This window comes from Flavobacterium frigidimaris, assembly GCF_002217275.1.
GTDB classification, from domain to species: domain Bacteria; phylum Bacteroidota; class Bacteroidia; order Flavobacteriales; family Flavobacteriaceae; genus Flavobacterium; species Flavobacterium aquidurense.
This window is the reverse complement of the sequence record NZ_MUGV01000013.1, coordinates 57672-115342: the sequence shown is the minus strand read 5'-3', so window position 1 is coordinate 115342 and position 57671 is coordinate 57672. Positions and strand designations below refer to the sequence as shown.

53 protein-coding genes and 3 tRNA genes (2 of these 56 cut by a window edge) are annotated in these 57671 nt (G+C 34.3%); 21 read left to right on the top strand and 35 right to left on the bottom strand.

The window, feature by feature from the left end; translation table 11 throughout:
- Positions 1–553: the 3' portion of a bifunctional molybdenum cofactor biosynthesis protein MoaC/MoaB gene (gene moaCB, locus B0A65_RS06950; RefSeq protein WP_074658550.1), read on the top strand. 362 nt of this gene lie to the left of the window's left edge; 553 of the gene's 915 nt are visible here — the last part of the coding sequence; its start codon lies beyond the left edge, outside the window; it ends in the stop codon at positions 551–553.
- Complete coding sequence (moaA, locus tag B0A65_RS06945) at positions 540–1547, top strand: GTP 3',8-cyclase MoaA (RefSeq protein WP_074658548.1); 1008 nt, start codon at positions 540–542, stop codon at positions 1545–1547. Before moaCB ends, moaA begins: the two co-directional genes overlap by 14 nt.
- 159 nt (positions 1548–1706) lie before the next feature.
- On the opposite strand, the gene B0A65_RS06940 is transcribed toward moaA, so the two are convergent.
- The 4 genes from B0A65_RS06940 to B0A65_RS06920 all read right to left on the bottom strand — a co-directional run bounded on the left by B0A65_RS06940 (position 1707) and on the right by B0A65_RS06920 (position 9160).
- Entirely contained in the window at positions 1707–2336 is a 630-nt protein-coding gene (locus B0A65_RS06940) for a hypothetical protein (protein ID WP_074658547.1), read from the bottom strand.
- Positions 2337–2554: 218 nt separating this feature from the next.
- Positions 2555–3670, bottom strand: a complete 1116-nt coding sequence (locus tag B0A65_RS06935) for a nuclease-related domain-containing protein (protein ID WP_074658545.1) — start codon at positions 3668–3670, stop codon at positions 2555–2557.
- A 142-nt stretch (positions 3671–3812) separates the two neighbouring features.
- The gene (locus B0A65_RS06930) at positions 3813–5246 is read right to left on the bottom strand and encodes a rubredoxin (RefSeq protein WP_074658543.1); all 1434 of its coding nucleotides are present in this window, start codon (positions 5244–5246) and stop codon (positions 3813–3815) included.
- Positions 5247–5641: 395 nt separating this feature from the next.
- Entirely contained in the window at positions 5642–9160 is a 3519-nt protein-coding gene (locus B0A65_RS06920) for a nitrate reductase (protein ID WP_074658541.1), read from the bottom strand.
- Between the two features lie 187 nt (positions 9161–9347).
- On the opposite strand from B0A65_RS06920, the gene B0A65_RS06915 reads away from it, so the two are divergent.
- The 5 genes from B0A65_RS06915 to B0A65_RS06895 all read left to right on the top strand — a co-directional run bounded on the left by B0A65_RS06915 (position 9348) and on the right by B0A65_RS06895 (position 15144).
- On the top strand, positions 9348–10052 hold the full coding sequence (locus B0A65_RS06915) for a Crp/Fnr family transcriptional regulator (RefSeq protein WP_074658539.1): 705 nt from the start codon (positions 9348–9350) through the stop codon (positions 10050–10052).
- A gap of 420 nt (positions 10053–10472) precedes the next feature.
- Positions 10473–11912 (top strand): alginate export family protein, encoded by a 1440-nt coding sequence (locus tag B0A65_RS06910; RefSeq protein ID WP_074658537.1) that lies wholly within the window; start codon positions 10473–10475, stop codon positions 11910–11912.
- Positions 11913–11940: 28 nt separating this feature from the next.
- Positions 11941–13170, top strand: coding sequence for a CmpA/NrtA family ABC transporter substrate-binding protein (locus tag B0A65_RS06905; protein WP_074658536.1), 1230 nt, complete (start codon positions 11941–11943; stop codon positions 13168–13170).
- Positions 13171–13313: 143 nt separating this feature from the next.
- The gene (ntrB, locus tag B0A65_RS06900) at positions 13314–14201 is read left to right on the top strand and encodes a nitrate ABC transporter permease (protein WP_083370400.1); all 888 of its coding nucleotides are present in this window, start codon (positions 13314–13316) and stop codon (positions 14199–14201) included.
- A 136-nt stretch (positions 14202–14337) separates the two neighbouring features.
- Complete coding sequence (locus B0A65_RS06895) at positions 14338–15144, top strand: ABC transporter ATP-binding protein (protein ID WP_072972502.1); 807 nt, start codon at positions 14338–14340, stop codon at positions 15142–15144.
- 61 nt (positions 15145–15205) lie between these two features.
- Here B0A65_RS06895 and B0A65_RS06890 read toward each other — a convergent pair whose 3' ends face one another.
- The 11 genes from B0A65_RS06890 to nirB all read right to left on the bottom strand — a co-directional run bounded on the left by B0A65_RS06890 (position 15206) and on the right by nirB (position 27573).
- Entirely contained in the window at positions 15206–15829 is a 624-nt protein-coding gene (locus B0A65_RS06890; protein ID WP_074658535.1) for a class I SAM-dependent methyltransferase, read from the bottom strand.
- A 3-nt stretch (positions 15830–15832) separates the two neighbouring features.
- Positions 15833–16546 (bottom strand): endonuclease/exonuclease/phosphatase family protein, encoded by a 714-nt coding sequence (locus B0A65_RS06885; RefSeq protein ID WP_074658533.1) that lies wholly within the window; start codon positions 16544–16546, stop codon positions 15833–15835.
- Positions 16547–16671: 125 nt separating this feature from the next.
- Positions 16672–17172 (bottom strand): hypothetical protein, encoded by a 501-nt coding sequence (locus B0A65_RS06880; protein ID WP_074658532.1) that lies wholly within the window; start codon positions 17170–17172, stop codon positions 16672–16674.
- Between the two features lie 172 nt (positions 17173–17344).
- A complete protein-coding gene (locus B0A65_RS06875; protein ID WP_072972488.1) occupies positions 17345–17710 on the bottom strand; it encodes a hypothetical protein in 366 nt (121 codons plus the stop codon).
- A 138-nt stretch (positions 17711–17848) separates the two neighbouring features.
- Positions 17849–19108, bottom strand: coding sequence for an alginate export family protein (locus B0A65_RS06870; protein WP_074658531.1), 1260 nt, complete (start codon positions 19106–19108; stop codon positions 17849–17851).
- A 91-nt stretch (positions 19109–19199) separates the two neighbouring features.
- Entirely contained in the window at positions 19200–20678 is a 1479-nt protein-coding gene (locus tag B0A65_RS06865) for an MFS transporter (protein WP_074658530.1), read from the bottom strand.
- A 98-nt stretch (positions 20679–20776) separates the two neighbouring features.
- Positions 20777–21436 carry a response regulator transcription factor gene (locus tag B0A65_RS06860; protein ID WP_074658528.1) on the bottom strand — a complete coding sequence of 220 codons (660 nt, stop codon included), beginning with the start codon at positions 21434–21436 and terminating at the stop codon, positions 20777–20779.
- Positions 21437–21770: 334 nt separating this feature from the next.
- Positions 21771–23576 carry a PAS domain-containing sensor histidine kinase gene (locus B0A65_RS06855; protein ID WP_074658527.1) on the bottom strand — a complete coding sequence of 602 codons (1806 nt, stop codon included), beginning with the start codon at positions 23574–23576 and terminating at the stop codon, positions 21771–21773.
- A 62-nt stretch (positions 23577–23638) separates the two neighbouring features.
- A complete protein-coding gene (locus B0A65_RS06850; protein WP_074658525.1) occupies positions 23639–24223 on the bottom strand; it encodes a DUF4202 domain-containing protein in 585 nt (194 codons plus the stop codon).
- A gap of 170 nt (positions 24224–24393) precedes the next feature.
- Positions 24394–24774, bottom strand: a complete 381-nt coding sequence (gene nirD / locus B0A65_RS06845) for a nitrite reductase small subunit NirD (RefSeq protein WP_074659222.1) — start codon at positions 24772–24774, stop codon at positions 24394–24396.
- 285 nt (positions 24775–25059) lie between these two features.
- Positions 25060–27573: a nitrite reductase large subunit NirB gene (gene nirB / locus B0A65_RS06840; protein ID WP_074658523.1), complete on the bottom strand. Its 2514-nt coding sequence runs from the start codon at positions 27571–27573 to the stop codon at positions 25060–25062.
- A gap of 260 nt (positions 27574–27833) precedes the next feature.
- Between nirB and B0A65_RS06835 the strand changes: the two genes are divergently transcribed.
- Positions 27834–28607: an META domain-containing protein gene (locus tag B0A65_RS06835; protein WP_074658522.1), complete on the top strand. Its 774-nt coding sequence runs from the start codon at positions 27834–27836 to the stop codon at positions 28605–28607.
- A gap of 213 nt (positions 28608–28820) precedes the next feature.
- Here B0A65_RS06835 and B0A65_RS06830 read toward each other — a convergent pair whose 3' ends face one another.
- On the bottom strand, positions 28821–30101 hold the full coding sequence (locus tag B0A65_RS06830) for a DUF2130 domain-containing protein (protein ID WP_074658521.1): 1281 nt from the start codon (positions 30099–30101) through the stop codon (positions 28821–28823).
- 169 nt (positions 30102–30270) lie between these two features.
- Positions 30271–31149, bottom strand: coding sequence for a LysR family transcriptional regulator (locus tag B0A65_RS06825; protein WP_074658519.1), 879 nt, complete (start codon positions 31147–31149; stop codon positions 30271–30273).
- Positions 31150–31409: 260 nt separating this feature from the next.
- Here B0A65_RS06825 and B0A65_RS06820 point away from each other — a divergent pair, with 260 nt between their 5' ends.
- Positions 31410–32117, top strand: coding sequence for a class I SAM-dependent methyltransferase (locus B0A65_RS06820; protein WP_074658517.1), 708 nt, complete (start codon positions 31410–31412; stop codon positions 32115–32117).
- A gap of 85 nt (positions 32118–32202) precedes the next feature.
- Here B0A65_RS06820 and B0A65_RS06815 read toward each other — a convergent pair whose 3' ends face one another.
- From B0A65_RS06815 to B0A65_RS06800, 4 genes are all read right to left on the bottom strand, one after another.
- On the bottom strand, positions 32203–32664 hold the full coding sequence (locus tag B0A65_RS06815; protein ID WP_074658516.1) for a DUF3291 domain-containing protein: 462 nt from the start codon (positions 32662–32664) through the stop codon (positions 32203–32205).
- Positions 32665–32722: 58 nt separating this feature from the next.
- On the bottom strand, positions 32723–33001 hold the full coding sequence (locus tag B0A65_RS06810) for a putative quinol monooxygenase (protein ID WP_074658514.1): 279 nt from the start codon (positions 32999–33001) through the stop codon (positions 32723–32725).
- Positions 33002–33020: 19 nt separating this feature from the next.
- On the bottom strand, positions 33021–33623 hold the full coding sequence (locus B0A65_RS06805) for an NAD(P)H-dependent oxidoreductase (protein ID WP_074658512.1): 603 nt from the start codon (positions 33621–33623) through the stop codon (positions 33021–33023).
- A gap of 318 nt (positions 33624–33941) precedes the next feature.
- On the bottom strand, positions 33942–34928 hold the full coding sequence (locus B0A65_RS06800; RefSeq protein ID WP_074658511.1) for an aldo/keto reductase: 987 nt from the start codon (positions 34926–34928) through the stop codon (positions 33942–33944).
- Positions 34929–35048: 120 nt separating this feature from the next.
- Here B0A65_RS06800 and B0A65_RS06795 point away from each other — a divergent pair, with 120 nt between their 5' ends.
- Entirely contained in the window at positions 35049–35894 is an 846-nt protein-coding gene (locus tag B0A65_RS06795; protein ID WP_074658509.1) for an AraC family transcriptional regulator, read from the top strand.
- Between the two features lie 129 nt (positions 35895–36023).
- Here B0A65_RS06795 and B0A65_RS06790 read toward each other — a convergent pair whose 3' ends face one another.
- Both B0A65_RS06790 and B0A65_RS06785 read right to left on the bottom strand, forming a co-directional pair.
- Positions 36024–36785 carry a C40 family peptidase gene (locus tag B0A65_RS06790; protein WP_074658507.1) on the bottom strand — a complete coding sequence of 254 codons (762 nt, stop codon included), beginning with the start codon at positions 36783–36785 and terminating at the stop codon, positions 36024–36026.
- A gap of 69 nt (positions 36786–36854) precedes the next feature.
- On the bottom strand, positions 36855–38033 hold the full coding sequence (locus tag B0A65_RS06785) for an acetyl-CoA C-acyltransferase (RefSeq protein ID WP_074658506.1): 1179 nt from the start codon (positions 38031–38033) through the stop codon (positions 36855–36857).
- A 250-nt stretch (positions 38034–38283) separates the two neighbouring features.
- Here B0A65_RS06785 and B0A65_RS06780 point away from each other — a divergent pair.
- The 3 genes from B0A65_RS06780 to B0A65_RS06770 all read left to right on the top strand — a co-directional run bounded on the left by B0A65_RS06780 (position 38284) and on the right by B0A65_RS06770 (position 38563).
- Positions 38284–38367 (top strand) — tRNA-Ser (locus B0A65_RS06780).
- Between the two features lie 15 nt (positions 38368–38382).
- Positions 38383–38457, top strand: a tRNA-Pro gene (locus B0A65_RS06775).
- A 32-nt stretch (positions 38458–38489) separates the two neighbouring features.
- A tRNA-Arg gene (locus B0A65_RS06770) sits at positions 38490–38563 on the top strand.
- Between the two features lie 272 nt (positions 38564–38835).
- Here B0A65_RS06770 and B0A65_RS06760 read toward each other — a convergent pair.
- Entirely contained in the window at positions 38836–39816 is a 981-nt protein-coding gene (locus B0A65_RS06760) for an NAD(P)H-quinone oxidoreductase (RefSeq protein ID WP_074658504.1), read from the bottom strand.
- 284 nt (positions 39817–40100) lie between these two features.
- Here B0A65_RS06760 and B0A65_RS06755 point away from each other — a divergent pair, with 284 nt between their 5' ends.
- The 3 genes from B0A65_RS06755 (at position 40101) to B0A65_RS06745 (ending at position 42600) form a co-directional block, all read left to right on the top strand.
- Positions 40101–40691: a TetR/AcrR family transcriptional regulator gene (locus B0A65_RS06755; protein ID WP_074658502.1), complete on the top strand. Its 591-nt coding sequence runs from the start codon at positions 40101–40103 to the stop codon at positions 40689–40691.
- A 117-nt stretch (positions 40692–40808) separates the two neighbouring features.
- Positions 40809–41576, top strand: coding sequence for an SDR family oxidoreductase (locus tag B0A65_RS06750; protein ID WP_074658500.1), 768 nt, complete (start codon positions 40809–40811; stop codon positions 41574–41576).
- A gap of 22 nt (positions 41577–41598) precedes the next feature.
- On the top strand, positions 41599–42600 hold the full coding sequence (locus tag B0A65_RS06745) for an NADP-dependent oxidoreductase (RefSeq protein ID WP_074658498.1): 1002 nt from the start codon (positions 41599–41601) through the stop codon (positions 42598–42600).
- A gap of 414 nt (positions 42601–43014) precedes the next feature.
- Here the strand turns inward: B0A65_RS06745 and B0A65_RS06740 are convergent, their stop codons facing one another.
- Together B0A65_RS06740 and B0A65_RS06735 are read right to left on the bottom strand one after the other, a co-directional pair.
- Positions 43015–43305, bottom strand: coding sequence for a hypothetical protein (locus tag B0A65_RS06740; RefSeq protein ID WP_074658496.1), 291 nt, complete (start codon positions 43303–43305; stop codon positions 43015–43017).
- Between the two features lie 57 nt (positions 43306–43362).
- A complete protein-coding gene (locus B0A65_RS06735) occupies positions 43363–43632 on the bottom strand; it encodes a hypothetical protein (protein ID WP_074658494.1) in 270 nt (89 codons plus the stop codon).
- Between the two features lie 415 nt (positions 43633–44047).
- Between B0A65_RS06735 and B0A65_RS06730 the strand changes: the two genes are divergently transcribed.
- The 4 genes from B0A65_RS06730 (at position 44048) to B0A65_RS06715 (ending at position 48634) form a co-directional block, all read left to right on the top strand.
- Positions 44048–45982: an oleate hydratase gene (locus B0A65_RS06730; protein WP_074658492.1), complete on the top strand. Its 1935-nt coding sequence runs from the start codon at positions 44048–44050 to the stop codon at positions 45980–45982.
- A gap of 183 nt (positions 45983–46165) precedes the next feature.
- Positions 46166–46357 (top strand): cold-shock protein, encoded by a 192-nt coding sequence (locus B0A65_RS06725; RefSeq protein WP_055093485.1) that lies wholly within the window; start codon positions 46166–46168, stop codon positions 46355–46357.
- Positions 46358–46599: 242 nt separating this feature from the next.
- The gene (locus B0A65_RS06720) at positions 46600–47421 is read left to right on the top strand and encodes a phospholipase A (protein ID WP_074658491.1); all 822 of its coding nucleotides are present in this window, start codon (positions 46600–46602) and stop codon (positions 47419–47421) included.
- A gap of 109 nt (positions 47422–47530) precedes the next feature.
- A complete protein-coding gene (locus B0A65_RS06715) occupies positions 47531–48634 on the top strand; it encodes a fatty acid desaturase family protein (RefSeq protein ID WP_074658489.1) in 1104 nt (367 codons plus the stop codon).
- Between the two features lie 642 nt (positions 48635–49276).
- Here B0A65_RS06715 and B0A65_RS06705 read toward each other — a convergent pair.
- Complete coding sequence (locus B0A65_RS06705; protein WP_123890291.1) at positions 49277–49807, bottom strand: hypothetical protein; 531 nt, start codon at positions 49805–49807, stop codon at positions 49277–49279.
- A 199-nt stretch (positions 49808–50006) separates the two neighbouring features.
- Between B0A65_RS06705 and B0A65_RS06700 the strand changes: the two genes are divergently transcribed.
- Positions 50007–50660, top strand: a complete 654-nt coding sequence (locus tag B0A65_RS06700) for a M15 family metallopeptidase (RefSeq protein WP_074658485.1) — start codon at positions 50007–50009, stop codon at positions 50658–50660.
- On the opposite strand, the gene B0A65_RS06695 is transcribed toward B0A65_RS06700, so the two are convergent.
- The 8 genes from B0A65_RS06695 to tsaD all read right to left on the bottom strand — a co-directional run.
- Positions 50661–51227 carry a hypothetical protein gene (locus tag B0A65_RS06695; RefSeq protein ID WP_074658483.1) on the bottom strand — a complete coding sequence of 189 codons (567 nt, stop codon included), beginning with the start codon at positions 51225–51227 and terminating at the stop codon, positions 50661–50663. It lies immediately after the preceding gene.
- Positions 51228–51229: 2 nt separating this feature from the next.
- Positions 51230–52411 (bottom strand): THUMP-like domain-containing protein, encoded by a 1182-nt coding sequence (locus tag B0A65_RS06690; RefSeq protein ID WP_074658481.1) that lies wholly within the window; start codon positions 52409–52411, stop codon positions 51230–51232.
- 2 nt (positions 52412–52413) lie between these two features.
- Positions 52414–53505, bottom strand: a complete 1092-nt coding sequence (locus B0A65_RS06685) for an AI-2E family transporter (protein WP_074658479.1) — start codon at positions 53503–53505, stop codon at positions 52414–52416.
- Between the two features lie 107 nt (positions 53506–53612).
- A complete protein-coding gene (locus tag B0A65_RS06680) occupies positions 53613–54563 on the bottom strand; it encodes a zinc metalloprotease (protein ID WP_074658477.1) in 951 nt (316 codons plus the stop codon).
- 158 nt (positions 54564–54721) lie between these two features.
- Entirely contained in the window at positions 54722–55216 is a 495-nt protein-coding gene (locus B0A65_RS06675; RefSeq protein ID WP_074659221.1) for a TrmH family RNA methyltransferase, read from the bottom strand.
- A gap of 10 nt (positions 55217–55226) precedes the next feature.
- Positions 55227–55865, bottom strand: a complete 639-nt coding sequence (locus B0A65_RS06670) for a DUF4159 domain-containing protein (protein ID WP_074658475.1) — start codon at positions 55863–55865, stop codon at positions 55227–55229.
- Positions 55866–55994: 129 nt separating this feature from the next.
- The gene (locus tag B0A65_RS06665; RefSeq protein WP_074658473.1) at positions 55995–56699 is read right to left on the bottom strand and encodes a 16S rRNA (uracil(1498)-N(3))-methyltransferase; all 705 of its coding nucleotides are present in this window, start codon (positions 56697–56699) and stop codon (positions 55995–55997) included.
- A gap of 3 nt (positions 56700–56702) precedes the next feature.
- Positions 56703–57671, bottom strand: the 3' portion of a protein-coding gene (gene tsaD / locus B0A65_RS06660) for a tRNA (adenosine(37)-N6)-threonylcarbamoyltransferase complex transferase subunit TsaD (RefSeq protein ID WP_074658471.1). 54 nt of this gene lie beyond the right edge of the window; the window shows 969 of its 1023 coding nt (coding positions 55–1023); its start codon lies beyond the right edge, outside the window — the gene reads right to left on this strand; its stop codon occupies positions 56703–56705.

Here is a 57671-nt window from a genome sequence, read left to right as displayed (position 1 = left end):
AATCGAAATTTCAACCATTAAATTAGTTAATAAAGAAGGCGGAAAATCTTCTTTCAAAAATAAATTTCCGAATGCAATAAAAGCAGCCGTTTTTGTTTGTTCTGATTCGATTTTCGCAGGCGATAAGGAAGATCGTTCCGGAAAAATCATTGTAGAGAAATTAACTTCTTACGGAGTTGAAACTTCACATTATGAAATTATTCCGGATGAAATTGATATTATTCAGGAAAAAGCAAGGGCTTTCGCCAAAGAACATCAATTGGTGATTTTTACGGGTGGAACAGGTTTATCTCCCAGAGATGTCACACCTGAAGCGTTATCACCGTTATTAGAAAGCAGAATACCCGGAATTGAAGAAGCCATTCGCAATTACGGACAACAAAGAATGCCATATGCAATGTTATCAAGAACAGTGGCAGGAACATTAGGAAAAAGTTTGGTTTTGGCTTTGCCGGGATCAACCAACGGAGCCAGAGAATCGATGGATGCAGTTTTCCCTCATGTAATGCACGTTTTTCATATTTTAAAAGGAAAAAATCATGACACCCTCTAAAACCATTTTAACGGATGATTTTGGGCGAAAACACAATTATTTGCGTATTTCGTTACTGGAGAAATGCAATTTACGTTGTACGTATTGCATGCCTGCTGACGGAATCGCATTGTCTCCAAAAGCCAGTTTAATGACGGCTGAAGAGATTTTTGCATTGGCTCAAATCTTCGTGGAAAATGGCGTTGATAAAATACGATTAACGGGCGGCGAACCTTTATTGAGAAAAGATTTTCCTGAGATTATTTCGAAATTATCAACTTTAAAAACGTCTCTTTCAATTACTACAAATGGTATTTTAATTGACCGTCATATTGATGCTTTGAAAGAAGCCAATATCAAAAAAATCAATTTGAGTTTAGACACTTTGGTTTCGTCTAAATTTCACACGATAACACTTAGAAATCAGTTTGAGAAAGTTATTGATAACCTGCATTTGCTTTTGAATAATGATTTTCATGTAAAAGTAAATGTGGTCTTGATGAAAGGTTTTAATGAAAATGAAATTACAGATTTTGTTCAATTAACGCAGTTTTTGCCAATTTCAGTTCGCTTTATTGAGTTTATGCCTTTTGCCGGAAACGAGTGGGACAGAAGTAAAATGGTATCACAAAATGAGATTTTATCAGAAGTAAATACTATATTTTCATCTGAAGAAATTCAAAAGTTAGAAGACGAAAAAAACTTCACGGCGAGAACGTATAAAATAAAAGGTTTTCAGGGAGATTTCGGAATCATAAGTTCCATTACAAATCCGTTTTGTGATGGCTGCAACCGAATCCGCCTGACGGCAAATGGAAAAATCAAGAATTGTTTGTTCTCTAATTCAGAAACCGATTTGTTGACAGCTTTTAGAAATGGCGAATCGATAACCGATTTGATTTCAGAATCTATTAAAAATAAAAAGAAGGTTAGGGCAGGAATGGTTACTGTTTCTGAAATGGATGATCCTACGTTGCATTTTGATAATCGCAGTATGATTGCGATTGGGGGGTGATTTTGCACATTTGGGTCATTGAGAGGAACGAAGCAGTCACATGCCAGGTGTCAATTTCGGTTTTAGTATTTGTAGTGTGGTTGCTTCGTTCGTCGCAATGACTCATTGGAGCGCATAAAAAAAGGTTCAACTTTAATCAAGTCAAACCTTCTTCAAATATTATTTCTTCTTTTTATCTTTTGATTTACCCTTTTTAGCTTTTTCTTTTTCGGCTTTTTTAGCTTTAGCCTTTACTTTCTTAATCTTGTCTTTTTCCTTTTTTTCTTTCTTCTTAGCTTCCGCTTTTAATTTTGCATTTTTGGCTCTTTCCAGTTTTTTGATAACCGCTTTAATAGCTTTTTCTCTTTTCTTAGCCTTTTCTTTTTTCTCTTTTAGCTTGCTTTTTATTTTTTTGTCTTTCGATTTGTTTTTTACAATTTCTAAGGCAATTTCTTCAATATTTAAAACAGCCTGATTGTCCTTAGGCTTTTCAATCGTTTTAATTTCAATGATTTCCGGGGTTACTCCTGCCGTTTTTGGTGTAGAAGTTGTCACTCTTTTAACTACCGCTTTCGGAGTAGTTTTTGAGGCTGGTTTTACCGGAGTTTGAGCCGTTGCTTTTACAGTTGCTGGCGGAGTTTTAGCCGCAGTTCTTGGCGCTCTTTTAACCGGAGCTTTTGGTGTTATTGCTTTTGGTGTTGGCGTTTGAGCAGCTGGTTTAGATTCTACTGAGGTAGTTTCTTTTGTAGTTTCTGCTGTTGATGTTTCAGTATTTTTTACGGCTGGGGTTCTGGTTGTTCTTTTTATCATAACGGTATGTTTTATTGAGTAAAATAGATTTTAACTAATTGGTTATCATGATGATTTAGTGAATCCACCTGGATGTCAATTTTTAATTAAGCTAAATTTAATCAATATTTGAATACGTTAATGTTAAGATTTTCCTTAAGAATTTAAGAAGGATACTATAATCCACATTTTGTGCATATGAAACTGATAACTAGATCTTTTTTATTAATGTAAAAAAATTAATGTGTAGTTATTGATACAATTAAATTGGACTGCTTTCTTTTATTTGAAATTGTCATTAAAAGGTCTGTAATATTTTGCGTTTCATCGTTTGTAAAGCTCGGTACAAAGTATTTTATGTAGGGTAATAATTCAGTTAATGATAAAATTTTAGTGAATTGAAATACTTCTCTTGGTTTATTATTAATAAAAACAATGATATTTCTTATGGGAATTTTTCTATTTCCCCAATGATGTTTAAGCGAATTCAAATTCAATTTGCTCATTTCATCTGTCAAGATTTTGAACAGTGCGAAATTTGTCCTGTTTATTTGTTTAACGGGAGAAAATAGGTTTGGATTATGAATTGATTCTTCACTCCAATTTTTTGTTTCAATAATAAAAACACCGCATGGAGCAATTAAAAGGTGGTCGATCTGAATAGACTTTATATAGTTATTTTCTTTTTTATAATATAAGGGAGGATGAAAAGAGTAATTGAAATCGTTTATCAAAACATAATCGTCAGGCAAGTTTTTCAACATATTTACGACTTTCTGCTCACCGATTGCGCCATAAATCGAATTATTTATTTGATCGATTATTATTTTTTGTTGTTGTAACGTTTGTAATTGCAGTAAGCTACTGTGATTGACAGCATCGATAAAATTTGCCGTTATGAAATTGAAACGCTTATTTTTTTTTAAAAGAATATTCTTTAGTTTTTGTTTTACAACGAAAACTTTAAAAGGATAGGAAATTTGCATAAACCAGATTTGCAGCCAAATAATAAGATTAAAATAATAGTCTTGTAAAATTGGAATGACTTTGGAACCTGGGAGAGGTAAATCATCTATCTGTTTATATAAAGTAATAAGTCGTCTCTTTAAAAGTTTCTGAAGTGCAGTTCTTATCATCAAAATAGAATCGTGTAATCCATCTATTTCTTTTTCAAGAGTAACTTTCTCTTTTTCAATTCGCTCTGTATGATGTAAAATAACTTGTTGTTGTGTAAAATGATAATTTATCCGAAAATTGATTAATTCGTCTATTGACTTAAATTCATCGATTCGATTATAATCTAAATGGTACTGAATGTCATTTAGAGATCCAATTGTATTATGAATTTTGCACATATCCTTATCTGATTAATTATCATTTAAGTTTTGTTATAAATTGATTATCAATAAAATAGTTTATCAAATATATGTAAAATCAAGAACAAATTCAATCTGAAAAGAATCTCGTTTGAAAATTTTAATTCCTTTTTTAATTTTCTTATTCTGCTGTAACTTCTGCTAAAATCTTAAAAGTACTCTTCGGTGCTTCACATAAAGAACAGCAGTAACTTTCAGCCAAATCGGTAAATAAAATTCCTTTTGGAATTCCCTGACTTGCATCACCGTATTCCGAATTATAAAGTGATAAACACTCCTGACATTGGTAAATGTCTAATTGAAGCTTTTCTTTTTTCTGAGTGTTTTCTGTTGATTCCGGAATAGAATTTCCCAATTCTTCAAAATATTTTCGGCTTAATTCAATCAGGATTGTTGGCAATTCTAATTTGTCAATGTCTTGCGAATGCACAATATACTCGCGTGTATTGGCATCAAAATTCTTTGCAAATAAAACATTATAAGTGTCACGGATTTTAATTGATTCTAAAGCCGCTGGCAATTCATTTTTCTCCACTACAATGGATGTAAAATAATGTCCATCACGATTGTATTCCGAGATTCCAAAAGTCAGTCCGTACGTACTAATATCAAATTGATCAAGTGTTCGAACCAAAAAGGTTTTCAGGTTCAAAGCCCATTCCATTGCAACAGGCAAATGCCAGTTTAATTCTAATAAAGAGTGACGAACGTTAATTCCTTTTTTGCCTAAAAATTTCTCCCATTCGAGTTTTCTGTCTTTCGGAATTCCTTTTACGATAAACGATTTCCAGGGCGTGATACATATTTTTCCGATTTTGCAATCAAAACACAAATCGCACATTTCTTTTAGAAAGTCTAAATCGTATAAATTATTTCTCCAATATAATCCCAGCCAATATTGATCGATTCCCATGCGGTTCATTCCTTCATAATACGGGAAAGGATAAAAAGGAACATTTAAGGGTTTGTCGATGGTTCTGTTATTGGTGTCTAATGCTTCGCTTACTAAACTGAAAATCATATCAATTCCATAAGATTCTTCAGAAACGATTTTCTCGATTTCATAATAAAAAGTAGCAATATCCCAGCTGTAAATCAAAACAGGATAAACTTCCATACGTTCCCATTTTGGTAAACGAATATACAAATACCAGTAATCTTCATGCTCCGAAGCAATAAAATTTAAATGTCCTGTAAACAACGGAACTAATTGTTGCTTAGGATCATTAATGTTGACTTTTAGTTTTGGCTGCTCTTTAAACTGCTCTAAAATATATAAGAATTTGTTTCCCGTAAGCCAATTGGTATTTCTGAAAATATCCGTTGAAACATACGATGAAACAATATTGTTGCCGCTTTTTTCATTTGGAAAAACAAAATGATGTTTCCCGATTTTTTCTTTGCTGGAAAGATTTAATCCCTTCGGAAAAATAATATCCTGTCTTGATCCAAACGAAATCGAATCCAAACCATGATCCATTGCCATATTGACTACTTCACGTAATTCTCCTGGCGAAATAACGCCTCCTTTTACTATTAATCTTGTCAATTCCATATGTTTTTTGTTTCAGGTTTCAGGTTTTTTTAGTTTCAAGTTTTGGGTTGCTGGATTGTGCTGATCTAACCGCAAAGTTCGCAAAGGTTTTTCGCAAAGTTTCACAAAGGTTTATATTCTGTGTAAATTGTTTTCTATCGAAATAAGTTCACAAAGCTATACGATAAAATTTTTGCTCAAAGCTTTGTGAACTTTGACTACTTATTAAACATACATTAAAAAAATCTCTGCGAAACTTTGCAAAAAACATTTCTTAACTCCGTGATAAAATCTATGTTCAAAGCTTTGTGAACTTTGACTATTTATTAAATATCCATTAAAAAATCTCTGCGAAACTCTGCGAAAAACCTTTGTGAACTCTGTGGTAAAATTTATGTTCAAAGCAAAGAAATAAACTAAACTTTGCATTTTGCTAAAATCTCTTTTACTTCGGTTTTACAGCTTCCGCAGCCTAATCCGGCTCCGGTGTTTTTGCATAAGTCGGTGAAATTATTGACACCGCCTTTAATGGTTTCTTCAATATTTCCGGCTCCAACCTGACTGCAGGAACAAACTAATTTTCCTAACACCGGTTTAGCGTTTGAACTGCCTCTTAACAACGAATTTCGCTTGTCTGATAATTCGATTTTGCTTTCGATCATTGTTTTGAATTCAGCAAATTCATTTTTGTCGCCCATTAAAATAGCTCCGACAAGCAAGTCATTCTTAACGATGCATTTTTTGTAATAACGTTGTTTTAGATCGGCAAAAACAATTTCCTCATACGAATCATCGTTTTCCGGAATTTCAATATCTCCGATACTACAGAGATTAATATCTTCCAGTTTCAGAATATTCATTAAAACCGAGCCTTTGTAATAACTGCTAATATCACCGGCTAAATAATTAGCTAAAATATCAGCCTGTTCTTCCGCTGCAGATGTGATTCCGAATAATTTATTATCAAATTCGGCTATTTCTCCAATCGCATAAATATCAGGATTGGATGACTGTAAATACTGATTTACTTTTACACCGCGACCGCAGGCAAGTCCCGTTTCGCGTGCAATTTCGATATTTGGAATAGTTCCGATGGTATAAACGATGGTATTTGCCGTAATGATTCTGCCACTTTTAAGGGCGATTTCTAATTCATTTGGATTTTCGGTTTCAAAAACTGTACTGACTTCATTATCAAAATAAATCTGAATATCACGAAGCTGAACTTCCTCAGCCAATAATTTACTCGAAATCAAATCCAATTGGCGCTCCATCAAACGGGAAGCTCTTTGAATTATAGTGATTTTTATTTTTTTATGTTTTAAGGCTGCCGCCAATTCCAATCCTAATAAACCGCCGCCAATAATAACAACATGTTGCTCTTCCGGAAGTAAATTCGTATTGTCTAAATAGGCTTTTAATCGATCGGCATCTTCTTTACGGCGAACGGTAAAACGTCCCGGCAAATGAAGTTGTGCATTTTCAGGAATAAAAGGACGGCTTCCTGTTGCGAGAATTAGAGAATCAAAAGTGTGCGTCTCGCCCAGACTATCGACTATGGTTTTAGCGGAAGCATTTACTTTATCAATTGCCACGCCGGCTTTCATGGTGATTTTTAATTTATTTAAAGCTTCACCATCTTTTACTTTTAATAATTGTTCCCAGGTAAATTCACCGGTCATGTATTCCGGCAATAAAACGCGATTGTAAAACGGATTTACTTCATTCGAAAAAACAATAATTTCATCGGTAGAATTAAATTCGCGATAATTTTGAATAAATCGGAAGGCCGCAGCTCCAGCTCCCACAATCGCAATTTTCTGGAAAGGCTTTACATATTTGGTAATGTTGACCGTCGTGTATTTAAAATCCGGTTCTTTTGAAACAGGATCAACTACAGTATTCGTGAGATTATTGGTTCGGTTCAAATCATTATCAAGCTGTTTTCCCCAATGCATTGGCAGGAAAACCACTTTTTCCTTGATCGAATCGGTTACTTTTGCTTTTACGCGAACTTCTCCGTTTTTACTGGAAACAATTACGATGTCACCATTTTTGATGTCGTTTTTGTAAGCATCAATTGGGTTAATTTCCAGAACCGGACTTGGTGTATGCGTCATTAAACGGGATACTTTTCCGGTCTTGGTCATCGTGTGCCATTGATCACGAACTCTTCCTGTAGTCAGGATAAATGGAAATTGCGGACTTGGTTGTTCCGAAGTATTTTCAATAGCCGTTGGTAAATTGAAAATTGCTTTTTTTGATGGCGTGTAAAACTTCTTATCTGTAAAAAGGCGAGGCGTTCCCGGATGTCCATAATCAGGAACGGGCCATTGAAAAGTGCCTTCGGTTCTTAAACGATGATAATTTAAAAATGAAATATCAATATTGGTGTTTTTGGTCAGGGCACAATGTTCTTTGTAAACTTCTTCGGCGCTATTAAAATTGAAGCCGTTGAAATTCATTTTTTTAGCAAAACGAATTAAGATTTCAATATCCGGAAGTGCTTCTCCGGGAGCATTGATTCCTTTTGGTAAATAAGAAATACGACGCTCAGAATTGGTCATAGTACCTTCTTTTTCCAACCAACCAGCGGCAGGCAATAAAAGATCGGCATATTTTGAGGTATCGGCATTATGTGAAATATCCTGAACAACCACGAATTTGGCCTTTTGCAATGCTTTTTCAATGCGTCTCGAATCCGGTAAACTCACCATCGGATTGGTACAGATAATCCAAACGGCTTTCATTTTGCCTGATTCCAATGCTTCGAACATTTCGGTTGCTGTTAATCCCGGTTTATCTGAGATTTCGTCAACGCCCCAAAAATCGGCAACTTCTTTACGATGTTCCGGATTTGCAATGTCCTTGTGTGCCGCTAAAAGTGTCGCCATTCCGCCGACTTCACGTCCGCCCATTGCATTGGGTTGTCCGGTTAAGGAAAAGGGACCAGAACCCGGTTTTCCAATTTGTCCTGTCAATAAAGATAAATTAAGTAAAGCCGTATTTTTATCTACACCAACAGCACTTTGATTTAAACCCATTGCCCAAAGCGAAATAAATCCTTTTGCTTTTCCGATAATATCGGCAGTGAGTTTAATATCGTTTACGGAAATTCCGCAAAGTTTTGAGGCTTTTTCCAGAGAAGTACTTAAAACTAAATCTTTATATTGTTTGAAGTTTTCAGCATGATTCTTTACAAAATCATGATCTACGTATCCTTTTTCGATAATGCGTTTCGCAAGCGCATGGTATAAAATAATATCTGATCCGGGAATAATTTGCAGGTGTAAATCGGCGAAAGCAGCCGTATCTGTTCGTCTCGGATCAATTACAATAATTTTTATTTTCGGATTATTCTCTTTGTGTTTTTCAATTCTTCTGAATAAAATAGGATGACACCAGGCCGGATTTGCACCGGTAATCAGGAAAGTATCTGCCAGCTCAATATCGTCGTAAGCAATTGGCACAGCATCTTCTCCAAAAGTCTTTTTATAACCCACAACCGCAGAACTCATACAAAGTCTCGAATTGGTATCTATGTTATTGGTTTTCAAAAAACCTTTTACCAGTTTATTGACCAAATAATATTCCTCCGTTAAACATTGGCCAGAAATATAAAACCCAACGCTGTCCGGTCCGTGTTTTTTTATGATAGAAGTAAAAACCGCTGCGGCGCGATCAAGAGCAGTGTCCCAGCTCACGCGTTCCAGCGGATAGGATTTGCTGCCTCGCATTTCAGGATATAAAATTCGGTCAGAAGTATCGTTTACTACGTAGTGCAAGTTCATTCCTTTAGAACACAACATTCCTTTATTTACCGGATGGTCTTTATCGCCCGTAACCATCACACCATTTTTGGCATCATTAGTAACGATAATTCCGCAGCCGACGCCACAATATGAACAGGTAGTTTTGATTTTGGTATTTTGCATTACAGCTTCTTTTTTAAATACAACTATTGTAATTATGCCCAGTCGTAAATGCCTCACGTATTTGACTTAGACAAAAATAAGTATTTTTACGTATAAATACTTATTTTTTGAAATTATTTTTCTATTTTTGATGAAAATAAATGAGGAACAACAAATTAGTTTTTAAATCAATAAAAATTTAGGACTCATGAAAGACGAGCAAGCAATTTGTTATTCCTGCGCCAACGAAAACTGTTTTATTAAAAAGCATCTGCATCTGGAGCAAATGAAACAATATGTTCAGAAGAAACATAGTTTTGTTTGTAAAAAAACGCAGCAGTTTATCATCGAAGGCGCTCCAATTCAGGGACTTTATTTTATTTGTAAAGGAAAAGTAAAAACGGTTAAAACCGGAATTAACGGCCGCGAACAAATTGTTCGACTTACTAAAAACGGTGATACTATTGGCTTTCGTGGTTTCGGAACAAGTAAACGATATCTTATTGGTGCTTATGCTTTAGAAGATACAGTTTTGTGCAATTTCAGCAATGAAACCATGATGGAAATTCTTCAAAACGTTCCCGAATTTACGTATGCCTTAATGTTGTTTTACGCCGATGAACTCAACAAAAGCGAAAACAATATCCGTAAAATCGCCCACATGAACGTGCGTGAACGTGTTATCGATTTGCTATTGTACATCCACCGAAAATTCGGCCAAATAAACGGTTTAATAGACATCGAACTCTCAAGAAAGGAAATCGCAGACTTCGCTGGAACTACTGAAGAACAAGTGATTAGGGTGCTTTCAAGCCTTAAAAAAGAATCCTTAATAAAAACCGTAGGCAAAAGAATTGGCATCCTTGCAATCCCCAAACTCCAGTCAGAAATCATGGAACATAAGTATTTTTAGTTTCAGGTTTTCTTTGTTTCAAGTTTCAAGTTTCACGTTTCACGTTTCAAGTTTCAGGTTTCAGCTTTCACGTTTGTACCCATAATAATACAAATCCATTCCTCTTTTCTCTATATTCTATACTCTTTATTCTTGCTTCTTGCTTCTTTGCTCTTTATTCTATTCTCTTTCTTCACCATCCCAAAAATTATCTAATTATCTAATTGCCAAATTATCTAATTCTCCTAAGTAAATTACGTATACCTCAAAAATCTCTTATTTCATTGACATTCGCATCTGTTTCATGCGAAAACGCAGAAAATAAATTGACTTTCAAACGCTTTTTATTGGTTAAAAAAAATGTTTTGATATGGTATAAGTATTGTACTTAAGTATTTATACGTATATAAATTTGCTTCATACAAATCAAAACAAATTATTATGAGCAAATTAACCAATCCTATATTAAAAAACCACAAGATTAATTTTTCATCAAAACTTTCAAAATCTATATTGTTAGGTTTTGTATTTACAATTTTGGGAAGCTATGAAGCAAAAGCGCAATTTACCCTTACAGGTCAGTTAAGAGACCGTGTTGAAATGCGCGCCGGACAAGGAACTTTACAACAAGAAGGTGATAAAGCGGCTTTATTTACAAGTCAGAGAACAAGATTAAACGCCGGATATTCCGGATATAGATTTAAAATATTTACCGCAGTACAAGACGTTCGCGTTTGGGGACAAGATGCTTCCTCTATTAACAGAACAACAACAGAAGCGAATAACGGAATTTTATTGCACGAAGCCTGGGCTGAGATTTTTTTGAATGATACGGTGAGTACGATTCAGAATCTTTCAATAAAAGCAGGACGTCAGGAAATCTCTTATGACGATCAGAAAGTTCTGGGAAGTTTAGACTGGTTACAACAAGGAAGACGTCACGATGCAATTGTTTTCAAATTCGCGAATAAAGGCTGGATTGCTGATGTGGGAGCTGCTTTCAATCAGAATAAAGAAAATAATGCAGGGACAGTTTACAATGGTACAAATCCGGCATACGGTGCAGGGACTAACGGAATTGGAACAATGTACAAGTCATTTCAATATGCTTATGTGGGGAAGAAATTCTTCTTTGGTGACTTGTCTTTTTTATTCTTCAAAGATGATTTCAATAAATATACTTTAGTGACTGCAGGAACGCCAGCAGTAACGACAAAAGTGAACGGAACGGGAGTTTGGAGCCGAAATACAACCGGAGTTTACTTCAATACCAATGTAACCCGAAAATTAAATTTGATGGGTAGCTACTACTATCAAGGTGGAAAAAATAAAGATGGAAGATCATTAAATGCCAATTTGTTTTCGATTACATCAACTTTACAAGTAGGAAGAAAATTGTTTATTGGTCCTGGAGTTGATTTTTTATCGGGTGATGACGGAACCAAAACAGTTACGGCCGATTCAAAAGACAATCGATTTGATCCGCTTTACGGAACGCCTCATAAATTCTGGGGAAGCATGGATTATTTTTATGCAGCGAATGGTTTTGGAAAACAAGGTTTGCTGGATTACTTCTTCAAAATTAAATACAACGCCAAAGATAATTTAAGTTTTGCATTAGACATTCATGGTTTTGAATCGGCAAATACTTTATCTAACGGAGCTGGCGGAAAACTAAACTCTTATTTAGGAACCGAATTGGATCTACTTGTAAAATACAACCTAACCAAAATTATCAATATCGAAGCAGGTTATTCTTTCATGAAAGCTACCAATTCTATGGCTTCTGCAGCCGTTAAAAATGTTGCCAATGCCGATTTAAGCCCTCAGTTTGCTTATGTAATGCTGAACATCAAGCCTAATTTTTTAGCTAAAAAATAAAAACAAATAACTTTTAAATTTCTTAAAAATGAAAAAAATACAGACAAATACAACAGAAGTTTTTAAAAGAATAGTACTGACTTTAATACTCGTTTTAGCCGTTTCTTTTTCGGAAGTATCAGCGCAAAATGATCCAGTAAAACTTGGATTTATCCCCCTAACGGATTGTTCTCCAATTGTAATGGCAAAAGAATTAGGATTGTTTAAAAAGTATGGAGTCGAAGTAGTGGTAACGAAAGAATCTTCCTGGGCCAATGTTCGTGATAAAATTTTAACCGGTGAATTAGACGGAGCGCACTGTCTGTATTCAATGCCGTTTTCGGTTTACACCGGGGTAGGAGGAAAAGCAGGTTCTGAAATGAAAATCGCCATGATGCTGAATGTGAACGGCCAGGCGATTACACTTTCAAATGATTTTTGTGGAAAAGTAGGTTTTAAACAAATGAACAAAATTGCACCTGTCGTGGCGGCCAAACTTAAAGCGGAGAAGGAAGTGACTTTTGCCATGACTTTCCCGGGAGGAACACATGATTTATGGTTAAGAAACTGGATGGCCATTGCAGGTGTAAATCAAAAAACATCTAAAATTATTACGATTCCGCCTCCACAAATGGTCGCTAATATGAAAGTGGGTAATATGGATGGGTATTGTGTTGGAGAACCTTGGGGCGGCGTTGCAGTAAAACAGGGAATTGGTTTTACACAGGTAGCTTCACAAGATATCTGGAAAGATCATCCTGAAAAAGCTTTGGTTGTGAACAAAGAATTTAGTGAAAAACGCAGAACAGATCTTGTAAAAGTGATGAAAGCCGTTTTAGAAGCTTGTATTTGGTTGGACAATCCGGTAAATCGTAAAAAAGCAGCTGCTATAATTGGGAAAGCACCTTATGTAAACGCTCCTGCTGATGTTATCGAAAATAGATTAATGGGGAATTACGATTTGGGCTGTAATCAGGGAACAGAAGTTTATGCTAAAGATTATATGCTGTTTTACAAAGGGGGTCTGGTAAATTATCCTAGAAAATCGTACGCGATTTGGGCTATGGCGCAATATGTTCGATTTGGGTATTTGAAAGAAGCACCAAATTATAAAGCCATTGCCGATAAATTGATTTTACAGGATTTATATGAAGAAGTGGCGAAAAGCATGAAAGTAAAAGTGCCAAATGACGATATGAAACCTTTCTCGTTAACGATGGATAAAACGGTTTTTGATCCTTCAAATCCTGCGGCTTATTTAAAAGTGGTTAAAAAGTAAAACTATTTTTAAGTGGATAAAGATTAATTTTTTTTCGCCACGAATTCACGAATTACTATTGCCATGCTTAATAAAAAAAAACTAATTCGTGAATTCGTGGCGGAAAAACCTCTAACATAATTTTTAATTTAAATCAGAATATCATGTCTAATAAAGATACTTTAACGCTAAACGATATCGCGGATCAAACAGAAGTTTTGATGGAAAATACCGCGATTGATACGGGAAGAAATGAGAAATTAAAATTGATTTTAAATGCAATTACGATTAAACTAAAATCAACTGCATTTGCAGGAATCGGAATCGCTTTATTTATTGGTTTTTGGAGTTTGTTGAGTTTCTATACGAAAGATGCACTTCCGGGACCGCTGGCTACTTTTACCGTTTTGAAAGAAATGTTAAGCGATCCGTTTTACGATTACGGACCGAATGATAAAGGAATCGGACTGCAATTATTCAATTCGATAAAAACCGTTTTACTGGGCTTTTTATTAGGTTCATTAGTAGCAATTCCAATTGGGATTTTGATGGGAGCGAGCAAGATTTGCAAACAAATTATGTATCCAATTGTACAGCTTTTAAAACCGGTTTCACCTTTGGCCTGGTTTCCAATTGGATTGGTCGTTTTTAAAGATACCGGTATGGCGACAATCTTTATTGTTTTCATTACGTCATTATGGTCCACTTTAATCAATACCTCTTTCGGAATCGCTTCTATTCCAGAGGATCATAAAAATGTAGCAAAGGCATTCGGTTTCTCCAAAATGCGCTATCTCACCAAAATATTAATTCCGTTTAGTTTGCCCCACATTATAACCGGATTACGTTTGAGTATTAGTGTTGCATGGCTGGTAATTGTAGCAGGAGAAATGCTTTCGGGCGGAGCCGGAATCGGTTTTTTCGTATGGGACAGCTGGAACGCCTTAAGTTTAGAAAAAGTAATTTCAGCCATCATCATCATCGGAGTAGTGGGTTTGGTATTCGATAAATTCTTCACGTTTATAGAAAATAAAGTTTCTTATAAATCGTAGGTTCAAAGGTACAAAGGAGCACAGGTTCAAAGGGACAAAGGCAAGCAACTTGAAAGCTGAAACCTGAAACCTGAAACCTGAAACTTGAAACTCTCCAAAATCTAAAATCAAAAATCAACAATCTAAAATTACACACATGAGTTATTTAGAAATCAAAAATTTAGAGATATCATTTCCAACTCCAAAAGGGAAATACATTGCTGTTCGTGATATTAATTTATCCATTCAAAAAGGAGAAATCATTTCGATTATCGGACATTCGGGTTGCGGGAAATCAACTATTATGAATGCTATTGGCGGTATGCTGACACCAACTGGCGGATCTGTGGAATTAGCCAATCAAAAGATAAAAGGACCGGGACCGGATCGCGGAATCGTTTTTCAAAATTATTCACTTTTACCTTGGTTAACGGTAGAGCAGAATATCTTTCAGGCTGTTGATTCGGTTATGAATTGTTCTAAAAAAGAAAAACACGAGATTGTGATTCAGAATCTTAAAATGGTTAATTTATTTGAGCATAAAGATAAATTACCAGGACAGCTTTCGGGCGGAATGAAACAACGTGTTGCCATTGCGAGGGCTTTTGCGATTAATCCGGGAGTATTACTTTTGGACGAACCTTTCGGAGCTTTAGATGCCTTAACCAAAGGATCAATGCAATTGGAAGTTTTGAAATTATGGAATTTAGACAACAGAGAAAAAACAATTATTATGATTACGCACGATATCGAAGAAGCTTTGTTTTTATCCGATAGAATTGTGGTGTTGAATAATGGTCCGGCATCGACTATAAGAGAAATTGTAGAAGTGCATTTGCCAAGACCGAGAAACAAAATTGAAATCGTAAAAATGCCTGAATATATTGCTTTGAGAGATAAATTATTACATTTATTGACAGACAAATTCTCTATTGAAGATATGGGAATGAAGTATAAAAATTAAAGAGAATTTAGTTGAGATGTTCTGTTGAGACGCAAAGATTTGCGTCTCAACATTTATTGATTTATTTTTTCTTTCCAACAAATCGAATTACAGAACCTTTTCCATTATGGAATAACCCTTCGTTCAGTTCGATTTCTGTTTCTTCTAGTTGAATGATTTCGTAATTAGGAAAATCAGCTTTTATTTCTTCTATTGAAAATAGGGATTCAATATCTTTTGGTCCTCCAACTTTGTCATTTATTGCCAGATATTCTAAATGTTTTTTACTGAAAGCTTCAAAAATAATAATTCCGCCTTTTCGCAAATAAGTTTCAAGTGTTTTGTGGAGATACGATTTTATTTCAGCAGGAAAATGAGCATAAATCAAAGCAATAGCATCAAATTGCTCCGGTTGATAATTTAGTGTTTCTAATGCTCCAACTTTATAATCAATAGTTACATTATTGGCTTCAGCTAGTTTTAAAGCTTTGTTTTTTCCTTCTTCGCTGATATCAAAAGCAGCAACTTCCCAGCCTAGTTTTGCGGCGTAAACAGCATTTCGGCCTTCGCCTTCGGCAGGAAAAAGAATCGTTCCGGCATTTAATTTTTCGATTTGTTCTTTAAAGAAATTATTGGGTTCCTCGCCATATGCAAATGCTGCGTTGCTGTAGCGGTCGTTCCATCTTTCCGTCCAGGTGTCATTCATTATTTATAGATTAAAGTTAATAATTAAAGGCTTGTGATCACTGTGCATCGTCCATTCGTGATAAGTTCCAACTTCGACATGGTCCAGAACTTCTATAAAATCATTTGAAGCAAAACAATAATCAAGATGATAAGGTCTGTTTTCATGACGATAAAGATACAAAGTAGGATGCTCTTCTTTACCCTGAATTTGATTGAAAAATTTATGATAGGTACTGTAAATCTTCTTTGCTTCGAGTTTGTTTACTACCGTCGTATGATTTCCTTGCCGACGTGGTTTGTCCCAAATGGTATTGCTGTTAAAATCACCAATTAAAATCGTTTTGGTCTCTCTAATTAGATCTTCGTAATAGTTAATAGCTTTCCAAACCTGAGTTACATAAGCGCCATCTTTATCTGCAGGATTATTGGCCCAGACAGCGAATAAGGTAAAATCGACTTTGCCACCTGTAACGGAAATAGGTAGAATGTTTTTGAAAGTTGGATTATGACAGTCCAGTAACTGAAAGCGATAATCGCCATAAGAAAAAATGCCAACTCCTTTATGCGGATTTGTACCGTACCAAAGAATGTCGGTCGGTAGTTTCGAGTCAGCAGGGAATTTGAGTTTTTCAGGATTTTCACACTCAGAAATTACGACAATATCAGGATTGTAAGGCAGAATGAATGCTGCCTTTTTTCTGAATGCCATGTTGCAATTCCAGGTTATGAGTTTCATTAGAATGGAGGTTTTTACTTGTGATTTATTTAATCTGAACCTATTAATTTTGTTTTTCCGTTAGTGATGTCGATTGAGATAGAATGAAATGAGTAGTAATTGTATAAGGATTTTCATAGAAGGATTTAATTAGTCATTTTTAGGGTTTTATTAGATGTGAGATAAAACTTTTTTATAATATTAAAACCAAAGTGATCTAAAATTAAAGATGATATTATAGTAGAAATGGCGATTAGTTTATAATTTACATTAGAATGATGATAATGATAAATGCTGTTTTTGTCGATTGCTGTTGTATATTTTATTATTTGCGACTCTAGAAAGCAGAAGAAAAGGTAAAATGAAATTAAAAAAAATGGAAAAATTAGAATTGGAATAAACCTATACTTCTTGAAATTTGAAACGCTTAAAATTATAGCTAATCCAATTGGAATTAAGGTCAATATAAAACCTAAATCTGGAACGAAAAGGCGAATTTCTTTTCCACCATAATATTGTAAATCGTAGTTAGCAACTTTATAAATTATTGTTCGTGTTAAAGTGCGATAGTTTATATCATAAATTATTCCGATTAAGAAAAATAGAATAATTGAAAAAAGTAAAATTATTTTATTTTTAAATTTCATTAGATTTAAAATAGATTATTGTTCCATCAAATATATCTAAATAAAAAATAAAAAAGATAGATTATCCAAAAGCCAAAAAAAATGCCCTTTTTTCTTTTCGGAAAAAAGGGTAAATTATATAAGTAAACGTTTAAAAGATCTATTTCTTAAAACTATAAACTACTTTTTAATCTTAACCAACAAGTTTTGTTATACCATTATTGATGTCAATTTCTGCAAAGTTATGTTTTCCCATAACGATAAGTAGTTTGTCAGTATTATAGCCTACATATCTTATTTCAGGATTTCCATTTTTTGGTTTTCCGCAAATAGAAATTACATTTGTTTGCCATTTCAATTTGCTTCCTTTATAAGCAGAGATAGTTTGTAGGTCGTTTTCAACATAATAAATAATGTTGTTTTTTTTAATTCCTCTTTTTTGCGTTTTTGCAAAATTAATTTCTGAGTTTTTTGAAATTAAAGTGTCATTGAATTTTTGACCAATGCCAGTGTGCGTGACAAAAAATGTCAACATAGATAGTTTTAAAAATTGTTTCATTTGGATAGAATTGGGGGTTCATAATCGATTCAAATATAATTAATTAAAGCAAATAATAACATTTTATTAAGAGAAAAAAAAAGACCCTTTTCCGAAATGGGAAAAGGGTAAAATATCTAAGTTAATTTTAAAGAAAAACTATTTTTTCCAACTAAAAATTCGGGGATTCACAGAAACCATCATCCATGCCCAATTGTTGGTATGACCTGCGTCACCTGCTTTTAAAAATTCCATAGTTTTAGAGCCAAACATTTGAGAATAACCTCCCGTAAGCGCAATGTCCTTTTTGAAGTTATAGCCTGTTGTAAAATCAATTTCTGTTCCTAAATAATGTTTTAATTCTTCATTAAGTGGTGTTACAATTTTATTCGGAGTATTAAATACATGCGGAATCAAAGCAAATTGCCATTTGTTGCTGGTATAATTCAGTTTTAAATAAGCATCTTCTAAGCCCATTGTGTTTTGGTAATTACCAACATAGAAATAATCCATATAACCATTGTAAGCATGATTGTTACCAAATATAGGAGAGAAGGACTTGATAACATTACTTTTATCGTTTGTATCTTTTCCGGATAAAAATTCATAACCCAGACAAGCTTTAAAAGAATCGGTTACAGTATATCCAAAACTACCTCCGGCATACCAGGCACTAACTTGTTTGTCAGCATTTTTGCCGGTTTGACCGTATAGGCCAACATTGGTGTCAATTTTTTTGGTTTTGTACGTTAGATACGTTCCAAAAGTCTGCTTGTAATCAACCAATAGTTTCTTTTGGATATTTTCATATTCATAACCTGTATTCAAAAACAGTAAGCTGGCACCAAAATTTTCATAATTAGAATGAAACCATGCATATTGCATCGCTTTGTAATTGGCTACCTTGTAAGGTGTTTGGATGATATTTTCTGCAGTTGAATTATAAGCCGCTCCTAAATCCAATTGATGATTTACGGGATGAAAAGAAACCACCAACGCATCATGACTTTGTCCTTGTTGTGCCCAATCCATTTCGGCCATAATACGCTGATTATCGTAGGCTAATACTTGTCGGCCCATTCTTGCACTCCATTTAGGTGTGAAATCATATTGCGCCCAGGCTTCAAAAAGCGCAACACTATTTTTATCAGCAAGTGTTGTGGTCGGAACATCTCCCCAGGTTCTGATGTTTTGCAACGTTACTTTTGTACTTAACTGATCTTGTTTGTAATTAAAATTTAATCTCGTTCGCTGCGAAATTTGAGAAGTTCCTTCCTGACCTTCCGGTAAAAGTGTTCTATACCCATTTCGATACTCGAAGCGCGGTCTGATTTGTAAATTTGCCTCTAATTCTTGTGCCTGTACACCTGCTGTGATCATCCCCATCAGCGCTAAAAGAATTATTCCTGATTTTTTCATATTGTGATTTATTAAAAATAAGTCGCAATATTATAAGAATAGGATTACTTTTTAACTGATAAATATCATGTTTTTAAGAGGCGATAAGAGGCTAATTACGGTCAATAACACGGGATAAAACAGGTTGTTTTTCGTTCATAATTTTAGTGATGGTATAATGCATCCAAATCAAACAAAGAGCGGAAAATACAAGGATAAAGATCCATGAACTAGACCAGATTCCGGTTGCCGTTAACAGGTATCCAAAGATAATCGGGCCAAAGAAACCGCCTAGTCCACCAATCATTCCAACCATTCCACCAACAACACCCACTTCTGTTGGGAAATATTCGGGAATATGTTTGTAGACCGCGGCTTTTCCAATTCCCCAGGAAATCCCGATTAGAATAACCAAAACCAGAAAAACCCACATATTGGCATCAAATTTAATTACGGTGATTCCTTTGGCCAGCAATTCTTTTTTCTTCACTGTTTGGTTTTGTTGTACTACAACTTGCTGCCAGGAAGTTTTAGTTGGGAAAATGGCATTTTCAACATCAGTTTCTTTTTTCTGAGCAACAGCAAAATCAGTATCGCCAACTTTAATTTTGTCATTTGAAACTTGCGTGATTGTTCCTTTTTTGGTAGCCAAAACGCCCGGGCCTGTTGTTGTGATTTCCATTTTCGGAACCATTAATAAAGCGCTTAAAACAACAGAAGAACTTAAAACCCAATACATCACTTTTCTGGCTCCGAATTTATCTGATAAATAACCACCAAAAGCCCTGATTACACCAGAAGGCAAACTGAAAAGCGTTGCAAATAATCCACCCATTACCAAACTCGTTTGATACACGTTCATGAAATTCGGCAATAACCATTGTGAGTAAGCCACGAAACATCCGAAAACTAAAAAGTAATACGCTCCAAAACGCCAAACTCGTGCACATTTAAGAGATTGCAGCATTTGTGAAACACTTTTGGTATTGTTTTCTATTTTTTTGTTTTTAGCGAAAATTAAAAAGGCGATTCCAATTACAACCAAGGCTATACCATAAATTACAGGCAATATTTTCCAGCCGTTTTGCGGATCTTCTATCGAGAAATGATTTAATAAAGAAGGTGCTAAAAAGGTAGTGATTGCAGCTCCGGCATTTCCCATTCCGAAGATTCCTAAAGCACGTCCCTGCCATTCTTTTGGATACCAAATCGAAGTATATCCAATTCCGACAGCAAAACTCGTACCGACCATTCCGAATAAAAAACTCAATAAGGCGAATGTTATAAAACTGTCTGCAAGAGGCAATAAAAATAACGGAATCGAGCAGAGTAGCAGTAACAGTGAAAAAACATATTTTCCACCAAATTTATCAGTCAAAATACCAATTGGCAAACGCATAATTGATCCGGTCAGAATCGGAATGCCAAGCAGCCAACCAACCTGAACAACGCTCCAGTGAAAAATACCATTATCTACTAAAAAGGTTACTAAGACACCATTTAAAGTCCAACAGGCGAAACACACGGTGAAAGCCAGGGTATTTAAAATTAAAATTTTGTGTGATTGCGAGAGTGAGTTTGTATTTTCCATAGCACTTATATTTTTTAACAAAAATAAGTACTATAACGTAGTTAAAAACTGCGAAAACGCAGTTTTTGAGAAATAATTACGTAATTATACGTAGTTTTTTATAATAAAGAATACTCCGTCGCTTTATTCGAAAGTTCCATTAGATTTTTTACTTTCAGCTTTTTCATCAGGTTAAAACGGTGCACTTCGGCAGTACGCTTACTGATATCAAGCGCTTCAGCAATTTCTTTGTTTCCTTTTCCGGATAATAAAAGCGTCAGGATTTCTTTTTCTCGTTTGGTAATCATCATTTCCTCCCCTAAGTTTTGTTTAGGTTCTAATGAAGCAGAAGAGTTTGTCAATTGTCCAATAAGTATAGAGGAAATATCTCCACTGAAATATTTTCCACCAGCAGCAACAGTATGAAGGGCTTTTAAGAATTCTTCTTTACTGGAACCTTTCAATAGATAACCATCGGCTCCGGCTTTAATCGATTTCAATACGTATTCTTCAGATTCGTGCATAGAAAGCATAATGATTTTTACGTCATTATTCTCGCTTCTAAGTTTTTCTACTACCTCGATACCGGTTAAGTTCGGCATACGAATATCTACTATAAGTAAATCGGGTTTACTGTCCGCAACCACTTCAAGAGCGTCGGCTCCATCAATAGCTTCGCCCACAACCTCAATGTTTGCTTCGTTTTCCAGTAAAGATTTTATTCCATCTCTTACAAATACATGATCATCTGCCAGGACAACTCGAATAGTAGCACTCATATTTTACTTAATTTTGATTCTGAATTTTTACGTATATTCATCTATAAAGAAGATGCTAATATACGTAATTTTTTAGATTAGATAATGTGCCAATTAGATAATTAGATAATGTGAGAATTGTTTAATTAGATAATGTGGCAATTAGATAATTAGATAATGTGCAAACAACTTTGTTATTTGGTTATTTTTTTGCGCAAACTTGTCATCTCGACGAAGGAGAGATCACACTCGTGGATCGACAAAGATTGGAGATTTTGATTGCGGAGTTTCGCGTGTCATTGATATATACAACGGAAAATTATCTAATTATCTAATTGACAAATTATCTAATTATTCAAATTGGTATATTAAAAGTAATCCTAGTCCCTTCACCAGGAATTGATTTAAAGAAAACGCGTCCGTTAATGTATTGGATTCTTTCCTGCATAAATAACATTCCCATTCCGGATTCACTGTTACGTTTCTTATCAACAGCAGCTACATCAAAACCTTTACCGTTGTCATCTACAATAATGCTAAGTAAAGTATTGCTGTGCGAAAGCTGAACAATAATATGCGATGATTCAGCGTATTTAATGGCATTATTGATGGCTTCCTGGGTAAGGCGATAAATATTGATTTCGATTAAAGAATCTAAACGCTGGCTAAAATCGGTTTTGTTATAGAATAGAATTTCTTTTCCTGTCAGTTTAGAAAGTTCCTGAGTCAGTTTTGCCAGTGATGAAACAATACCGTGATCGCTTAATTCCGGAGGCATTAAATTGAAAGTTGCGGTGCGGACTCCCTTGATAATATCAAGAGATAATTTCTTTAAATATTCAATTTTTTGAGCCGATTTTTCCTTGTCATCCAAATTGATACTTTCTAAACTGAATTTCAAACCAGTTAACATTTGGCCAATTCCGTCGTGAATTTCTTTGGCAATTCGGTTTTGTTCGTTTTCCTGATTCTCAACAATTTTACTCGAAATAACCTTTTGCTGATTGATTTTTTCGGTACTGTTTTCGATGTTTAGCCGTTCTACTTCACGCTGTGCTTTTTTGCGTTCTGTAATATTGAAACAAATAATTAGAAGTTCTAGTTCATCTTTTTTTATGGTAACCGGAACCATTGAAAGATCCAGCCAGATATTTTGTGCTTCTTTGTTGATAATATTAATTTCACCCTGCCAGCCACTGCGCTGTTTTTCGAAAATAATGCGGTCAATATTTAATTGCTCTTTTTCGTCAGTGGTTAAAACTTCAGAGAATTTTTTGTTGGAAGAAAACTTAGTGTAATTTAAAAGTTTGGCGAATTTTTCACCAATATGAATAATGGAACCATCAGGCGCAATCCGGCAATAGAGCAGCGTATTTTCCATCGCATAATTCAGCGATTTTAATTCTTTTACGGAGTTTTCCTTTATTTCGCTGATAATCTCGGTGTCGTATGCGAGTTTTAAAGCTTTCTTTTCAGAAGATAAAAGTTTGGCAATAAGTCGTTCTATCTTTTTGTTGGTTGGTTTGAAGATAAAGAAAAATTCCAGCAGTAAGACTAATAGGGTAAAGGCAAAAATCCAATACTCGATTCGGCGTTGTTCTGTTACTTTTTCGTGTGCTTCCAGATCATACTGACTCACAATCTGATTCATTTTCGAAAGAAAAAGACCTTCGTTTTTCAGAATGGTTTCAACCAGTTTTTGATTCGTTGCTAAGTTGCTTTTTTGCTCTAAATTCAGCAGAAACAAATCGGTCGTTTCTACAATATTGTTGAAACTAGGTTTTATTTCAAGGTATAATTTATCTAGCGTTTCGCTTTTTTCTTTCGGAAAAGCCAGGCTATCACTTCCATTTTCGAGTGAATTTTGGTTGTTTTTCCAAAGAGATAAAACATTTTTTAGATGGGAAATTTGTTTTTGAGAAGTGGTATCAGAAACATAATGTAAAATCAATACTTCTTTTACAATTTTCTGACTCAGCATTCTCTGCTTCCCGGAAATATTGATGATTTTAGAATCGCTAAGCTGTTGTTTTAAGTTGTATTGAACTAAAACCTGACTTATAATTATAGTTATAGCAATAGTCCACAGTGCAAAAAAATACAGACGGCGTAAATTTTTGAACGTAATTTTATCTGCAGTTTCCTGATTGCTTTTTTTCATTCGAAGATAATATTTGTCTTTAGCGGAAAATGGAATTCGCTTTCAGCTCATTTCATAATAAATTACAATCCTAAAGAAGCTTTTATCAAGTTTAAATTTTCTTCAGAATAATTAATCTTTAAAGCTTCCTGATGTCCTTTGTCCGACATTTTATCCCAGGTTTTTTTGATGATATTTTTTAGTTTTTCCTCATCATGTTTGTGCACAAAAGGATCTAAATAATATTCTAAAAAGACTAAACAAATTACATCTTCAAGCAGTTGTGTTTCGGCATCTTTTTTAAGTAATTTTTTTTCGATTAAAAAAGAAACACGGTCAATAAAATCTTGATTATATCCTGCTTTTTCTAAGATTTCGGCAGTAAGTTTAGCATGAAATTTTTTCAATTCTTCTCTCCATCTCAAATAGCCCACACGATCCATTGGGTATGATTCGCGAGCGACTTTCCATCGACAAATGTGTTGTGCTTTTGAGGCAATCTGAACTTCTTCTGAAGCTTCAGGCTCAAATTGCATCAGCCTTTTGTACATCCTGTTTGAATAGAGTAATTCTTTAGGATATTCGTTGTTTTGATCGATTTCGATATTTGGATCCTGAGCGTTTTCGGCATCAATCCATTCGGTTGCTTTTTGAAAAGGTGTAGTCATTGTTGGTTGGATAATAGATTTCAAATATACGTAAATAAGTATAAAAGTCTAAAGTTGAAAATTGAAAGTGAGATGAAAGACGTTAGATGTGAAATATGAAATGTGAATTCTTTATTATGGCTTTTTACGTCTCACTTTTTACAGTTTACATTTTGCATTTTACAAATTTTCTAGTCTATAAACCCAACAAACACTTCGTCTTCAACGACTTTAATCGGATACGTTGCAATTTTTAAATCATCATCTCCATTCAGGTTTGAACCGTCAACCAATGAAAACGTTTTTTTGTGCATCGGACACGCAATTTTCGGAATATCATCTGTAGATCCGGTCATTCCTCTGGCCAAAACCATTTCCATTTTGTGTGGACAGGCATTTTGACAAGCGTACCATTCGTTGCGGCGTGAAAAATTGAAAATCGCGATTTGCTTGTTTTTATATTTGATACAGCCTCCGCGATTGGTTGGAAAATCTTCTACTTTTCCGGCTTTGAACCAAATTGTAGCATCGTTTGGATGTACTGTTTCGTATTGACTTAAGATTTCTTCCATTTTGAGCATTTTTTTGTTCCTGTTTCTTATCCCTCTTTTTACAATCAAGAGAGTTTGATGGCGCAGTAAAAAAGAGGGTAAGAGGACAGCAAACGTTTGTGATATTTTTTTTCTTTTTTTGGAGCTGTTTTTAAACACATAGAAAACATAGTTTTTTGTCTTTGGAAAAGGAAATCAAAAGAAACTAGTTTCTAACACATAGCTATGTGTTTTTAAGCAAGTGAAACGCCTTTATTCATTTCAATGAGCTATGTTTCTATGTGTTTAAAATTTATTTATAAAGTTTTAAGACCAAGCTTTTGGCGCTTTTTGATCTCTTAAAGGAACAAAAACAACATTGTCATCTTTCTCCTCAGAGTTTACAAAATGGTTGAAACGTTTTAATAATCTTGGTTTTTCTAATACTTGTTTCCATTCGCATTCGAAAGTGTTAACTAAAGTTTGCATTTCAGCTTCTAAGGTTTCGCAAAGGCCTAAACTATCTTCAATAATTACTTCTTTCAAATACTCTAAACCTCCGTCCAGTTTTTCCAGCCAGGTAGAAGTTCTAATCAGCGGACCAGCCGTGCGGATGTAATACATTAAAAAGCGATCCATATATTTGATAACCGTTTCTTTATCAATTTTTTCGGCTAATAAAACAGCGTGTTTTGGGTTCGCTCCACCATTTCCGGCGATGTATAAATTCCATCCGCCTTCAACAGCAATTAAACCAAAATCTTTTCCACGGGCTTCGGCACATTCGCGAATACAGGCCGAAACACCACCTTTTAATTTGTGCGGAGAACGGATTCCTTTGTATCTGTTTTCTAATTCGATTGCAAATCCGGCGCTGTCGTCCATTCCGTAACGACACCAGGCATTTCCGACACAGCTTTTTACGGCACGAAGTGATTTGCCATAAGCGTGACCACTTTCAAAACCATTGTCAATTAAGATTTTCCAAATTTTTGGTAAGTCACTTAAATGAGCTCCAAACAAATCAACACGTTGAGCACCCGTAATTTTAGTATATAAATCGAATTGTTTAGCAACTTCTCCGATAACGATTAATTTCTCTGCCGTAATTTCTCCACCGGCAACTCTTGGTACAACAGAATACGTTCCGTTTCGTTGAATGTTCGCCAAAAATCTATCGTTAGTATCTTGTGTGGTTACGTGTTTGTTGGCAGTATCGTTGTAAATACTGGAGAAAATCGAAGCTACAACTGGTTTGCAAACTTCACAGCCGTCACCTTTTCCGTGATGGTCTATTACATCATAGAAATTCTCGTATTTATTGATTTTTACTAAGTCAAATAATTCCTGACGGTTATAATTAAAATGCTCGCAGATAACCTCTTTTACTTCTTTTCCAAGTGATTTTTGAGTGGCTTTTACCAAATCAGAAACCATTGGTTTACAGCCTCCACAACCTGAAGTTGCTTTGGTATGTTTTACAACATCTGAAAAACTGGAGCAGGTTTCGTCTAAAAGCGAACAGCAAATAGAACCTTTTGTTACGTTTTCGCAAGAACAAATTACAGCAGTATCCGGCAAGTCTAAAACGCTTCCTAAACTTGAACCTTCAGAACCGTCTCTTGATCCTAAAATCAAATCTTCAGGATTTTTAGGCAAAGCCATAGCATTGCTGTAAATCTGAAAAAGTGAATTATAATCGCTTGAATCACCAACTAGAATTCCGCCTAATAAGGTTTTAGAATCTTTAGTAACGTTGATTCTTTTGTAAACGCCTGATAATTTATTCTCATAAATAATAGCCGTTACATCGTCATTTTCGATAAAAGGATCACCAAAACTCGCAACTTCAACACCAATTAGTTTCAATTGTGTCGACATATCGATGGTTTCTCTCATGGTTTTAGAACCATTTAAGATTTGCTCAGCAGCTACATCGGCCATTTCGTAACCAGGAGCAACAAGTCCGTAAATGTTTTGATTGTATAAAGCCACCTCGCCAATCGCATAAATAGAAGGATCTGATGTTTGCATCTGATTGTTTACCACAACGCCGCCTCGTAAACCAACCTCCAATCCTGAAACTCGGGCTAATTCGTCGCGAGGTTTAATTCCGGCAGATATAACCAACATATCAACTTTTAACAATTCTTCGTTGGCAAACATCATTCCCGTTATGCATGCCGCACCGTCAATATATTGTGTGGCTTTGTTTAAATGAATGCCAATATTTAATTCTTCAATTTTAGACTGCAACATGTCGCTGGCACCTTTGTCCAATTGTCTCGGCATCAGTCTTGGAGCAAATTCCACTACGTGTGGATTAAGACCTAAATCACGAACCGCTTTTGCAGCTTCTAGACCTAATAGACCACCACCTAAAACGGCTGCTTCTGTTGCACCTTTTTGTTTTATTTTTTTGGCGTACCCCATAATCGCATCCAAATCCTCGATGGTTCTGTACACAAACACACCTTCTTTTTCAACACCGTCAATTGGAGGTACAAATGCCGAAGATCCAGTTGCAAGAACTAAGTAGTCGTACGTATGGGTTTTTTCTAAATGCGTATGTATTGTTTTTTCTGTTCTGTTAATATCTGTAATTAACTCAGAAGTGTTTAGAATAATATTGTTTTCTGCGTACCATTCACTAGTCGACATTGATAAGTCATCTGCGGTTTTGCCTCCAAAGTATTCACTTAAGTGAACACGGTCGTAAGCACGTCTTGGCTCTTCACCAAAAACGGTAATCTGATACTTTTCCTGTCCTGATTTTGCAATGAATTTTTCGCAAAATTTATAACCAACCATGCCGTTTCCAACTACTATTACTCTTATCATGATTTCTTTAATTAAGTATTACTACGCAAATATAAGTATTTATACTTATTAAAATACGTACTTAGTTTACTTTTTTGTTAGAAAAATAACTAAATTAAATACGTATTTTATCGTAATCTCTTAAGTAGTGCGGATTTCAGACGGTTTCCCAGCATTGTAAAATTTATGATTTTGGTGCCGATTTTCTTAAATTTGAAAGGATTCTAAATAAGCTTTTCAAAAAATTGTTGTAAATTCAATTCATTTTAAATAGCAATCTCATGAAAAATATATTTGTATTCTTGGTTTTATCTTCTTTGATAGTAAGTTGTAAATCAGCAACATCAGGTTCAAAAGAAACAGCTTCAGCAACAAATTCTCAGGAAGCTGATATGACCATCTATTTTAAAGCAACCGGAAATGAACCTTTCTGGGGAATAACTCTAGGGAAGGAGCAAACCATCTTTACATCGCTGATTCCTGGAAAAGAGAAAATCATTTTTTCATCTGTTGAACCTATAAAAGCAATGGATGCCAATGTTAAAATGTATAAATTGAACAATGAACAGGCAACAGCGACAGTTACCATTCAGCAAGTAGATTGTCAGGATTCTATGTCGGGCGCGATTTCGCCTTATAAAGTTTCAATTGAAATTAAAAACAATTCAGAGCTTGAGTCTAAAAAAGTCGAAGGCTGCGGAAAATATATTACCGATTACCGCCTCCATGATATTTGGGTTTTGGAAGAATTAAACGGTTATAAAGTTTTCATAGCCGATTATCAAAAAGAATTACCAAGAATAGAAATTCATGCACAGGAAAATACCTTTATGGGTTTTGGAGGCTGTAATTCAATTTCCGGAACTATATTTTATGAAAAAGACCTATTAAGATTTACCAAAGTAATTTCGACTTTAATGGCCTGCGCGCCGGGTAATAAAGAAGGCGAATTTACCAAAGCACTTCAAAGTACAACCACTTATTCAATTGGCGATAACCGATTGACGCTTTCAAATCCTTCAGGAAAATTGTTGGTATTTAGAAAGGTTGATTAGTATTAATTTCGATGTTATCGAATAGTTTGTCATTCCGAGGAACGAGGAATCCCCACAAGTAGCTCGACAAAGATTTAACTTTCTGTGCGGAGCTACTTGTGGGGATTCCTCGTTCCTCGGAATGACAATACGGGACGAAAAAAATAAAAATCCGTATAAATCCGCGTCTTCGCTTTAGCGAATCCGCGTCATCCGCGTTCTATACTCGCATCGTTATTCAAATAATTCCTTAGGATCTTCTTCCTCTCCTTCGATAAAATCCAATTCCAAAGCACGAACCGTCTGAACCGCATTTCCGGCAATACCACGAATCGATCCGTACATTCCTAAAGTATTATGAACCACTTTTTCGATTTGTTTTTCACGTTGTTTCCAGATACGTTGCATCGCTCTTTTTTCGGCATCAAGATCGCCTTGCATTTGCGTAAAACCTTCTACGATTCCTTCAATTTGCAAACGGAATTCATTACTAGTTAAAAAGTCATACAACATCGACATTTTATCGCCTTTGTTTTCCTGCGCCTGAACTGCCTGACTTACCTGAATTAATGACTGGCGTAAAACAGCACTTAAACCTTTAAATTCTTCATAAGTACAAATCCAAATACCATCACGCATTCCCATTCGGTCCATTCCGGCTGGCATGACTTCGGTTACTAAAACACCAATATTGGCTCTTTTGGTTCGAATATCATTTTTGAATTTCTCAATCCAGGAAGGTTGAAAAGCTTTGGTACGCTTGCTTTCGTAGTAAATTGAACCGCAATTTTGTAATTCGCGTGTGTTTACAATTTGAAGACAATCGGCACCGTTGGCACCTTTTTTAATTTCATCAATACTGTCTAACGGAAAATTATTGGCCAGCCATTCTTCAATCGCTAATTCCATTACTTCGCCTTGTAACTGCATAGAACCTTGTTCCTGCTTGCGTTTCATTTCTTCGATTAGCTTTTTCTGATCGTCAGATTGTTTCTGGTATTCTTTTATCTTAAGTTCATTTTTTTCTTCTTCCTGTTTACGGATTTTATCACGTTCTAAAACCAAAGTAGCGTTCAGTTGTTTTTGAGCCTCGGCTTCGATCGCTTCTTTCATTTCCAGTTTTTCACGTTGGAGTTTTGCAATTTCGCCTGTCATTTTATTCATTTCACGAAGCTTCTCCGATTTCTCAGAAAGTTCTTTTTCCATTAAGGTCAAACGATCTTTATTTTCTTCTTCGAGTTTGGTTTTTAGCTTTTCGGTAATCTCTTTTTCGGCTGTCTTTTTTTCGCGTTCTAAGCGTTCAGCGAAAAGTTCATTTTCCTGCTTCTTTTTAGCTTCAAAGTCGGCTTTGGCTTTTTCGAATTGTTCATTTTTAAGTTCCAATTCTCTGGATTGAGCATTGGCTTTTTGTTGAAATTCTTTACGGATACTGTCTTCCAACTGATGTTTTAATACATCATTAACATCGATTGGTGTCCCGCAATTTGGGCATATAATTGAAGATTGCTCAGCCATTTTTATTGATTTTTTAACGAGAATTATAATTTGCTAAGGTATTTAAAAGTTATCTTTTAAGCGCAAAACAAGTTGTGATAAATTGTAACGTTTTTTTAGCCACGAATTCACGAATTTTTATTTTTTAAAATCTATGCGCAAGCTAAAAAAGAAATTCGTGAATTCGTGGCTATTCTTTTTTCAATAAAAAATCCACCGCAGATCTTGTGATTTCAGAATCATCTTCTTTTGAAGTTATTAAAGAAACATCTGTAAATAAACTGACTTTTTTCAATTGTATAAAACCGATTTCGGCATCCTGATTATTCTTCGCAATGTTGGAGGGAACAATCGAAATTCCCAAACCATTTTTAACCAATTGCACAATTGAATTGATGTTGTTGGATTCGTGAACGACTTTTGGTTCAAAACCGTAGAAAGCGCAGAGTTCTAATAAAACTTCATAATAATGTGGCGCGTAATCTTTATTAAAAAACACAAAAGTTTCGTCTTTTAGATTCGTAATCTCGTCTTCTGAATTAATTTGAATCGAACTCCTATTATAGACTACTGAAAATCCATCCTGAAACCACAATTGCGCTTTTATTTTTGGAGATTTTATCGTTGACCGAATAATTCCTAAATCAATTTTTCCCTGTTCCAAAGCTGAAATTTGTTTACTGGTGGAAACTTCAAAAAGCTTGAAATTCACATACGGGAATTGCTCTTTCAAGTGTTTGATCAAGTCTGAAATAACAGACGAATAAATCGAACTGATATACGCGATTCTGAATTCGCCTGAAACATTCTCGGCAATCTTTTTTGTTTTAACGGAAATGCGTTCCAGATCTTGAAAAAGTGATTTGACTTCTTTTTCGAAATATTTTCCAGCTTCGGTAAGTTCTACTTTTTTGTTGTTTCTGATAAAAAGCTTTGCCTGAAGTTCTTCTTCCAATTCCATAATCTGACGACTCAATGGAGGCTGGGAAATAAATAGTTTTTCTGAGGCCTTGGTAAAGTTCAGTTCTTCGGCCACAGCCAGAAAATATTTCAAGTGACGTAATTCCATAAATACCTATTAAGTATTAATAATTAACAAAATAAGTATTTTTGAAGTATATATCAAAATAGTAGTTTTGAGAAAAAATTGTTTCACGCAGATTTTAAAAAGGATTTAAGCAGATTGGCGCAGATATTTTTTTATGCGTGAATTTTTTAAATTTAATTTAGAATCCTAAATGAAGATTAAAAGAAAAAATCCTTTTTAATCTGCTTAAATCTGTATAAAATCTGCGTGAAAATAAAACTCAAAGTTAAAAAACATAAAAAATGAAAAAATCAACTATTGAAGAGATTAGAGAGCGTTTTGATAATGATGTCGAACGATTTTCAAATTTAGAAACGGGACAAGTGGCAACAATTGACGCTACTATTTCTTTGGAATTAATTACAGAAGCATCCAAAAGGATTGTCCCGAATGCTCAAAATGTTTTGGATATTGGCTGCGGTGCCGGGAATTATACTTTGAAAATGTTATCTAAGTTGCCCAATTTAAATTGCACTTTAGTCGATTTGAGTTTGCCAATGTTAGATAAAGCTTTTGAAAGAGTTTCTGCGGAAACAAATGGTAAGGTAGAAGTCAAACAAGGCGATATCCGTGAAGTCGAATTGCCAGAAAATCATTTTGATATTATTTTGGCAGGAGCAGTTTTACATCACTTAAGGGATGATCAGGACTGGGAAACGACTTTTACTAAAATATTTAAGTTATTAAGACCAGGTGGCTGTTTCATGATTTCGGACTTGATTACACAAGACACGGAATTATTAAATGAATATACCTGGCAACGTTATGGCGATTATTTAGAGGGAATTGGAGGCGCAGAATACCGTCAGAAAGTTTTGGATTATGTAGAGAAAGAAGACACACCAAGATCGATGAATTATCAATTGGATTTGATGAAGAAAGTTGGTTTTACAAGCGTTGAAATTTTACACAAGAATATGTGTTTTGGTGCTTTTGGAGGTATAAAGTAGTTTTTTTCGCCACGAATTCACGAATTAATTTAAATGCTTTGCGCATAGATTTTAAAAAATAAATTCGTGAATTCGTGGCGGAAAACTATACAGTTTCTTTAAGCTCAGAAAACTTATTTTTAAAATCAAAAACCAATTGCGAAGGACCGTTTTGCTGTAGGTAATCTAATTTTTCTACGGCTTCATCAAGTGTTGGAATATGTCCCTTTGGAATCCACCACATTGCTGTAGCTGCTTTTCCGAATTTTAAAAACCATTCTTTACGACGTCTTAAAAACTCGCTGTGAAACGTTTTGTACATATAATGCTCCAACGTTTCAATATTTTCCCAAACCGAAACATTTACAATAATCTGTTCGTCATTATACGGATTCAGGTTTGTCGCATTATAACTGTCGTCTTTCAATCTCCAGACAAAACCTTCGCTGTTTTCGGCTAAAGCATTGACAAGATCCAGATTGTCTACAAATTCTTTCATGATCGGGTCGTTTATCGTGACTCCTTTCATTTTGGCAATATTAATTTCGGCAAGATGGTATTTACTCATGTTCAACTAATTAAAGATGAGGCAAGTTAATTTATTGATGCCTAATTATTGTAACTTTTTATACTAATTGTGTTGTTTTATAAACCTGTATAGGAGAGGAAACCAGACCTTCGCTTTGCTTGATAAAATCCTGTAAATACGGTTGATTGTTATGGATATCAAGTCCTGGCTGATCTTGCCATTCTTCCCAAATGATAAAAACATTTTCAGAATGATGAAGATCATAACGTACGCAAGCTGCTTCTTTTCTGGTTTCGGTGACCAAATGATTTAACATGCTTTGTAATTGTTCTATGTTTTCTGTTTTGCTTTTAAATAGTGCTGTAATTGAAATCATAATCGTGAAAAGTTAAAGGTTAAAAGTTAAAAGTTTTATCTAAGTGGTTGGTGTAATTTTCTTTAAAGATGTCAATGTTTTCGGCGGTGGCACCTTTTTCAACGTCGTGAAAATGGAAACTGTCTAGTTTTTCCATACCTACAAATTTATTCATTTTATGGAAACCAAACATAGCTCCATCATCTACAGATGTTTCTTCGAAAAATTCTCCTGGAAGGGTGAATGCGGTTGCAGGTGCATTCCAACTTGTGGTTAGCATGTATTTGCGTCCGTGTAGTTGCCCTCCCGTTCCGTAATTAATGTCCGGATTGGTTCTGGTTCTTCCGTCACTTCTGTAAATTCCTTTGTTATGTCCGGCTGTGAAAACATCGTCAATGTATTTTTTGAAAAGGTTTGGTAGTTGAAACCACCAAACAGGTGTATGATAAACGACAACATCAGCCCAAACGAATTTTTCGACTTCTTCGTCAAGATCAAAACCTTGTTTGATGTCGGTTGTTTTTATTTCGAATTGCTTGCTGTTTGTTAAGTATTCGATTGTCCAGTCGGTAACGGTTTGGTTAAATTTTCCGCCTGAATGAGCGAAATTTTGACTTCCGTTGATGATAAATATTTTCTTCATGTCTTTAAATCTTCTTATGAATTCGTGAGTGTGAGGGATAGAAGTGGAAATCCTTTTGTGCCGGGGTTCGGCACAAAAGATTGCAACGGATAGCCCGACCCCGCTTTTTCTGCGGGGACACACCCAAATTATTTTTATTGATTTTTATTTATTGCGCATAATTTTAAACACATAGAAACATAGTTTTCTTTGGCTAAAAAAGAATGTGGAAAGAAACTAGTTTCTCACACATAGCTATGTGTTTTTAGGCTAAGTGAAACGCCTTTATACATTCCTATTGGCTATGTTTCTATGTGTTTAAAATTTTAAAGAATGCTATTATTTTACTTTTGAAATAGCCTGATTAATGAAATCTAATTCTGAAACTGACAAATCGAAATCCATTGCTTTTGCGTTAGAAATCGCTTGTTCTGCGTTTCTTGCTCCGGCCAAAACGATTGTGATTCCTTTTTGTAATGTCGTCCAGCGTAAAACCAATTGTGAAATCGAAATGTGTTTTGCGTTTGCCAATGAACTTAATTCTTCGACCAATGTTTTTACCTTTTGAAGATCAAATTGACCGAAATAACCATTTCTGTGATCATTGTCTTTAAGTTTGCTGTCAGTAAAATATTTCCCGGTTAATAAACCTCTTTCCATTGGACTGTAAGCAATAATTCCGATGTTTTCTGCAAGTGTTAGCGGAATCAAATCGGTTTCGATTTTGCGATTCAGCATGCTAAACGGAACTTGGTTTGATGCAACTTGAACTATTTTTTGTGCTTCCTGAATCTGTTGAATACTATAATTACTTACGCCAAACGCTCTGATTTTTCCTTGTCGTATTAAAGTTTCAACAGCTTCCATGGTCTCAGAAATTGGAGTAGTGGAGTCTGGCCAGTGAATTTGCAATAAGTCGATATAATCAGTTTGAAGACGTTTTAAACTTTCTTCGACTTCTTTAATAATGTTGCTTTTTGAAGCGTATTTGTAAACTGGGATTTTTTTTCCGTTGTCGTCGGCATCGAAAAAGAAATCGCCTTTTTTGTTATTGCTTCCGTCCCAAACCAAACCAAATTTGGTCAATAACTGAACTTTTGAACGATCGTGAGATTTTATAGCTTCGCCAATCATTTCCTCGCTTAAGCCAAATCCGTAAAAGGGAGCAGTGTCGATTGTGGTCACGCCGTGGTCGATTGATGCCTGAATGGAAGCGATTGAATCTGCTTTTTCATTTCCGCCCCACATGTTTCCGCCAATGGCAAATGCACCGTATGTAATAGTTGATAATTCAAGTTCGGTATTGCCTAATTTTCTATATTCCATAATGTTGTATTTTTAAATCTTAAATTTCACTTGGCAAAATTATACCATTTTTAAGAGTCTTAACTTGTATATATTTGTCTTTTTTATGTAAATTTGCAACTTCAAATAATTTACTACCTCATGAAAAAAGAAAATTTATACGAGCCGTTTACCGTTTCCTTTGAAACTCTGGATGAATATCCGGATGTTGGAGATCGTCATAATTTCTTTGAATTGGTTTATATTTTGGGAGGAACTGGTTCACAATGCATCAACAAAAATATTTTTGAATACGATGCCGGACATATGTTTTTATTGACGCCTGAAGATTGTCATAATTTTACGATTGAAATGGAAACGAAGTTTTTCTTTTTGAGATTTAATGATATTTATTTGAAGAACTCTAGTCTGCAAAATGAAAATATTCAGCGTTTAGAATATATCTTACAGAATGCGAATCATCAGCCGGGTTGTATTTTGAAGAATGATGCGGATAAATGTTTGGTAAAAGTGATGATTGAAGCAATCTGTCGGGAACATCAGGATAAAGATGTTTACAATCAGGAATTGATTCAGCAATTGGTTAACACACTGATTATTATTGTGGCCAGAAATATTGCGAAGTATTTACCTGAACAGGTGAATGTTGGAACGGAAGGAAAAGCGATGGATATTTTACAATATATTCAGAATAATATTTATTATCCGGAGAAAATAAAAGCGGAATCGTTAAGCGAGTATTTTGGAATTTCGAATACCTATTTAGGACGTTATTTTAAGAAACATGCGAGTGAAACGATGCAACAATATATTAGTAATTACAAAACAAAACTGATTGAACATCGTTTGCAATTTAGTGATAAACGAATTAATGAAATTGCTTATGAATTTGGCTTTACGGATGAAAGTCACTTTAATAAATTCTTTAAAAAGCAAAGAGGGAATAGTCCTTCGGAGTTTAGGAAGACGATTCGAATTAGTGCGTAATGTTGGCACGCGGATGACCCTGATTCGCAAGCGAAAACACGGATTATCGCGGATTTTTTTTTGACACTGATTTCACAGATTAATACAGATTTTAAAATCATTTTAATCCTTTAATCTGTGGCTAAAAAATTAAATAATTTTCTTAATTACTCTAAGTTTATGAGTGTGTTTGTTCAATTCCGGATTGTAAATTCCTAAATGGTCTAAACGGTCAATGCGAACTTTTCCACTGGCGTGAATGATGTAATTATTGTCCATAATGATGCCGACATGAATGATGTTTCCTTCGTCGTTGTCAAAAAAGGCTAAATCTCCAGCTTCGCTTTCTTCTATAAAACTTAAAGGTTCTCCGTCTAGTGCTTGCTGAGACGCGTCACGATGAATTTTATAGCCGTTTAGTTTATAAACCATTTGAGTAAAACCGGAACAATCGATCCCAAAAGGTGTTTTTCCACCCCAAAGATACGGAGCGTTCAAATACATAAAAGCAGTATTTATTAAAGCGCTTTTAGGTTTTATACCGCTGGTTTTTGTTCCTTCAAAATCAAAGTTTGAAGTGTTGATTTCGCTATTATTTAAAAAAGATAGTGATGCGCCAAGCGGAATTGGCAATAATAAATTATCTGGCGCACTGATATAATCAATCAAGTCAGCATTTAAGATAATGGCTTCTTTGCTTAGCTGATTATAGTTTGTTTCTGAAATTACCTGATATTGTTTCGAATCTACCCAGCCTTCATAATCGTCAAACTGAATTTTTATTCGGGCCCACTGATTTTGACGTTCTAAAATTTCGATGTGTTCGCCAAACAAAAGTTGTGTAACGATTTCACTTCTGTCACTTGGTTCAGATCGAACGGGTACTATGGCTAGATTGCAAATTCCGAACATTTAGGGTAATTTATAAGTTGAAAATTGGGAGTTATTATTTTAACAACTCCCAATCTATTGTATTATTATTTAAGCTCTTTCGATAACAATTGCAGATGCTCCACCACCGCCATTGCAAATTGCAGCAGCCCCGGTTTTAGCATTGTTTTGTTCTAAAACATTTAGTAAAGTTACGATGATTCTGGCTCCTGAACAACCCAGAGGATGTCCTAATGAAACAGCACCACCATTTACGTTTACTTTATCGTTATCAAGATCAAGGATTTTTGAATTGGCTAATCCAACAACGGCGAAAGCTTCGTTGAATTCGAAATAATCAACATCTCCAATTGCGATTCCGGCTTTGTTTAATGCTTTTGGTAATGCTTTTGCCGGGCTTGTTGTAAACCATTTTGGTTCCTGTGCAGCGTCAGCGTAACCTTTGATATACGCTAGAGGTTTTAATCCTAATGCAATTGCTTTTTCTTCAGACATTAAAACTAAAGCAGCAGCTCCGTCGTTAATTGTAGAAGCGTTTGCAGCAGTAACAGTTCCGTCTTTTGTAAAAACAGCTGCTAATGAAGGAATTTTGTCCAGTTTTACATTAGTGTATTCTTCATCTTTAGAAATGATGATTGGTTCACCGCGTCTTTGCGGTACTTCGACAGGAACGATTTCATTGTCGAACTTTCCTGCGTCCCAGGCTTTTGCACTTCTTTCATACGATTGAATCGCAAAATTATCCTGTTCTTCACGGCTGATGTTGTATTCAGACGCACATAAATCAGCGCAAACTCCCATTGCGTTGTTATCGTAAGCATCTGTCAAACCATCTTTTTGCATTCCGTCAAGCATAGTTGCCGGGCCAAATTTAGTTCCGTTGCGCATTTGCACGTAATGCGGAATAAGACTCATGTTTTCCATTCCTCCGGCTACAACAATTTCAGCGTCACCACAAGCAATAGCCTGAGCAGCGAACATTACAGCTTTCATTCCGGAAGCACAAACTTTGTTTACGGTTGTAGCAGCAACTTCTTCAGATAAACCTGCAAAAAGCGCGGCCTGACGTGCTGGAGCTTGTCCAACTCCTGCCTGAACAACGTTGCCCATAAAAACTTCATCAACTAATTTTGGGTCTAGGTTAATTTTTTGAAGTGCGCCTTTTATAGCGGCAGCACCTAATTTTGGTGCGGGTACGGTAGATAACCCTCCCATGAAACTTCCGATAGGTGTTCTAACGGCAGAAACGATAACAACTCTTTTGTTCATTTTCTGTGTAATATTAGTTAATGTAGCAAATTTACTCTTTATTTAAATAAATTCAAATTTTGTATCAATATGTATGAGTTTCATTGGATTTTAAATTTAATATCAATTTTTTGTTAATTCTATTCGTTTGATTGTGAACAGGTTTAAAAAAAAGATTGAAAAAAGATTAAAAAAAGCGCAGAAATAGTTGTGAGATATGGAATGTTGTCTTACATTTGCAACCGCAAAACAGAACACGTTTCTTGAGCTTGGAGAGGTGCCAGAGCGGTAATGGAGCAGATTGCTAATCTGTCGACGGGTAACCGTCGCCAGGGTTCGAGTCCCTGTCTCTCCGCTTAAATTTTGCCTTCGGGGTGTAGCGTAGCCCGGTTATCGCGCCTGCTTTGGGAGCAGGAGGCCGCAGGTTCGAATCCTGCCACCCCGACAGAAACTTTACCATAAAGTTTTAAAACAAATGGACGCATAGCTCAGCTGGATAGAGCACCTGCCTTCTAAGCAGGCGGTCGAAGGTTCGAATCCTTCTGCGTTCACGAAAAGCCACTCAATCGAGTGGCTTTTTTGTTTTGTATTGGTTTTTAGTGTGCATAGCTCAGCTGGATAGAGCATCCCGATTTTTAATCGGGACGGTCGAAGGTTCGAATCCTTCTGCGTTCACGAAAAGGGATCAACACGTAAATCTGAGGAGCAGCAAAAATTAAAGGACCAGGTCCAAAAGTTGGGGATTAGGCAAAAAGATCAGATATTTTTATTTTGTTAAGTGACTTTCCTGATAGATTCGAATATTTTTTATGATGAGTCAGGCCTAAATGTTGGAATCCCACTCTAGTATTATTTTGCCTATATGGCTTCCTTCTTCCATGCATTGATGAGCACCTATTACATTCTGATAAGAAAACGTCTGGTAAATAACGGGTCTGAATTTTCCATTTTCAATTAATGGCCAGACATTTTTGTAAACTTCCTTTGTTAAACGATTTTTATAATTATCATCACGTACTCGTAGAGTACTACCAGAGATACTGATTCTTTTCGTCATTAACTGCCAGATATCAAGTTCTACGTTTTTGCCATTCTCTGCATTAATATGAATAAGTCTTCCTTCTTCGTTTAATATATTTAGATTTTTTTGAAAATAGGGCCCGGCTATCATATCAAGAATAACATCTACACCCTTACTTTTTAAAATTTCTTCAAAATCTTCTGTCTTATAATTAATCGAAAGATTCGATCCTAACTCCATACAATATTTCGCTTTTTGATCTGAACCAACTGTTGTTAGAACCTTTGAGCCTAGTGCATGGGCGATTTGAATTGCGGTAATTCCGATACCGCTGCTTCCTCCATGAACGAGTAAAGATTCTCCTGGTTTAAGGTTTCCTCGTTCAAAAATGTTAGACCAGACCGTAAATACTGTTTCTGGCAGACTGGCTGCTTCTGTTAAATTTAAACCTTTAGGAATTGGTAAACAGTGACCTTCTTTTACAGCAGCATATTGTGCATAACCACCACCAGGAAGCAGCGCGCAAACGTGATCGCCAATATTCCATTGAGTAACTTCCGGGCCACATTCTACAATAATACCGGCGACTTCAAGACCCGGGATTTCATTAGAGGTACTGCCTGGAGCGGCATATTTTCCCTGACGTTGCAAAATGTCACTTCTATTAATACCGGAAGCTTTTACTTGAATTAATACCTCATTTTTAGAAGGTATCAAATCAGGAACTTCTGTTACCTGTAAAACTTCAGGACCTCCAAATTTTGTGATCGTAATAGCTTTCATATTCTAATTTTTTTAAAAAGGTAAATTATATTTTTCAAATAAGGCCTTGTTTTCAATACTTTTTTCAAAGAGAGGTATTTCTTCATGGGCATGATTATCAGAAGCTGCCTGTCTGGCCTTTGTTGCTTCGGTGAAAGAAATTCCGTGTTCTTTTATGATATTTAATTTTAAAAAAAAGTGGGTGCTATGAAAGTATAAAATCAGGAATAATATAAAATTATTTTAAAATTTGCATTGATAAAATATACTTTTTAGTATATTTGTGACCTAATTTAGAAATTACAATGTTGACAAAAGCAGAAAGGACAAAACAATTTATACTAGAAACTGCTGTGCCAATATATAATGAGAAAGGCATTGCAGGGGCGAATATTGATGATGTACTGGAAGCAACAAAGCTCACAAAAGGATGTCTTTATGGTCACTTTGAAGGTAAAGATGATTTGTCTGAACAAGTTATAGATTTAGCGCTTAAAATGGTTTCAGATAAAATTAGGGCGGAAGTTTACAAAGGAAAAACAATTAAAGGCAAAATATTTGCCTTTTTAGATTTTTATAAAAATCCTTTTGAAACGTATATTTCTGGTGGATGTCCGATATTTAATACTGCCGTACAGGTAGATGATAATTATCCTTTTATAAAGGAAAAAGTGGCCAAAGTTATTAAAATGGGACAGCAGGAATTGACTGCTTTACTTCAGGAAGGAATTAATAATGGGGAATTTTCAGAAACTCTTGATCCTGTAGTTTTTGCTTTTAAATTGGTTGCTTCAGTTGAAGGAGGGATTGTAATGTGCAGAGTGATGGAGACGGCAAAACCGATGCATGGTCTTATTAAAAGTTTAAAAATGGAATTAGAACAACATATAGTGTAACTTTTTTATTGTTGTAAAATATACTTTTTAGTATATTTTGAAATAAACTAAAAAGTATAAAATCTTCAGGTTATATTGATTCCTGTCGATAATGCAAACAATTTAAATAAGTAAATTATGACTATTGGAGGAAAAACGATATTAGTTACAGGAGGTGGTTCCGGAATTGGTTTAGAATCTGCAAAACAATTTTTAGCCGAAGGTGCCAGGGTAATTATAACGGGCAGAAATCAGGATAAATTAGAGGCGGCGAAAAAGTTACTTCCGTCAGTAATTATTATAAAAAGTGATGTTGAAAATCCCGAAGATTCAAAAAAGCTTTTTGAGGAAGTAGTTTCTTTAGGGGGAATAGATATTTTATATAATAATGCGGGTGTTGGAAGCCCTGCCCTTAATCTCGGAATTAAAAATGAACAAATTCTGAAGAATGCTATTTATGAAATGAATATTAATTATTTTGGTGTTATAAGACTAAATACTCTTTTTATAGATATGCTGAAGTCACGAGAAGAAAGTGCCATAATAAATACGACTTCAATTTTGAGTATTGTACCAGCTTTGGAAGAACCTACGTATTCGGCAACAAAGGCAGCTTTAAGTTTTTATACCAGAACACTTAGAAAGAATTTGGAAATTTTAGGCAGCAAAGTAAAAGTATTTGAGTTGCTTCCTCCTGTCGTAGCCACAGAGATGACTGCTCAGAGAAAAGATAAAAAAATGACTCCTGAACAGTTGGTAAAAGCACTGATTGCCGGAGTTAAAAAGGATCAATATACCATTCGCGTAGGCGATACAAAACTGCTTTATATGGCAAGCAGGTTTTTTCCGCAACTGGCTTTCAATTTGGTAAATCCTAAAAAGATTTACGCAAGTCTAAAGCAATAAGTAAAACTTTAAAGTCTGTACAATGAAAGCATTTGTAATTAATAATTATAGTAAAAAAGCAAATTTGCAACTTGCAGAAATGCCTGTTCCTGAAGTAAAAGAAAGTGATGTTCTGGTTGAGGTTTATGCAGCCGGAGTAAATCTTTTAGACTCAAAAATAAAAACAGGTGAATTTAAACTTATTTTACCGTATAAGTTTCCGTTAATTTTAGGACATGATGTTGCGGGAATTATTACGAAGGTCGGAAAAGATGTAAAAAAGTTTAAAGTAGGTGATGAAGTTTATGCGCGACCGGAAGATTATCGCATAGGGACATTTGCCGAATTTATTTCAATAGATGAAAAAGATGCCGCGCTAAAGCCTAAAAATCTTTCTATGGAAGAAGCGGCCTCTATTCCTTTGGTAGCGTTGACGGCCTGGCAGGTTTTGGTTGAAAGGGCACAGATCAAAAAAGGACAAAAAGTATTTATTCAGGCAGGATCAGGAGGAGTGGGGACAATTGCGATTCAGCTCGCAAAACATTTAGGAGCAACGGTGGCTACAACCGCAAGTGCAAAAAGTTTCTCTTTCCTTGAAAAACTTGGAGCAGATCTTCTTATTGATTATAAGAATAGCGATTTTGAAAATAGACTAAGTGATTACGATGTTGTTTTGAATAGTCAAGATAACCAAACACTTGAAAAGTCTTTAAAAATATTGAAATCGGGCGGAAAACTCATTTCTATTTCGGGTCCGCCAACACCAAAATTTGCTAAGGAAATTAAAGTACCCTGGTTCGTAAAAATAATTCTTTCGTTACTAAGTTCAGGCATTCGTAAAAGGGCCAATAATAAAAATGTCGAGTATTCTTTTTTATTTATGAAAGCAGATGGGAAGCAATTAAGCGAAATTACAGCACTAATAGAAGCAAAAATAATTAAACCAACTATAGATAAGATTTTTACGTTTGAGCAAACAAGTGAAGCATTGTCGTATGTGGAAAGTGGGCGTGCTAAGGGGAAAGTCGTTATTAAAATTAAATAAATAATTCTAATGCAATATTGATCATCATTTTCAATTTAAAATGAGCAACTAATTTCTTAATAGTTATAAATGAAAAATTTTTTGATTTTCATTCATTGTGGCCCTATAAAGTAATTTAAAGAAAATCAAATAAGATTTAAATTCGGTACTGGGATTTAACTGATTTAACCCAAAACCAGATGCTTGTTTTGAATTGAATTTGTATGATTAAAAAAGTTTAAACAATGTAAGGAACTATGCATATTTTAAAGATCTATTTCAGTAATTTTGGTTTACTATATTGACAAAAAAGCCAAATCATGTTGGCTTTTTTGTTTTTTATATTTACCGAAATTTGAGATGTTTGTTCTTTAATTTATATTCTTTGAATATTTCAAAAATCTATTAAATTGATAACTCTAATCTGATTCAATTTTAGTTTCTCATTAAAAAAGCTCCTGGTTGTTCTTCCATTTTATCATATTCACCTTCTAGTCCAATAGATTCTAATTCTTCCCAGTCATTTTCATCGTATTCAGAATACATATCATCCTCAAGATTTTCTTCCAGATCACCAAGCTCTAAATTGTAATGGTTGCTTGCAGCCAGTTCAGCTACAAAGGCGTTATCTAAATAATCATCATAATTTAGTAATAACTGCTCTTCATAATAGGTCATATCATCTATAGATCCCTCAGACGAATTAAAATGATTTTCAGATTTCATATAAATAAGTTTAAAATTACTAGTTTGTCAACAAACTATTTTTTCAGTTTTGGTACGTTACGAAATTTCCGGTTCCGGTTTTTCAAAGCTATCTATTTTTGATTTTAAGAGGTCTTTATATTTTGCAAGACCAATTCCAACTATAGGTACAGCTAATGATCCAATGATAGAAGCAGCCTGCCCGTGGCCAGTTTTATTTAAATAAGAAGATAAAAGTATAGACCCAAGCGCACTAACAAGAATCAATTCTCCAGGTACATCTTTTATTTTATTTTCTATAAGTTCTCTGATATCTTCCAGGTTTTCCTGAGTAATTAAGTTTTCCATATGTTTTTAATTTAAGTTTAATGCTCTTTATATAATAAAATTACTTTTTTGATAAGAGAACATTTTATATAATAAACCATTGTAATTATATAATTCGCAGTAGTTTAAAGAAAGAAAGTGAAAACAGTTTTTCGAAGTAGAAATGGAGCATTACTAAAATTAAGAAGTTGAAGCTTTGTGCTTACAATCCATAATAATATTCAATAAAGACAAAAGAGATAAATACTATGTATATAAATTAGAAGCTTCTCAAATAGGATGATTATGTTCGCTTACATTTATCTGTTTATAGAATGTTATCTTTTTAGAATTTTCTTTCTGCCCGTGTTTAATTTTAGCATTTTATTAATAATCAAAAGATTATAATGTGTTTGGTAATTCAATATCTTTAGGTAAAGTATAAAAAAGATATATCATGAGCGACAAAACTTCTCAATTCAGTAAAATTTTCAGTGCTTCCTACCAACAAGAAAAAGTAAACCACGAACCTGATTCCAGCACAGAAGTGCAGCTCAATTCTCCAGAAAAAACAATGCCTTTTTCAGATCAGATTGGGAATTATCAACGCAATAAAGGAATTCCGTCAAAATCATTCAAAGACAGTAAAGTTTATATTGTTGGTAGTGGTATTGCAGGTATGTCGGCAGCCTACTATTTTATTAAAGATGGCCAAATACCGGGAGAAAATATAATATTCCTTGATCAGGCACATATCGATGGTGGCTCACTGGATGGTGCAGGAAATGCTCAGGATGGATTTATTATTCGTGGTGGCCGTGAAATGGATATGACTTATGAAAATCTTTGGGATATGTTTCAGGACATTCCGGCTGTCGAGCTACCTGAACCCTATAGCGTCTTAGACGAATATCGTTTGATTAATGACAACGACCCTAACTATTCAAAAGCCAGACTTATTCATAATCAGGGTCAGATAAAAGATTTTAGCAAGTTTGGTTTACATAAAATGGATCAGTTGGCCATTGTTAAACTTTTAATGAAGAAAAAAGAAGATTTGGATGATTTAACAATTCAAGATTACTTTAGCGAGTCATTTTTGAATAGTAACTTCTGGACTTTCTGGCGCACGATGTTTGCTTTCGAAAACTGGCATAGTCTTTTAGAATGCAAACTTTATATGCATCGCTTTCTGCATGCTATCGATGGTATGAAAGATTTCTCCTGTCTGGTGTTTCCAAAGTATAATCAATATGACACTTTTGTTACACCATTAAGAAAATTTCTGGTTGAAAAAGGAGTAAAGATCCAATTAGACACCTTAGTAAAAGATCTTGATATGCTTATTAATACTGACGGAAAAACAGTAAAAGGCATCATTACGGAACAAGAGGGAAAAGAAATAGAAATTCCTTTGGAACAAAATGATTTTGTTATTGTAACCACAAGTTCTATGACCGAGGATACTTATTATGGTACTAACAATACGGCGGCAGTTTCAGGAATAGAAGAAAGTACAAGTGGACAAAGTGACGGTTGGAAATTATGGAAAAATCTCGCTGCGAAATCTACTGTCTTTGGTAAACCGGAAAAATTCTGTAGCGATATTAAAAAATCGTGTTGGGAATCTGCCACACTTACCTGCAAACCATCTGCGTTTGTAAATAAATTAAAAGAATTATCTGTAAATGATCCTTATTCAGGCAAGACGGCAACGGGTGGCATTATAACCATTACAGATTCTAACTGGCTAATGAGTTTTACTTGTAACAGACAACCTCATTTTCCAACGCAACCCAATGATGTATTAGTGGTTTGGGTGTATGCCTTATTTATGGATAAGGAAGGTAATTATATTAAAAAAACAATGCCACAATGTACAGGAAATGAAATTTTAAGCGAATTGTCGTATCATTTAGGTATCGTTGACCAATTAGATAATGTAATAGAAAATACTATTGTTCGCAGCTCATTCATGCCTTATATAACTTCGATGTTTATGCCAAGAGCGAAAGGAGACCGTCCAAGAGTAATTCCGGAAGGTTGTACAAATCTGGGTTTAATAGGGCAATTTGTAGAAACTAATAATGATATTGTCTTTACTATGGAAAGTTCGGTTCGTACGGCTAGATTGGCAGTATATGGCTTGTTGAATTTAAATAAGCAGGTTCCGGATATTAATCCCTTACAATACGACATTCGTCATTTGTTAAAAGCGATGCAGTCCTTAAATGATTATCATTCTTTTCCAGGTGAAGGTATCTTAAGAAGGGTTTTAAAAGGAACTTATTACGAGCATGTTTTAGCAAATAATATTGAAGAAAAAGAAGATAGTGAATCGTTCTTTACAGAACAGTTTGGTAAGCTTCAGGATTGGTTTAAAGGCTTGTAAATAAATTTGTTAAATAGTGATCAAAGGAGAGAATATTTATAATTTCATATTAAAAACGGCTCAAAGAATGGCCTTTTCGCTATATTAAAAAACGGCTTTTTACTTTAATTGAAATATAAGTTATTCTTTTTCAGTACTGTACTAATAAATGTCTTACATTTGCGACAACAAATAATTATTAAGATGCAAGAAGGTACAGTAAAATTCTTTAATGAAGAAAAAGGTTTTGGATTTATAACACCAAAAAATGGAGGAAGTGAAATCTTTGTTCATGTTTCTGGTTTAACAGAAAACATTCGTGAAAACGATGAAGTACGTTACGATGTAGCAGAAGGCAAAAAAGGACCTAATGCGGTAAATGTAGTTGTAGCTTAATACTACTCTCTACAAGAAAGTATAAAGCACCTGCCACTGGCTGGTGCTTTTTTTATATCTCTAAATTAAACTTCTTTTTTAGTTTGTCCTTCTTGTTCTTTAATAAGAGAGTTTTGTTTTAGTTTGAATTTATTTAAAACATATTTATTGCGTTAACTCTCCTTTTTATTGAGTCAATATCTTTTATTAAAATAACAGACATTTATAAAAGTTTAAAAATAACTCCAATTTAATCTTTATAAATGCGTTTCAAATACCTGTTGATTTGTTTGATTTTGTTTTCAATCCAATCCAATTCACAAATTCTAGAAGAGAAGAAAAATTTCCGTGCGGCAGATTCATTATTGAAAGAACCTAGTTTCTCTGTTCATAAAGACAATTACTTTTTAACTGGTGTTCCACTCGACGAACCCATCGACCGTAATTCGGCAGATGTGAAATATCAGATAAGTTTTAAACTACGACTAAAATCAAAACCTTTGTGGGGTGGTTTTTTTCCTTATTTAATGTATACTCAAAAAGCTTTTTGGGATATTTATGCGAGTTCAAAGCCATTTGCAGAAATTAATTTTAATCCTGGAGTGGCAGTAGTTCGTCCATTTTATTTAAAAGGAGGAAGGCTGACTTATGGAACAATCTCTTTAGAACACGAATCAAATGGTCGTGATTCCATTTATTCCAGAACCTGGAACATGCTTGCTTTTTCCTTAAAATCACAAATTTCTCCGCGATGGATCGTCGGGTTGCGAGGTTGGATTCCTATAGTGGATAAAGAAGATAATCCTGAACTTACCAAATATGTGGGCTATGGCGAAGCGAGCGCAACTTATCAGATACAGCCGGGAAGATGGAGCGCCGATATTCTTTTCAGAAAAGGAAGCGGTCTTATCAATTACGGTTCTTTGCAGACGCAGCTAAATTGGAGACCTTATAAAACGGAGAATTATTATCTTACACTTCAATGGTTTATAGGTTATACAGAAAGTCTGATTGATTACCAGGAACATAAAAGTATGGTACGGATTGGATTTACTATAAAACCTGAAAATATGGGAATTTTTTAATGTTTAAGAGCTATTGTTTTTCTCTTTTGTAATTTGTAATGGTTTGATATCTTACGGTTTAACTTTTTTTTATTAAATTTGATGTAAGAATTTCTAGCCATTAATCATTATGGAAAAGTTAAATCGCCCGGTTTATGTAAAACCTGGTACTGATGATTTTTTTAAAAAGATTCGAAAGGAAGTAAATGAAACGGTTTTAAAAAAAACATCCCTGTATCGGTATAATGTAATTAAGTCTTTAGGACTTGTAGTGCTTTTCTTTTTGTTTTATTCTTGTATTTTGCTGTTTGGGAACAGCACACCTTTATTATTTCTTTTTTATGTTTTGTGTGGTATAACCATGATCGTGCTTTTTATAAACGCATTTCATGATGCTGCCCATGGCGCATTGTTTAAAAAATCCAGGCATAATGAATGGTTTATGTATGTGCTGGAGCTTTTTGGGGGTAATCACTGGCTCTGGACACGTCGCCACATTAATCTTCATCATGCTTATCCAAACGTTCCAGATTGGGATGTCGATATCAAACAAAGCGACATTATTAGAATTTTCCCAAATAGTCCGCTATTTAATTATCACAAATACCAGCATGTTTATATGTGGCTTATTTATCCGCTTTATAGTCTGAATTGGATTTATATTAGAGATTTTAAAGATTTTTTTGGGAAGAAAGATAACTATGTAAAAAAAGTAGTTGACAAAATTCCAACAATAGAAATCTATAAAATGGTTGCTGCGAAAATAATAAATCTGCTGTATTTACTTTTTGTTCCAATGTTATTATTAAATCAGCCTTGGTATATGATTTTATATGCATGGCTAGCGATGCACATGTGCGGAAGTGCTCTTGGAGTTGTTGCGCTTGTATCGACGCATGTTGATGAAGATGCCCATTTTCCGTCTATAGATAATGAAGGAAATCTTTCAGCTACATGGGCAATGCATCAAATGATCGTGACTAAAGATTTTAGTACAGGTAGTAAGTTAGCGAATTTTTTATACGGAGGTTTTACACATCATGTGGCACATCATCTTTTTCCAAATGTTGGACATACTTATTATCCTTATATTACACCAATAATAAGGCGTTACGCAGAGGAATATAATCTTCCTTATACTTCTTATCCTTTTTACCACGCCATAAGATCGCACTTCAGAATGCTAAAGCAAAAAGGGGTGCAGGAGAATATTTTGATGACGGGAGAGATTTAGAAATTCAGCGTAAAGAGTAAAGAGTAAAGAGTAAAGAGTAAAGAGTAAAGAGTAAAGAGTAAAGAGTAAAGAAAATAGAGTAAAGAAGAAAGAGAATAGACAAAGAGTATATAATAATGAAAAAAGAACCGTAGGTTCTAAAAATTTTGTAGAGCTGGACTTCAGTCCAGTTTCATAGCAATATATAATAATGAAAAAAAGAACCATAGGTTCTAAAATTTTTGTAGAGCTGGACTTCAGTCCAGTTTCATAGCAATAGATGATAATGAAAAAAAGAACCATAGGTTCTAAAATTTTTGTAGAGCTGGACTTCAGTCCAGTTTCATAGCAATATATAATAATGAAAAAAGAACTGTAGGTTCTAAAATTTTTGTAGAGCTAGACTTCAGTCCAGTTTCATAGCAATATATAATAATGAAAAAAAGAACCGTAGGTTCTAAAATTTTTGTAGAGCTGGACTTCAGTCCAGTTTCATAGCAATATATAATAATGAAAAAAAGAACCATAGGTTCTAAAATTTTTGTAGAGCTGGACTTCAGTCCAGTTTTATAGCAAAATAAAAAGGTTTAGAGAAACAAAATGGCAAAGAATAAAACCTTTGAAACTTTGTTTCCCTAAACCTTTCTGTATAGTATAAGCTTATCATTTCTCTTTTGGAATATTTGCATTTTGTTTTTTGGTATTCAAATCCTGTAGTAAAGAATCTTTTAATACAATTTGGTGATCGTCCTCTGCAAATAGAGTTAATTTTGACTGGCTAAACTTATAAACATTGATTTTGTTGTTTTTTGTGTCAATATACAAATCATAAGAGTAAGTATTGCAATCATGTTGTTTACAACCGCTGGCATGTAAAATATCTCCTTCTTTTGTAAAAGGAGTTTCTGTATTCCAATATTTTACCATTTGTTCATAATCAGTTCCTAAAAGCGTTTTTAACCTTGAAGAAATACTGCTTTCAGTTAGTAAATGCGTTCCAATTACACTTTTGTCTACTAAATTACTTAAGGTATCTGATGGATTAATAACGGCTGAATCTGATTTTAAGGCGTCTGTTTTTATTGAAGTTGAATCTGTTGACGGAATACTTTTAATGACTTCCTTTTTGCATGAAATTAATATTAAACTACTCATTACAACTATAAATAGATATTTTGATGTCTCTTTGCTCATAGTTTATTTTTTGAATTAAATAATTGATTTTTATAATCTTACTTAGCTAATTTAATAAAAAAACATTAAATTTTGATATCTATTAAGCTTAAAAAAGAAGTGAAATTCTTCTTTAAAAGGATTTTCGAAGTTTAAAATTGGTTTTATTTATTCCTATATTTACTTTTCAGAAAATCTTTTCAATTAAAAATATCTGTTCATGTCAAAGTCCATCAATTTTTTATTTTTTTTAGTTTCTCTTTTTTGCGGATTATTATCCAATGCACAAAATGAGGTTTATACAAGCGAAGTAAAGCCACAGATTAGTGATACGACTTTTGTTAATTTAAAAGACTTTAGCCAGGATTTTATTTATGATATGAAATATGCGACCGATGATAATTTTTTGAAAGCCAAGGTATATGATTGCGCCGAATGTCTTTTGCGTTTTAAGACAGTCCAGGCGTTAATTGCAGCCAATAATGATTTTAAAAAGAAAGGCTTTAAAATTAAACTGTATGATTGTTACAGGCCTTTGTCAATTCAGAAAAAGATGTGGGAAATAGTTTCAAATCCCGAGTATGTGGCAGATCCAAAAAAAGGCTCCATCCATAATAGAGGAGGAGCCGTTGATATTTCAATAGTGGATAATAATGGAAAAGAAGTTGATATGGGAACTCCCTTTGATTTCTTTGGAATACAAGCCAGTCATAATTATACGAAACTTTCAAGTGAAGTGAAATCGAACAGAAAATTTCTTAAAAAAATAATGATTAAAAATGGCTTCAATTCATTCGATTCGGAGTGGTGGCACTATAATTTAAAAACAGGTTTAAAAGATAAAGTCTCAAATCAAAAATGGAATTGCGAATAGTTATTCTACACATCTTATGTTTTCAATGAAATAGGTGTCTGGTTTGTACACTTTTCCATTCATTTCAGACGTTAGTTCATTTTTTACAATATAATCTTCGGTGGTTGTCAAATATTTAATACGCATTATATTTACAGGAGACTTTTTAAGTTCGTCGTAACTATCTTTCATAAATACAAAAATACCGGTATTCACGCGGTTATCAAAACCTTTGTCATCACGAATAAGCGTTCCGCAACTTTCCTGTTCGATGTGCATTAAAGTAACAATTTTACCATTTTGTAATTGTAAAAAAACTTTTGAGTTTTTATCAAAGCAATTGGCTTTTATAAAATCCTTACTTTTTTGAATTAATTGTAAATTTAATGTTGGCAAACCATCTGTCTGAGCTAATGAAAAGAATACGTAACTAAACGATCCTCCAAAGTTTTTTTCGCTGATAAGGTATTCATTTGTAATTTTGTAAGTCCCAATAGAATCAGTGACATTGGCACTATATTCACAAGGTTTTTGGGCAAATGCGGTAAGGTTTAATAGAAAAAAAGTTAGTGTAATTAGTTGTTTCATTTTTATGTTATTTTTCTGCAAATTAAAACTATTTTGTTATCATTTTTATCGGTTGTAAAAAAACAATATAAATTTCCACCATTTTTTATTTTCCATTTTTTTCGAATGTTTTCTACCGTGTCCGGAAAATTTCGGGTAGTAATATTTGCCTGTTGATTTAAAAGTTCCGTTTTCATATCATTTTTGTTATAGGAAATTACTTTTTCTATTTCAAAAGATCTTCCGGAAAAATTGATTAATTGATCAGAAGTGTATAAATGAGAGTGTTTATGAAGTTTGTTTATTTTGAAAAAAGAACTTACTTCATCGAAGCCACCTGATTTCATAATGGCAGAATTGGGTTCGTACAGATATTTTTGTGGTAATTCATACGATGGAAAATAAGATTCATTGCCCAAAATAAATTCGAATGTTTCTATTTTATCTTTTAAGATATTAGCCGTTTTAATTGTAATATCTCCTGAATAATGATTGTGAATTTCAAAAAGCAATTCCTTTACTTCGTTTTCCAAAGCAATAATATGAATGTTTTTGACAAATTTCAATTCTGATAAACCAGCTGAAAGGTCTAATAATGGAGCAGTTTTTATTAATATAGCATTAGATTTTTCAAAGTAAAAGTCTAATAATTCAGGAACATTTGGCAAACAGTCTTTCATCATAAAGACTTTACCTTTAGCGTCATTTCTTCTTGAGGGATCAATGTAAATCCAATCCCATTTTTGATTCGATGCTGTTAAAACATTTGTGGAATCATCGGCAAAAAAAGAGCAATTTTTTATTTGTAGTTTTTCAAAGTTATGTTTTACGATTGCAGATAAATTTTCGTTTATCTCACAATGCGCTATATTTTTAAATCTTTTTGAAAAATAATAATCGTCAACACCAAAACCTCCGGTAAGATCAATTAAACTTTCCCCTGAAATTAAAGAAGCTTTATAGGCGGCTGTTTTTTCTGATGAGGTTTGTTCGACTGATATTTTACTCGGATAAATTATGTCTTCAGTAGAAAACCAGGTTGGTAATTTGTCTTTTGCTTTAGTTTTGGCTTCAATTTGATTCAGAATCAAAATCCACTCCACGTCTGGAAAAGGATTTTTCTGAAGTGCCAATTTTGTAATGGATTCACCAATATTTTTAGCTATAAATTCCTGAATGTTTTTACTTAAAAGAGACGAATTCAATGTTAGATTTTTTCAGTTAATACGGAAACAATTTTATTGTCAGGAAAAAATTCTTTTAAAATTACTTTTAACATAGTAAAAACCGGAATTGCAATCACCATTCCAACAATTCCAAATGTAATTCCACTGATTAAAGTAACCAGAAATATTTCGAGCGGGTGCGAATTTACACTTTTTGATGAAATTATGGGTTGACTAATATTATTGTCAATAGCCTGAACCAATAAAAAACCAATAACGACATATATAGTTGTAGGTAAAATTTCTGATTGAAAATCACTGCCAATCAAACTGATCATAGTTAATATAGCGGCTAATATGGTTCCGATAATTGGTCCGATGTAGGGAATAATATTTAAAATGGCACATAAAAAAGCGATTACCAGCGCATTTTTATTTCCGAAAACCATCAAAACTATTAAGTATAAAATAAAAACAACGGTTAATTGAAGTAATAATCCAATGAAATAGCGTGTCAGTAAATGGTTTATTTTCGTAATAGAGTTTAAGATTTTATCTTCGTTTGAATCGGGAAGAATTCTTTTGGCACCTGCTTTAAAATCTTCCTGATCCTTAATGAAGAAAAAGGTAATAAAAAATACAGAAACGAGTCCCATTCCCATATCGGCCATAAAACCCATAATAGAGTTTATAAAGCTTGTAAAATAGCCAAACCCAAAGGCAGTGGTAATTTTAGATTCTTTCAGGACTTTATTTAGATCAACATGCTGAATATTGAAATAGCTTTCTATACTACGTTCAGTTGCGAAGAATTGCTGTTGCAGATGATCGGTATCCAAAAGCGATAAATTATTTGCCTGCGAAATAATTAACGGAACAAATAGTAAAATGAACCCAACCATTAGTAGAATAAAAATTATAATTGTTGTGGTGGCAGCCAGTGAATTACTAAATTTTAATTTGTTTTTTAAAAATTGAACCAGGGGATTTGCGATCAGACATAGTATTAATGAGATACATAAATATACAATTACGGTTTGTATTTCATATAAAAAATATAAAATAGCTGCAATTACTAAGATAGTAGCCAAAGCTCTTAAAATTCCGTTCGAAATGATTTTTGATGTTACCATGATTTATTTTTAGACTATAAATATAGGAAAAGCTTTTGAAATTTTTAAGGAATAAAAAAAGCGAGATACTTAGATCCCGCTTTCTTAACTAACAATTATTTTTAATCTTATTGTCCAAATGAAGCTCTTGCACCTCCAGAAACAAATATAGCTGCCATTCTGCTTTTTTGACCTAGTGAGAACATGTACATTCCGTTATCATCTGTATAATCCATGTAGTTCATAGTCATCTCTACTGGTGTTCCGGAACAGGTACTATAATGAGGATAAGCCGGAACTCCATAATTTGCGTCATTGTGCGTTGGAGTATCAGATACTAAATCGCTTCCACAAGTGGTATCTCCCCAAATGTGACGTAAATTCATCCAGTGTCCTACTTCGTGAGTTGCTGTTCTGCCTAAATTAAATGGAGCATTTGCAGCACCAGATAAACCGAAATACCTGGAATCAATTACAACTCCGTCAGTTGCAGAAGCTCCACCAGGAAATTGTGCATAACCTAAGATTCCTCCACCAATAGCACAAGACCAAAGATTAAGTTTAGTCGTTGGCGAAGTTGGCGCAAGTCCTCCCTGAGCCGTTTTTTTCATGGCATCATTTGTTCCCCATGAAGTTTTGGTAGTTGATTTTCTAATCACCTGATCTAAAACGAATGTAATTCCGATATTAGCTTTTACTCCGGCAAAAAGAGCAGGAACACTATTGTAATCAGAGTTTAAAGCGTTGAAATCTTTGTTTAAAACATCAATCTGTGATTGAATTTGGGCATTTGAAATGTTTTGCGCAGTCGTTTTGTATAAAACGTTTACTACAACCGGAATTTCAATTTTACCATTTACTAAACGATTTGTAAGAATTCGGTTTGTAGTAAATGCTTCAATTTCATTCATTCTAATGGCTAACATTGGATCGGCCTTTAATTGAGCTTCAAGAACTTCTTGTGAAGCACAAAGACGTCGTGTAGCAGCACTGGCATCTGAACCTGTTGGTTCTGTTTGGTCGTTTTGACAAGAAAACAGCATTAAAGCTGCAATTGTGGTAATAAAAACTTTTTTCATAATAATTTGGGTTTTTGTTATAAAAAATTAAATTTGGTTATTTATAACGCAATTTTATAACAAAATGATATTGTAGCCAAATTTTTATATTAAATATTTTGTGAGAATTTTACAACAGCCCGTACAGCTTGATTCTTACAAAAATTAACAATTATTTATTAAGAAGTAAATTCGTACAAAGCTATACTTGCAGCTTGCACAACATTCATACTACTATTGTTTCCAAACATATTTATGTGGACAATTTGATGTGAAATTTCGAGAAGTTCATTTGAGATTCCATCAATTTCACTTCCAATTAAAAGTGCAATTTTTTGATTTTCAGGAATATTGACTTCTCTAAGAGGTTTGCTATTGCTTGCAATTTCGAGTGCAATAATTTCGAAATTATTTTCCTGCAGGTAATTTACGAGTTCAGAAGTTTCTTCGATAATTTTGTGCGGCACATAAAGATGTGTACTGCGGGAGGTTTTATTGATTTTTCGTGGCGTTAGTGGAATATCTTTTCCTAAAAAAATAATATTTTCTACTCCAAAAGCTTCGCTTATTCTAAAAAGTGAACCAATGTTTTGCTGAAAATAAATATGGTCGCAAACCAGTGTTATTGGAAATGTTTTTCTCTCAAATTGATTTTCTCCGTGAGTAAGCTGCACTTTTTTATAATTAGTTGGTAAATATGTAATTGATGATATTGGCACCCATTTTTAGAGCTTTATCGCGAACATCAGCAGGATCATTATGCACTTGAGGATCTTCCCAGCCATCGCCAAGGTCACATTCGTATGTGTACAATAAAACGAGTTTGTTTTCTACGAAAATTCCAAAAGCCTGTGCACGAGTTCCGTCATGTTCATGAATCTTTGGTAAGCCGTTTGGAAAAGGATAAGGTTTTTGAAAAATAGGATGATTTGCCGGAATTTCGACTAAACTATTATTTGGAAATATCTTTTTGATTTCTTTTCGAATGTATTGATCCATTCCGTAATTATCATCAATATGAAGAAACCCCCCGGCAGTCAGATAATTTCTCAAATTAGTTACGTCCGCATCGCTAAAAACAACATTTCCATGCCCGGTCATGTGTACAAAAGGATAGGAGAGTAAATCAGGATTACCTGGTTCAACTGTTGATGGTTTTGCTTTTATTCTGGTATTGATATTCGAATTGCAAAATCGGATGAGGTTGGGTAATGAAGTTGGATTCGCGTACCAATCGCCGCCACCGCTATATTTTAATAAAGCAATTTCTTGTGAAAAGGAAGAAACAGAAACGAATAAAAATAAAAGAAATATTTTTTTCATATAATTTAAATTATCTGAGAATTTGCGCCATTTTTGTCAGTTTGACCGACCGGAGAAATCACATAACATAACCACAATGCGTTGCTCTTGTGATGTAATTTCTCCTTAGTCGAAAGGACAGAACTAGACTTATTCATTAAAAAAAACAACACTATGGCAAGCTACAACTGCAGCAGTTTCTGTACGTAAACGGGTATTTCCTAAAGCAACCGGCTGAAAATTGTTTTCTAAAGCCAATGCAATTTCCTTATCCGAAAAATCACCTTCAGGGCCAATCAAAATAGTTACATTTTCATTTGGCCTTAAAACTTCTTTTAGTGATTTTTTATCAGTTTCTTCGCAATGTGCAATCAATTGTAAGCCATCATTTTTTTGTTTGATGAATTCCTTAAACGAAATTGCTTCATTCAATTTTGGCAAATACGTTTCATTAGATTGTTTCATTGCCGAAAGAATTATTTTCTCAAAACGCTCTAAATTAATTACTTTTCTTTCTGAACGATCACAAAAAACAGGAGTAATTTCCTGAATACCAATTTCAGTAGCTTTTTCTAAAAACCATTCAAAACGATCATTCATTTTGGTTGGTGCCACAGCTAAATGCAAACGGAATTTTGGTTCGGGAGACTTTTTTATCGAAAGTACTTCAACAATACATTTATTGTCAGAAGCCAATGTGATTTCAGTTTCAAATAATAAACCTAAACCATTTGTGACGTGTAGAATATCGGAATCTTTTTTGCGTAAAACCTTTATTATATGTCGGCTTTCCTCTTTATCAAAAGAAAAAGTTTCAGTCGTTTCGTCTATATCAGGATTGTAAAATAATTGCATAATTTAAAATTGAATTCGCGCTTTTGAAACGACAGCTGAAGTTTCAAAACGACTTGATAAATATTTTTGATAACCTACAATTCCAATCATTGCAGCATTATCTGTGGTGTATTCAAATTTCGGAACAAAAGTTTTCCATCCGTATTTGCCTTCACTTTCTTTTAGTCGTGTTCTGATGCCAGAGTTTGCCGAAACACCTCCGCCAATTGCAATTTGATTTATTCCGGTTTCCTTTACCGCTAATTTCAATTTATCCATCAAAATTTCGATAATCGTATATTGAATAGACGCACAAATGTCATTCAGGTTTTCTTCAATGAAATTTGGGGTTTCTAATTTTTTCTTCTGAATAAAATATAAAATTGCTGTTTTTAATCCCGAGAAACTAAAATCTAATCCGGGCACTTTTGGTTTAGTAAAAGCAAAAGCCTTCGGATTTCCTTCTTTTGCATACTTATCAATTAATGGGCCGCCAGGGTAAGGAAGTCCAAGAATTTTGGCACTCTTGTCAAAAGCTTCTCCAACGGCATCATCAGTGGTTTCGCCGATAATTTCCATATCAAAAAAGCCGTTTACCTTTACAATCTGCGTGTGACCCCCGCTAATCGTCAGTGCTAAAAATGGAAATTCAGGTTTATCAAATCCTTCTTCATCAATAAAATGTGCTAAAATATGCGCATGCATGTGATTTACAGCAATTAACGGAATTTGTAAGGCTAATGATAGTGATTTACTAAAAGAACTTCCTACTAATAATGATCCCATTAAACCAGGACCTTGTGTAAATGCAATGGCTGTTAATTGTTCTTTTTGTACATTTGCTTTACGAAGTGCAGCATCAATTACAGGAACAATGTTTTGCTGATGAGCTCTCGATGCTAACTCCGGTACGACACCACCATACTGGTTGTGAATAAGCTGGTTGGCCACAACATTTGAGAGTACTTTATCGTTATGTAAAACTGCAGCAGC

Coding starts and splice junctions, on each gene's coding strand:
- moaA (WP_074658548.1), top strand. CDS start 540: ATGACACCCTCTAAAACCATTTTAACGGATGATTTTGGGCGAAAACAC.
- B0A65_RS06940 (WP_074658547.1), bottom strand. CDS start 2,336: ATGATAAAAAGAACAACCAGAACCCCAGCCGTAAAAAATACTGAAACA.
- B0A65_RS06935 (WP_074658545.1), bottom strand. CDS start 3,670: ATGTGCAAAATTCATAATACAATTGGATCTCTAAATGACATTCAGTAC.
- B0A65_RS06930 (WP_074658543.1), bottom strand. CDS start 5,246: ATGGAATTGACAAGATTAATAGTAAAAGGAGGCGTTATTTCGCCAGGA.
- B0A65_RS06920 (WP_074658541.1), bottom strand. CDS start 9,160: ATGCAAAATACCAAAATCAAAACTACCTGTTCATATTGTGGCGTCGGC.
- B0A65_RS06915 (WP_074658539.1), top strand. CDS start 9,348: ATGAAAGACGAGCAAGCAATTTGTTATTCCTGCGCCAACGAAAACTGT.
- B0A65_RS06910 (WP_074658537.1), top strand. CDS start 10,473: ATGAGCAAATTAACCAATCCTATATTAAAAAACCACAAGATTAATTTT.
- B0A65_RS06905 (WP_074658536.1), top strand. CDS start 11,941: ATGAAAAAAATACAGACAAATACAACAGAAGTTTTTAAAAGAATAGTA.
- ntrB (WP_083370400.1), top strand. CDS start 13,314: ATGTCTAATAAAGATACTTTAACGCTAAACGATATCGCGGATCAAACA.
- B0A65_RS06895 (WP_072972502.1), top strand. CDS start 14,338: ATGAGTTATTTAGAAATCAAAAATTTAGAGATATCATTTCCAACTCCA.
- B0A65_RS06890 (WP_074658535.1), bottom strand. CDS start 15,829: ATGAATGACACCTGGACGGAAAGATGGAACGACCGCTACAGCAACGCA.
- B0A65_RS06885 (WP_074658533.1), bottom strand. CDS start 16,546: ATGAAACTCATAACCTGGAATTGCAACATGGCATTCAGAAAAAAGGCA.
- B0A65_RS06880 (WP_074658532.1), bottom strand. CDS start 17,172: ATGAAATTTAAAAATAAAATAATTTTACTTTTTTCAATTATTCTATTT.
- B0A65_RS06875 (WP_072972488.1), bottom strand. CDS start 17,710: ATGAAACAATTTTTAAAACTATCTATGTTGACATTTTTTGTCACGCAC.
- B0A65_RS06870 (WP_074658531.1), bottom strand. CDS start 19,108: ATGAAAAAATCAGGAATAATTCTTTTAGCGCTGATGGGGATGATCACA.
- B0A65_RS06865 (WP_074658530.1), bottom strand. CDS start 20,678: ATGGAAAATACAAACTCACTCTCGCAATCACACAAAATTTTAATTTTA.
- B0A65_RS06860 (WP_074658528.1), bottom strand. CDS start 21,436: ATGAGTGCTACTATTCGAGTTGTCCTGGCAGATGATCATGTATTTGTA.
- B0A65_RS06855 (WP_074658527.1), bottom strand. CDS start 23,576: ATGAAAAAAAGCAATCAGGAAACTGCAGATAAAATTACGTTCAAAAAT.
- B0A65_RS06850 (WP_074658525.1), bottom strand. CDS start 24,223: ATGACTACACCTTTTCAAAAAGCAACCGAATGGATTGATGCCGAAAAC.
- nirD (WP_074659222.1), bottom strand. CDS start 24,774: ATGGAAGAAATCTTAAGTCAATACGAAACAGTACATCCAAACGATGCT.
- nirB (WP_074658523.1), bottom strand. CDS start 27,573: ATGATAAGAGTAATAGTAGTTGGAAACGGCATGGTTGGTTATAAATTT.
- B0A65_RS06835 (WP_074658522.1), top strand. CDS start 27,834: ATGAAAAATATATTTGTATTCTTGGTTTTATCTTCTTTGATAGTAAGT.
- B0A65_RS06830 (WP_074658521.1), bottom strand. CDS start 30,101: ATGGCTGAGCAATCTTCAATTATATGCCCAAATTGCGGGACACCAATC.
- B0A65_RS06825 (WP_074658519.1), bottom strand. CDS start 31,149: ATGGAATTACGTCACTTGAAATATTTTCTGGCTGTGGCCGAAGAACTG.
- B0A65_RS06820 (WP_074658517.1), top strand. CDS start 31,410: ATGAAAAAATCAACTATTGAAGAGATTAGAGAGCGTTTTGATAATGAT.
- B0A65_RS06815 (WP_074658516.1), bottom strand. CDS start 32,664: ATGAGTAAATACCATCTTGCCGAAATTAATATTGCCAAAATGAAAGGA.
- B0A65_RS06810 (WP_074658514.1), bottom strand. CDS start 33,001: ATGATTTCAATTACAGCACTATTTAAAAGCAAAACAGAAAACATAGAA.
- B0A65_RS06805 (WP_074658512.1), bottom strand. CDS start 33,623: ATGAAGAAAATATTTATCATCAACGGAAGTCAAAATTTCGCTCATTCA.
- B0A65_RS06800 (WP_074658511.1), bottom strand. CDS start 34,928: ATGGAATATAGAAAATTAGGCAATACCGAACTTGAATTATCAACTATT.
- B0A65_RS06795 (WP_074658509.1), top strand. CDS start 35,049: ATGAAAAAAGAAAATTTATACGAGCCGTTTACCGTTTCCTTTGAAACT.
- B0A65_RS06790 (WP_074658507.1), bottom strand. CDS start 36,785: ATGTTCGGAATTTGCAATCTAGCCATAGTACCCGTTCGATCTGAACCA.
- B0A65_RS06785 (WP_074658506.1), bottom strand. CDS start 38,033: ATGAACAAAAGAGTTGTTATCGTTTCTGCCGTTAGAACACCTATCGGA.
- B0A65_RS06760 (WP_074658504.1), bottom strand. CDS start 39,816: ATGAAAGCTATTACGATCACAAAATTTGGAGGTCCTGAAGTTTTACAG.
- B0A65_RS06755 (WP_074658502.1), top strand. CDS start 40,101: ATGTTGACAAAAGCAGAAAGGACAAAACAATTTATACTAGAAACTGCT.
- B0A65_RS06750 (WP_074658500.1), top strand. CDS start 40,809: ATGACTATTGGAGGAAAAACGATATTAGTTACAGGAGGTGGTTCCGGA.
- B0A65_RS06745 (WP_074658498.1), top strand. CDS start 41,599: ATGAAAGCATTTGTAATTAATAATTATAGTAAAAAAGCAAATTTGCAA.
- B0A65_RS06740 (WP_074658496.1), bottom strand. CDS start 43,305: ATGAAATCTGAAAATCATTTTAATTCGTCTGAGGGATCTATAGATGAT.
- B0A65_RS06735 (WP_074658494.1), bottom strand. CDS start 43,632: ATGGAAAACTTAATTACTCAGGAAAACCTGGAAGATATCAGAGAACTT.
- B0A65_RS06730 (WP_074658492.1), top strand. CDS start 44,048: ATGAGCGACAAAACTTCTCAATTCAGTAAAATTTTCAGTGCTTCCTAC.
- B0A65_RS06725 (WP_055093485.1), top strand. CDS start 46,166: ATGCAAGAAGGTACAGTAAAATTCTTTAATGAAGAAAAAGGTTTTGGA.
- B0A65_RS06720 (WP_074658491.1), top strand. CDS start 46,600: ATGCGTTTCAAATACCTGTTGATTTGTTTGATTTTGTTTTCAATCCAA.
- B0A65_RS06715 (WP_074658489.1), top strand. CDS start 47,531: ATGGAAAAGTTAAATCGCCCGGTTTATGTAAAACCTGGTACTGATGAT.
- B0A65_RS06705 (WP_123890291.1), bottom strand. CDS start 49,807: ATGAGCAAAGAGACATCAAAATATCTATTTATAGTTGTAATGAGTAGT.
- B0A65_RS06700 (WP_074658485.1), top strand. CDS start 50,007: ATGTCAAAGTCCATCAATTTTTTATTTTTTTTAGTTTCTCTTTTTTGC.
- B0A65_RS06695 (WP_074658483.1), bottom strand. CDS start 51,227: ATGAAACAACTAATTACACTAACTTTTTTTCTATTAAACCTTACCGCA.
- B0A65_RS06685 (WP_074658479.1), bottom strand. CDS start 53,505: ATGGTAACATCAAAAATCATTTCGAACGGAATTTTAAGAGCTTTGGCT.
- B0A65_RS06680 (WP_074658477.1), bottom strand. CDS start 54,563: ATGAAAAAAGTTTTTATTACCACAATTGCAGCTTTAATGCTGTTTTCT.
- B0A65_RS06670 (WP_074658475.1), bottom strand. CDS start 55,865: ATGAAAAAAATATTTCTTTTATTTTTATTCGTTTCTGTTTCTTCCTTT.
- B0A65_RS06665 (WP_074658473.1), bottom strand. CDS start 56,699: ATGCAATTATTTTACAATCCTGATATAGACGAAACGACTGAAACTTTT.